56 protein-coding genes and 1 pseudogene (1 of these 57 only partly in view) are annotated in these 56785 nt (G+C 57.9%); 29 read left to right on the plus strand and 28 right to left on the minus strand.

The genetic code is table 11. The features are described 5' to 3' along the window. Positions 1–845, plus strand: partial view of a glutamine-hydrolyzing carbamoyl-phosphate synthase small subunit gene (gene carA / locus KW403_RS02365; RefSeq protein ID WP_223021170.1) — the 3' portion only. It extends 355 nt beyond the left edge of the window; the window shows 845 of its 1200 coding nt (coding positions 356–1200); the start codon falls outside the window, past its left edge; it ends in the stop codon at positions 843–845. A 50-nt stretch (positions 846–895) separates the two neighbouring features. Here the strand turns inward: carA and KW403_RS02370 are convergent, their stop codons facing one another. The 3 genes from KW403_RS02370 to ypfJ all read right to left on the minus strand — a co-directional run bounded on the left by KW403_RS02370 (position 896) and on the right by ypfJ (position 4062). Then, positions 896–2398 (minus strand): VWA domain-containing protein, encoded by a 1503-nt coding sequence (locus KW403_RS02370; RefSeq protein WP_223021171.1) that lies wholly within the window; start codon positions 2396–2398, stop codon positions 896–898. Between the two features lie 163 nt (positions 2399–2561). Continuing rightward, positions 2562–3077: a DUF2937 family protein gene (locus KW403_RS02375; protein ID WP_246637866.1), complete on the minus strand. Its 516-nt coding sequence runs from the start codon at positions 3075–3077 to the stop codon at positions 2562–2564. A 61-nt stretch (positions 3078–3138) separates the two neighbouring features. After that, complete coding sequence (gene ypfJ, locus KW403_RS02380; protein WP_223021172.1) at positions 3139–4062, minus strand: KPN_02809 family neutral zinc metallopeptidase; 924 nt, start codon at positions 4060–4062, stop codon at positions 3139–3141. Positions 4063–4466: 404 nt separating this feature from the next. Between ypfJ and carB the strand changes: the two genes are divergently transcribed. After that, positions 4467–7964, plus strand: coding sequence for a carbamoyl-phosphate synthase large subunit (carB, locus tag KW403_RS02385; RefSeq protein ID WP_223021173.1), 3498 nt, complete (start codon positions 4467–4469; stop codon positions 7962–7964). Positions 7965–8187: 223 nt separating this feature from the next. Here carB and KW403_RS02390 read toward each other — a convergent pair whose 3' ends face one another. From KW403_RS02390 to KW403_RS19540, 4 genes and pseudogenes are all read right to left on the minus strand, one after another. Continuing rightward, positions 8188–8502 (minus strand): hypothetical protein, encoded by a 315-nt coding sequence (locus tag KW403_RS02390; RefSeq protein ID WP_223022637.1) that lies wholly within the window; start codon positions 8500–8502, stop codon positions 8188–8190. Positions 8503–8942: 440 nt separating this feature from the next. Then, positions 8943–9752 (minus strand): ABC transporter permease, encoded by an 810-nt coding sequence (locus KW403_RS02395; protein WP_223021174.1) that lies wholly within the window; start codon positions 9750–9752, stop codon positions 8943–8945. After that, entirely contained in the window at positions 9749–10759 is a 1011-nt protein-coding gene (locus tag KW403_RS02400) for an ATP-binding cassette domain-containing protein (RefSeq protein WP_223021175.1), read from the minus strand. The genes KW403_RS02395 and KW403_RS02400 overlap by 4 nt, the downstream gene beginning before the upstream one ends. A 172-nt stretch (positions 10760–10931) precedes the next feature. Then, positions 10932–11270, minus strand: a pseudogene (locus tag KW403_RS19540) (transglycosylase SLT domain-containing protein); the annotation flags it as partial. Between the two features lie 435 nt (positions 11271–11705). Here KW403_RS19540 and KW403_RS02410 point away from each other — a divergent pair. The 3 genes from KW403_RS02410 to KW403_RS02420 all read left to right on the plus strand — a co-directional run bounded on the left by KW403_RS02410 (position 11706) and on the right by KW403_RS02420 (position 13323). Further along, complete coding sequence (locus KW403_RS02410) at positions 11706–12260, plus strand: methylated-DNA--[protein]-cysteine S-methyltransferase (RefSeq protein WP_223021177.1); 555 nt, start codon at positions 11706–11708, stop codon at positions 12258–12260. 180 nt (positions 12261–12440) lie between these two features. Further along, on the plus strand, positions 12441–12698 hold the full coding sequence (locus KW403_RS02415) for a hypothetical protein (RefSeq protein WP_223021178.1): 258 nt from the start codon (positions 12441–12443) through the stop codon (positions 12696–12698). A 136-nt stretch (positions 12699–12834) separates the two neighbouring features. Then, complete coding sequence (locus KW403_RS02420; protein ID WP_223021179.1) at positions 12835–13323, plus strand: hypothetical protein; 489 nt, start codon at positions 12835–12837, stop codon at positions 13321–13323. 80 nt (positions 13324–13403) lie between these two features. Here the strand turns inward: KW403_RS02420 and KW403_RS02425 are convergent, their stop codons facing one another. Together KW403_RS02425 and KW403_RS02430 are read right to left on the minus strand one after the other, a co-directional pair. Next, positions 13404–14195 carry an EAL domain-containing protein gene (locus KW403_RS02425; protein ID WP_223021180.1) on the minus strand — a complete coding sequence of 264 codons (792 nt, stop codon included), beginning with the start codon at positions 14193–14195 and terminating at the stop codon, positions 13404–13406. Between the two features lie 64 nt (positions 14196–14259). Further along, complete coding sequence (locus KW403_RS02430) at positions 14260–15180, minus strand: EAL domain-containing protein (RefSeq protein WP_223021181.1); 921 nt, start codon at positions 15178–15180, stop codon at positions 14260–14262. Between the two features lie 182 nt (positions 15181–15362). On the opposite strand from KW403_RS02430, the gene KW403_RS02435 reads away from it, so the two are divergent. The 4 genes from KW403_RS02435 to msrP all read left to right on the plus strand — a co-directional run bounded on the left by KW403_RS02435 (position 15363) and on the right by msrP (position 21564). Beyond that, positions 15363–16565, plus strand: coding sequence for a pyridoxal phosphate-dependent aminotransferase (locus KW403_RS02435; protein WP_223021182.1), 1203 nt, complete (start codon positions 15363–15365; stop codon positions 16563–16565). Between the two features lie 126 nt (positions 16566–16691). Next, the gene (locus KW403_RS02440; protein ID WP_223021183.1) at positions 16692–18221 is read left to right on the plus strand and encodes a putative bifunctional diguanylate cyclase/phosphodiesterase; all 1530 of its coding nucleotides are present in this window, start codon (positions 16692–16694) and stop codon (positions 18219–18221) included. A gap of 207 nt (positions 18222–18428) precedes the next feature. Next, positions 18429–20474 (plus strand): elongation factor G, encoded by a 2046-nt coding sequence (locus KW403_RS02445; protein ID WP_223021184.1) that lies wholly within the window; start codon positions 18429–18431, stop codon positions 20472–20474. A gap of 112 nt (positions 20475–20586) precedes the next feature. Beyond that, positions 20587–21564 (plus strand): protein-methionine-sulfoxide reductase catalytic subunit MsrP, encoded by a 978-nt coding sequence (gene msrP, locus KW403_RS02450; RefSeq protein WP_223021185.1) that lies wholly within the window; start codon positions 20587–20589, stop codon positions 21562–21564. A 276-nt stretch (positions 21565–21840) separates the two neighbouring features. On the opposite strand, the gene KW403_RS02455 is transcribed toward msrP, so the two are convergent. Both KW403_RS02455 and trxB read right to left on the minus strand, forming a co-directional pair. Further along, positions 21841–22731 carry a LysR family transcriptional regulator gene (locus KW403_RS02455; protein WP_223021186.1) on the minus strand — a complete coding sequence of 297 codons (891 nt, stop codon included), beginning with the start codon at positions 22729–22731 and terminating at the stop codon, positions 21841–21843. A gap of 76 nt (positions 22732–22807) precedes the next feature. Continuing rightward, on the minus strand, positions 22808–23782 hold the full coding sequence (trxB, locus tag KW403_RS02460; protein WP_223021187.1) for a thioredoxin-disulfide reductase: 975 nt from the start codon (positions 23780–23782) through the stop codon (positions 22808–22810). Positions 23783–24167: 385 nt separating this feature from the next. Here trxB and KW403_RS02465 point away from each other — a divergent pair, with 385 nt between their 5' ends. Genes KW403_RS02465 through KW403_RS02475 form a run of 3 tightly spaced genes read left to right on the plus strand, consistent with a single transcriptional unit; the run spans position 24168 to position 26316 of the window. Continuing rightward, positions 24168–24641, plus strand: a complete 474-nt coding sequence (locus KW403_RS02465; protein ID WP_223021188.1) for an Lrp/AsnC family transcriptional regulator — start codon at positions 24168–24170, stop codon at positions 24639–24641. 59 nt (positions 24642–24700) lie between these two features. Continuing rightward, positions 24701–25537 (plus strand): polysaccharide pyruvyl transferase family protein, encoded by an 837-nt coding sequence (locus KW403_RS02470; protein WP_223021189.1) that lies wholly within the window; start codon positions 24701–24703, stop codon positions 25535–25537. Further along, on the plus strand, positions 25534–26316 hold the full coding sequence (locus KW403_RS02475) for a hypothetical protein (protein ID WP_223021190.1): 783 nt from the start codon (positions 25534–25536) through the stop codon (positions 26314–26316). The genes KW403_RS02470 and KW403_RS02475 overlap by 4 nt, the downstream gene beginning before the upstream one ends. Before the next feature lie 27 nt (positions 26317–26343). Here KW403_RS02475 and KW403_RS02480 read toward each other — a convergent pair whose 3' ends face one another. The 4 genes from KW403_RS02480 to greA are packed head-to-tail and all read right to left on the minus strand — an operon-like array spanning position 26344 to position 29466. Continuing rightward, positions 26344–27147, minus strand: a complete 804-nt coding sequence (locus KW403_RS02480) for a glycosyltransferase family 25 protein (RefSeq protein WP_223021191.1) — start codon at positions 27145–27147, stop codon at positions 26344–26346. Beyond that, positions 27144–27905 carry a glycosyltransferase family 25 protein gene (locus tag KW403_RS02485; protein ID WP_223021192.1) on the minus strand — a complete coding sequence of 254 codons (762 nt, stop codon included), beginning with the start codon at positions 27903–27905 and terminating at the stop codon, positions 27144–27146. Before KW403_RS02485 ends, KW403_RS02480 begins: the two co-directional genes overlap by 4 nt. Continuing rightward, positions 27902–28987, minus strand: coding sequence for a glycosyltransferase family 4 protein (locus tag KW403_RS02490; RefSeq protein ID WP_223021193.1), 1086 nt, complete (start codon positions 28985–28987; stop codon positions 27902–27904). The genes KW403_RS02485 and KW403_RS02490 overlap by 4 nt, the downstream gene beginning before the upstream one ends. A 5-nt stretch (positions 28988–28992) precedes the next feature. After that, positions 28993–29466: a transcription elongation factor GreA gene (greA, locus tag KW403_RS02495; RefSeq protein WP_223021194.1), complete on the minus strand. Its 474-nt coding sequence runs from the start codon at positions 29464–29466 to the stop codon at positions 28993–28995. 277 nt (positions 29467–29743) lie between these two features. Here greA and KW403_RS02500 point away from each other — a divergent pair, with 277 nt between their 5' ends. The 6 genes from KW403_RS02500 to KW403_RS02525 all read left to right on the plus strand — a co-directional run bounded on the left by KW403_RS02500 (position 29744) and on the right by KW403_RS02525 (position 35603). Further along, complete coding sequence (locus tag KW403_RS02500) at positions 29744–30877, plus strand: PQQ-dependent sugar dehydrogenase (protein WP_223021195.1); 1134 nt, start codon at positions 29744–29746, stop codon at positions 30875–30877. A gap of 101 nt (positions 30878–30978) precedes the next feature. After that, complete coding sequence (locus KW403_RS02505) at positions 30979–31869, plus strand: DMT family transporter (RefSeq protein ID WP_223021196.1); 891 nt, start codon at positions 30979–30981, stop codon at positions 31867–31869. Between the two features lie 76 nt (positions 31870–31945). Further along, entirely contained in the window at positions 31946–32374 is a 429-nt protein-coding gene (locus KW403_RS02510) for a DUF3775 domain-containing protein (RefSeq protein WP_223021197.1), read from the plus strand. 57 nt (positions 32375–32431) lie between these two features. Continuing rightward, on the plus strand, positions 32432–33235 hold the full coding sequence (locus KW403_RS02515; RefSeq protein ID WP_223021198.1) for an extensin-like domain-containing protein: 804 nt from the start codon (positions 32432–32434) through the stop codon (positions 33233–33235). 121 nt (positions 33236–33356) lie between these two features. Beyond that, positions 33357–34244, plus strand: coding sequence for an extensin family protein (locus KW403_RS02520; RefSeq protein WP_246637868.1), 888 nt, complete (start codon positions 33357–33359; stop codon positions 34242–34244). 60 nt (positions 34245–34304) lie between these two features. After that, positions 34305–35603 carry a hemolysin family protein gene (locus KW403_RS02525; protein WP_223021199.1) on the plus strand — a complete coding sequence of 433 codons (1299 nt, stop codon included), beginning with the start codon at positions 34305–34307 and terminating at the stop codon, positions 35601–35603. Between the two features lie 3 nt (positions 35604–35606). Here the strand turns inward: KW403_RS02525 and KW403_RS02530 are convergent, their stop codons facing one another. Further along, complete coding sequence (locus KW403_RS02530; RefSeq protein WP_223021200.1) at positions 35607–35996, minus strand: acyl-CoA thioesterase; 390 nt, start codon at positions 35994–35996, stop codon at positions 35607–35609. 182 nt (positions 35997–36178) lie between these two features. Here KW403_RS02530 and KW403_RS02535 point away from each other — a divergent pair, with 182 nt between their 5' ends. Beyond that, complete coding sequence (locus tag KW403_RS02535; RefSeq protein ID WP_223021201.1) at positions 36179–37267, plus strand: Zn-dependent alcohol dehydrogenase; 1089 nt, start codon at positions 36179–36181, stop codon at positions 37265–37267. Further along, complete coding sequence (locus KW403_RS02540; RefSeq protein WP_223021202.1) at positions 37264–38481, plus strand: mandelate racemase/muconate lactonizing enzyme family protein; 1218 nt, start codon at positions 37264–37266, stop codon at positions 38479–38481. The genes KW403_RS02535 and KW403_RS02540 overlap by 4 nt, the downstream gene beginning before the upstream one ends. 121 nt (positions 38482–38602) lie before the next feature. On the opposite strand, the gene KW403_RS02545 is transcribed toward KW403_RS02540, so the two are convergent. The 5 genes from KW403_RS02545 to KW403_RS02565 form a co-directional block, all read right to left on the minus strand. Then, positions 38603–39505, minus strand: coding sequence for an NAD-dependent epimerase/dehydratase family protein (locus KW403_RS02545; RefSeq protein ID WP_223021203.1), 903 nt, complete (start codon positions 39503–39505; stop codon positions 38603–38605). Continuing rightward, positions 39502–40311, minus strand: coding sequence for a glycosyltransferase (locus KW403_RS02550; RefSeq protein WP_223021204.1), 810 nt, complete (start codon positions 40309–40311; stop codon positions 39502–39504). The genes KW403_RS02545 and KW403_RS02550 overlap by 4 nt, the downstream gene beginning before the upstream one ends. 12 nt (positions 40312–40323) lie before the next feature. Then, a complete protein-coding gene (locus KW403_RS02555) occupies positions 40324–41544 on the minus strand; it encodes an NAD-dependent epimerase/dehydratase family protein (protein WP_223021205.1) in 1221 nt (406 codons plus the stop codon). 171 nt (positions 41545–41715) lie between these two features. Then, the gene (locus KW403_RS02560) at positions 41716–41958 is read right to left on the minus strand and encodes a DUF1344 domain-containing protein (RefSeq protein WP_223021206.1); all 243 of its coding nucleotides are present in this window, start codon (positions 41956–41958) and stop codon (positions 41716–41718) included. 345 nt (positions 41959–42303) lie between these two features. Beyond that, a complete protein-coding gene (locus tag KW403_RS02565; protein WP_223021207.1) occupies positions 42304–42624 on the minus strand; it encodes a BA14K family protein in 321 nt (106 codons plus the stop codon). Positions 42625–42874: 250 nt separating this feature from the next. On the opposite strand from KW403_RS02565, the gene KW403_RS02570 reads away from it, so the two are divergent. Continuing rightward, on the plus strand, positions 42875–43108 hold the full coding sequence (locus KW403_RS02570; RefSeq protein ID WP_223021208.1) for a hypothetical protein: 234 nt from the start codon (positions 42875–42877) through the stop codon (positions 43106–43108). A gap of 89 nt (positions 43109–43197) precedes the next feature. Here the strand turns inward: KW403_RS02570 and KW403_RS02575 are convergent, their stop codons facing one another. Continuing rightward, the gene (locus KW403_RS02575; RefSeq protein WP_223021209.1) at positions 43198–43665 is read right to left on the minus strand and encodes a hypothetical protein; all 468 of its coding nucleotides are present in this window, start codon (positions 43663–43665) and stop codon (positions 43198–43200) included. 979 nt (positions 43666–44644) lie between these two features. Between KW403_RS02575 and KW403_RS02580 the strand changes: the two genes are divergently transcribed. Continuing rightward, the gene (locus KW403_RS02580; protein WP_223021210.1) at positions 44645–46369 is read left to right on the plus strand and encodes an ATP-dependent nuclease; all 1725 of its coding nucleotides are present in this window, start codon (positions 44645–44647) and stop codon (positions 46367–46369) included. A gap of 142 nt (positions 46370–46511) precedes the next feature. On the opposite strand, the gene uvrB is transcribed toward KW403_RS02580, so the two are convergent. The 4 genes from uvrB to KW403_RS19475 all read right to left on the minus strand — a co-directional run bounded on the left by uvrB (position 46512) and on the right by KW403_RS19475 (position 51003). Then, positions 46512–49472, minus strand: a complete 2961-nt coding sequence (gene uvrB, locus KW403_RS02585) for an excinuclease ABC subunit UvrB (RefSeq protein WP_223021211.1) — start codon at positions 49470–49472, stop codon at positions 46512–46514. A gap of 167 nt (positions 49473–49639) precedes the next feature. Further along, complete coding sequence (locus KW403_RS02590; protein ID WP_223021212.1) at positions 49640–50326, minus strand: hypothetical protein; 687 nt, start codon at positions 50324–50326, stop codon at positions 49640–49642. Between the two features lie 161 nt (positions 50327–50487). Further along, entirely contained in the window at positions 50488–50751 is a 264-nt protein-coding gene (locus KW403_RS19470) for a SixA phosphatase family protein (RefSeq protein ID WP_343224046.1), read from the minus strand. A gap of 36 nt (positions 50752–50787) precedes the next feature. Further along, entirely contained in the window at positions 50788–51003 is a 216-nt protein-coding gene (locus KW403_RS19475) for a SixA phosphatase family protein (RefSeq protein WP_343224047.1), read from the minus strand. A gap of 148 nt (positions 51004–51151) precedes the next feature. On the opposite strand from KW403_RS19475, the gene KW403_RS02600 reads away from it, so the two are divergent. Next, positions 51152–51718 carry a DUF2239 family protein gene (locus KW403_RS02600; RefSeq protein ID WP_223021213.1) on the plus strand — a complete coding sequence of 189 codons (567 nt, stop codon included), beginning with the start codon at positions 51152–51154 and terminating at the stop codon, positions 51716–51718. A 57-nt stretch (positions 51719–51775) separates the two neighbouring features. On the opposite strand, the gene KW403_RS02605 is transcribed toward KW403_RS02600, so the two are convergent. Together KW403_RS02605 and KW403_RS02610 are read right to left on the minus strand one after the other, a co-directional pair. Then, entirely contained in the window at positions 51776–52324 is a 549-nt protein-coding gene (locus tag KW403_RS02605; RefSeq protein WP_223021214.1) for a GNAT family N-acetyltransferase, read from the minus strand. Positions 52325–52326: 2 nt separating this feature from the next. Beyond that, the gene (locus KW403_RS02610) at positions 52327–52899 is read right to left on the minus strand and encodes a helix-turn-helix domain-containing protein (protein ID WP_223021215.1); all 573 of its coding nucleotides are present in this window, start codon (positions 52897–52899) and stop codon (positions 52327–52329) included. Positions 52900–53016: 117 nt separating this feature from the next. Between KW403_RS02610 and KW403_RS02615 the strand changes: the two genes are divergently transcribed. From KW403_RS02615 to KW403_RS02640, 6 genes are all read left to right on the plus strand, one after another. Continuing rightward, positions 53017–53682 (plus strand): GntR family transcriptional regulator, encoded by a 666-nt coding sequence (locus KW403_RS02615; protein WP_223021216.1) that lies wholly within the window; start codon positions 53017–53019, stop codon positions 53680–53682. Positions 53683–53879: 197 nt separating this feature from the next. After that, positions 53880–54485 (plus strand): biotin transporter BioY, encoded by a 606-nt coding sequence (locus KW403_RS02620; protein WP_223021217.1) that lies wholly within the window; start codon positions 53880–53882, stop codon positions 54483–54485. Then, positions 54482–54919, plus strand: coding sequence for a DUF1284 domain-containing protein (locus tag KW403_RS02625; protein WP_223021218.1), 438 nt, complete (start codon positions 54482–54484; stop codon positions 54917–54919). The genes KW403_RS02620 and KW403_RS02625 overlap by 4 nt, the downstream gene beginning before the upstream one ends. A gap of 36 nt (positions 54920–54955) precedes the next feature. After that, positions 54956–55549: a histidine phosphatase family protein gene (locus tag KW403_RS02630; protein ID WP_343224048.1), complete on the plus strand. Its 594-nt coding sequence runs from the start codon at positions 54956–54958 to the stop codon at positions 55547–55549. Positions 55550–55620: 71 nt separating this feature from the next. Beyond that, complete coding sequence (locus KW403_RS02635) at positions 55621–56091, plus strand: VOC family protein (RefSeq protein WP_223021219.1); 471 nt, start codon at positions 55621–55623, stop codon at positions 56089–56091. Positions 56092–56424: 333 nt separating this feature from the next. Continuing rightward, the gene (locus tag KW403_RS02640; protein WP_223021220.1) at positions 56425–56637 is read left to right on the plus strand and encodes a cold-shock protein; all 213 of its coding nucleotides are present in this window, start codon (positions 56425–56427) and stop codon (positions 56635–56637) included. Positions 56638–56785 lie beyond the last annotated feature (148 nt).

The raw sequence follows: 56785 nt of genomic DNA on the forward strand, positions 1-56785 counted from the left end.
GCGGAATCGTTGCCATCAGCGGCGTCGACACACGCGCACTGACTGCGCTTTTGCGTGAAAAGGGAGCAACCAACGCAATCATCGCGCATAATCCGGACGGTGTTTTCGACATGGACGCCTTGAAGGCGAAGGTGCGGGAGTGGAGCGGTCTCGTCGGCCTCGACCTGGCGAAGGAGGTCTCGTCGGGTCAATCGCAGGGATGGACGGAGACACCCTGGATCTGGGACGAAGGTTTCCGCGCTCAGGAAGCCCCCACGCATCACATTGTGGCTGTCGACTACGGCGCAAAACGCAACATTCTGCGTCTTCTTGCCGGTCTCGGCGCCAAAGTCACCGTGGTTCCCGCGCAGACTAGTGCAGCAGACATTCTTGCACTGGACCCCGATGGCGTGTTTCTCTCCAACGGGCCAGGTGATCCGGCAGCCACAGCGCAATACGCCGTGCTGATGATCCGCCAACTCCTCGAAACGGAAATTCCGATCTTCGGTATCTGCCTCGGTCACCAGATGCTGGCGCTCGCACTCGGCGCCAAAACCGTCAAGATGCATCAGGGTCATCACGGCGCGAACCATCCGGTCAAGGATTTCACCACCGGCAAGGTCGAGATCGTCTCCATGAACCACGGCTTTGCGGTGGACGGCGACACCCTGCCGGAGGGTGTTGAGGAAACCCATGTTTCTCTGTTTGACGGCAGCAATTGTGGTCTGACGATCGTCGGCAGACCAGTATTCTCCGTTCAGCATCACCCCGAGGCTTCACCCGGCCCGCAGGATTCCCATTACCTCTTTCGCCGCTTTGCCAATCTCATTCGTGAGCGACGCGGCGAACCTGCGCTGGCTGAATAAGCAAAGGGGCGGCCCAGGGCCGCCCTTTTTGGTTTAGCCTCAAGCGTCCCTCAGGAAGATAGACGCAGCTTCACGATCTGCTCACCGATCTTTTCGAACACCTCCTTGAGCTGCCGGCTGGACGGCGTGTCAAAGTATTGATCGGGTCGGCTCGCGCAGGAACGCATCATGTCGCCAGTGTCGGTATCGCGGACCTCGAGCCTGATCGTGTAGATATCGATACCGCTTTCCTTTGCGAAATCGCACGCTTCGATTGTCTTCTCGTTCATCAACCTCGTGGATTTGCTGGTGCTTGCATTGACTTCTCCATCAAGGCGACCGTCAATCATGTAACCGAAGCTTGAATAGTACGATCGCAACCCGTTGTTGCGGACACCGAACGTGTTGGCACCATCGGTAAGAACGACCATCACCTTGTTCAGGCCATCTTCCGAGTTGCCGCCCGCGAAGGGCTCTTCCGGAGACAAAACGCGCGCACCCCAAGCCACGCCTTCCATGATGTTGGTGTTCCCCTTCGCCTCAAACTGTTTGACCTTCGATTTCAAGGTCGAATAGTCGTTGGTAAGCGGCGTGAGAGGTTCAGCATCGCACATGTCGTTCGGGCCATAGCCGGTACCCGTGCGATTGAGATTGAAGAGACCAAGAATGTCGCCAAGCAGATCAAAGCCATATTTCTTAAGCTTTTCCAGCTTCGCCAATGCGTGATTGTCCCACGGGTTGAAGGTCGCGTTCAGATAGTTGTTTCTGTACTGATAACCGGAGGGCTCATCGATCGCGAACGCGGGAACAAACAGGCTTGCCGGGTCGCGTTGATCCGCCTGTGTGTCCGCTACATCATGACGTTTGTCGCCATCGGCCATGCGCGTCTCGACGCAACCTTTCCATTCGTATCCGAGATTGTTGAAAGCCTCGAAGCGACTCACACCTGTTTTGAGCTCAAGCTGAGGGATCTCACTGATGCCATAGAGATCGAGCCATTGCGCACCAGTGCCTTCCTTGATTTTTCCCTTCTCATCGAACTCCGGCCCGTATTGGGGACCAACATTCACAAAGGTCGAGAATGGAACGAGCGCAAAGCGAAGTCGGTCCTTGTTGTCGACTTGAGCCGAGATATTGTCGATCATTTCTTCGACGGCTTTTTTCATGTCACGCAGCTTGCTGCCTTGCATGGAACCCGTCGTATCGAGCACAAGCGCGATCTCATAGGATACCAGAGCGACGTCAGCCTTCGAGCCTGCGTTTACAGGCATGGAATCCTTACCGAATATTCCGCCAAACATCAGATCCACGTCGACCTTGGCCGTCACGTGAACAGATCGCCCATCGCGTTCGACCTGCAACGCATCGAAATCTCTGGGAAAGTTGCCCTTAAGATAGTTGTAAGCGACAGAGTTCGCTTCCGAATCCGAAATTTTTTTGCCCTTTTGTGCAACTGCCAACGCAGCCGTATCAAGTGCATTCTGTAATTCAGAGCGCACCCGGCTCATGTTTGCATAGTCGACGGCGAATCCGGAGGCGCCGATCAGCGCCATGGCCGACAGGCCCGTCATCATTGCAAAATTACCAGACCTATCAGAGCCAAAGCGCTTGCAAAGCCGCTTACCGGAGCGCAGAACGCGTCCTAACCGAGAAACCATGTTGCCCACCCAAGCTTTATTTGTTGGCGGCAAAATAACTCGCGGGTTTTAAAAACGCGTTAAACGAGTAGTTGCAATTCTACACGCGAAGATTGCGCGGAGCATAACGTTGCCTGCGCCGAAATGGCAAACCGATAAGCCATGCGATTGAGAAACCTAGTATCACGCCCGCGCCGGCCCAGATAAATCCATGGAATGTGACGGGTATTGCCGGTTCGAAATCTCGCAGAGCCCCCTGCAGCACAGGACCGTCGGGTGCACGCGCTACGACCAACGGCCTGAGTACGGGCATTGCTTCATCAAATGCCTCAGACTGCCGTTCCAAATCCCCAAGTCTTCCGATTGCGGCTCGAACAGATTCGGCGCGGGCTTGCAGAAAGCTGCTGCCGGTCTTTTCGTAAACCCTTATCGCACTGTTGCGGTTCAGATTATTTTCGGCTGCGTCGGCATCAAAAGCCTCGACAACCTGCCGCAACTCATCCTGAGCTCCATTGAGGCGCTGCCGATACTGCTGAGAGAATTCAGGTGCCTGAGACGTTACAGAGCCGCAGACCACCGCCACGGCAAGGGCCAGTATTCTTCTTATTCCAAACATCTTCCAATCCACCTCGTGCGTGGTGAGGGAACGACTGGTCCGGGTTTGGATAGATTCGTTGTTAGATTGGCTCGTTGAAGGTATCGCAATCGGCCAGCCGTCCGCTCTTGAGCCCCCGCGCAAACCATGTCCGCCTCTGTTCGGACGTACCATGGTTAAAACTTTCCGGCACCACATAACCCTGGGTGCGTCGTTGCAGCGTATCATCGCCGATCTGGTTGGCCGCGTTCAATGCTTCCTCGATGTCGCCGTCATCGAGAAGTCCTTTTTGCGCTGTATAATGTGCCCAGATGCCGGCGAAGCAATCCGCTTGCAACTCCACGCGAATAGACATCGCATTCGCTTCGGTTTGACTCATACGTTGGCGCATCTGGTTGAAGCGCGGCAGGATGCCGGTCACATTCTGCACGTGGTGGCCCACCTCATGCGCAACCACATAGGCCCGCGCAAAATCCCCCGATGCATCGAAGCGGCGTGAAAGCTGATCAAAGAAGCCCAGATCAAGATAGACCTTCTCATCGCCGGGGCAATAAAATGGCCCCGTCGCCGCCGAGGCAAAGCCACAGGCTGAACGTACGGAATCAGTGAACAGAACCATAGAGGGTTCCTTGTAATCGAGCCCCTGGGATTCGAATATGCCATTCCACGTGTCTTCCGTTTCGGCCAACACGACGCTCACAAACTGCTTCATCTCATCGCTGGCGCCGCTCGGAGACTGCTGTGGCGTCGTGGTGGTCTGACTGCTAGCGCCCGGTTCTCCAGACAACATGTCCATCGGATTGATACCGCACGCACGCAAAGCGAAGAAAAGCACCACAAGTACAACGATGCCGGACAGCCCGCCGCCCGCGCGTCTGCCCCCGCCTACGGGGAGCCTCACGCGGCCGCCAGATCGACCAAACCCGCCGGGAAACACTCCCCCATTATCCGAACGACCCCTACGGTCCTCGACATTGTTGCTTTGGCGACGACCTTTCCAGCGCATGCGTAGAGTTCCCAGTTGCTTCCAGAAAACACTAGTTATCGGCTTATATGCCACAAGGCCAGAGGTTGTTACCCCGTCTGCGTGACGGAAAGGGATGTTGGTTTCCCCAAGCTTCGAATTCCTTGTAGTATCCGAAACGCTTAAATCTGATTTTCCTGGACACACCCTGCCGTCTACGGAACCTGACCGGCGTCTCTTGGCTGAAGAAACGACATCTCCTGTTGAGTGGATGACAGCACCGCGAAACAACGTCTCGGCCACCAACAGCGTGAATATCGTCATTTTCGGGGTTCCGTCGGGGCCGCCCATTGCCTATAAGGCGCGCCTAGCCCGACAATTTTTGCCCGGCCTGCGCGCGGCATACGCCCGCGTGGCGTTCGGCTCACACGCACGAGTGATCTTCCATGCCAAAACGCACCGACATCAAGTCGATCCTCATCATCGGGGCCGGCCCCATCGTTATCGGCCAGGCCTGCGAGTTCGACTATTCCGGCACCCAGGCCGTGAAAGCGCTGCGAGAAGAGGGTTATCGCGTGATCCTGGTGAACTCCAACCCGGCCACGATCATGACCGATCCGGAGCTCGCCGACGCCACCTATATCGAGCCGATCACGCCGGAAGTTGTCGCCAAGATCATCGCCAAGGAGCGGCCCGACGCGCTTCTCCCCACCATGGGCGGCCAGACCGCACTTAACACCGCACTCAGCCTGCGCCGCATGGGCGTTCTGGAGCGCTATAATGTCGAGATGATCGGCGCGCAACCCGACGCCATAGACAAGGCCGAAGATCGTTCGCTTTTCCGCGAGGCCATGGCCAAAATCGGGCTTAAAACGCCCCGTTCCATGCTCGCCAACGCCTCCGACGTCAAGAATGCCGACCGCAAGAAACATGAAGCCAAGCGCAAGGAACTCAAAGACAAGCTCTCCGGCGACGCGCTCGACAAGGCGCTCGACGAGCTCGAAAACGAATGGAACCTCGGCGAGAGCGACCGCAAGCAGCGCTACATGAACCACGCCATGGGCGTGGCCGCCCAGGCGCTCGATTTTGTCGGTCTGCCCGCCATCATCCGCCCCTCCTTCACGTTGGGCGGCACGGGCGGCGGCATCGCCTACAATCGCGAAGAGTTCTTCGAGATCGTGTCGTCAGGCCTAGATGCCTCTCCCACCACCGAAGTTCTGATCGAGGAATCCGTTCTTGGCTGGAAGGAATACGAGATGGAGGTGGTTCGCGACCGTGCGGACAATTGCATCATCATCTGCTCCATCGAGAACGTGGACCCGATGGGCGTGCATACGGGCGATTCCATCACAGTCGCCCCTGCCCTCACGCTCACGGACAAGGAATACCAAATCATGCGCAACGCATCGATTGCGGTGTTGCGCGAGATCGGTGTTGAAACCGGCGGCTCGAATGTCCAGTTCGCCGTCAATCCGGAGAATGGACGTCTCGTCGTCATCGAGATGAACCCGCGCGTGTCGCGCTCCTCGGCGCTTGCCTCCAAAGCGACAGGCTTCCCCATCGCCAAGGTCGCGGCAAAGCTCGCTGTCGGCTATACGCTGGACGAGTTGGAGAACGACATCACCGGCGGTGCAACCCCCGCGTCCTTCGAACCCTCCATCGACTATGTCGTCACCAAGATCCCGCGCTTCGCCTTTGAAAAGTTCCCGGGCTCCAAACCGGCTCTCTCCACGGCCATGAAATCGGTGGGTGAAGTCATGGCCATTGGGCGCACCTTTGCCGAGTCCTTCCAGAAGGCATTGCGCGGCCTGGAGACCGGCCTCACCGGTCTCGATGAGATCGAGATTCCCGGCTACGATCCGGAAGGCGATCCATCGGAAAACAAGAACGCCATCCGTGCCGCGCTCGGCACCCCGACGCCCGACCGCCTGCGCATGGTGGCTGAGGCCATCCGCCTTGGCACCAGCCTTGAAGACGTGCACACCATGTGCCGCATCGACCCCTGGTTCCTGGAGCAGATCGCAGCGGTCCTCGCCATGGAAGAGCGCGTGCGCGAGCACGGCCTGCCAGAGGATGCGGAGAACCTGCGCCTGTTGAAGTCCATGGGCTTCTCAGACGCTCGCCTCGCGTCACTCACGAAGAAAGAGACGGAAGAGATTCAAAAGATTCGCTATTCCCTTGGCGTCCATCCCGTTTACAAGCGCATCGACACCTGCGCGGCAGAGTTTGCTGCCCCCACCGCCTACATGTACTCGACCTATGAGTTGCCTTTCGCTGGCGAGGTGGCCGACGAGGCCCACGTCTCGGACCGCAAGAAGGTGGTGATCCTCGGCGGCGGCCCCAACCGCATCGGCCAGGGCATCGAGTTCGACTATTGTTGCTGTCATGCCGCCTTCGCGCTGGCCGACGCCGGCTACGAGTCGATCATGGTCAATTGCAACCCGGAGACCGTTTCCACAGATTACGATACCTCCGACCGTCTCTATTTCGAGCCCCTCACACCCGAAGACGTGTTGGAAGTCCTGCGTGCCGAACAGGCGGCAGGTACCCTGCACGGCGTCATCGTGCAGTTTGGCGGCCAGACGCCGCTGAAACTTGCCGATGCGCTGGAAAAGGCTGGCATCCCGATCCTCGGCACCGCACCCGACATGATCGATCTGGCCGAAGACCGTGACCGCTTCCAGAAGCTCCTGATCAAGCTTGGGCTGAAACAACCGAAGAACGGCATCGCCTACTCTGTTGAGCAGGCACGGGTCGTGGCCTCCGAGCTGGGCTTCCCGCTGGTCGTACGCCCATCCTATGTGCTGGGCGGCCGCGCCATGCAGATCATCCACAACGAGACGATGCTGCAGACCTATTTGCTCGACACGGTGCCAGGCCTCGTTCCCGAGGAAATCCGCCAAAAATATCCGGCCGACAAGACCGGCCAGATCAACACGCTTCTTTCCAAGAACCCGCTCCTCTTCGACACGTACTTGACGGAAGCCGTCGAAGTGGATGTGGACTGCCTTTCCGATGGCAGCCAGACCTATGTTTCTGGCATCATGGAGCACATCGAGGAGGCCGGCATCCACTCTGGAGACTCTGCCTGTTCCCTGCCGGTTCATTCGCTCGACGAAGCACTGGTGGCCGAGCTGGAACACCAGACGGCAGCCCTGGCCCGGGCTTTGAAAGTCGGCGGCCTAATGAACGTGCAATACGCCGTCAAGAATGGCGAGATCTACGTGCTTGAGGTCAATCCACGCGCCTCGCGCACGGTACCCTTCGTGGCCAAGACCATCGGGCGCCCCATCGCAAAGATCGCCGCCCGCATCATGTCGGGCGAGACGCTGGAGAACGCTTTCGCTCATTACGGGACCATGCCCAATGCACGAGACCTCGGACATATCGCGGTGAAGGAAGCCGTCTTCCCCTTCGCACGCTTCCCCGGTGTCGACACGCTGCTCGGACCGGAGATGAAATCCACCGGCGAGGTGATGGGTCTCGACACCGATTACGCGCTTGCCTTCGCCAAAGCACAGCTCGGCGCCGGCGTCGACCTGCCGCGCGGTGGCACACTGTTCGTCTCGGTGCGTGACGATGACAAAGCCCGCGTCCTACCGGCGGTCAAGCGGCTCGCTGATGCCGGCTGGCATGTTCTGGCCACCGGTGGCACGGCCCGCTTCCTGCGCGAAAACGGCGTCAAAGCCGAGAAGATCAACAAGGTTTTGGAAGGTCGCCCGCATATCGAGGACGCGATCCGCAACCGTCAGGTTCAACTCGTCTTCAATTCGACGGACGGGCAAAAGGCCTTGTCGGACTCCAAATCGTTGCGACGCGCGACCTTGATGCAGAAAGTGCCCTACTACACCACCATGGCAGGTGCCGAGGCTGCGGCCGAGGCGATTCTTGCTCTCAAGGCAGGCAGCCTTGAGGTGCGTCCGTTGCAGAGCTATTTCCTCTAGGCAGCCTTTCAGCACCTGCGCGGCCGCCGGGCCTGAGGCTCGGCGGCGCGGCTGCAGCCGTCCCCGCTCCCCACGCCACATGCCAGCGCTTGGTGTACTGACACCATTGAACGGCAAGCATGTTCCTGGCTGTCCCCCATACCCTTCCTTGATCTCGGGCATTCGCCACAGCGGACACGATGGAGCCGCCATATCGAATAGATAAAGTTCGACTGGATAGCCTTCATAAACGCCGATAATAGAAACATAAACATCGGCGCAGAAAGGCAAGGCTTTCATATATATACAAAATAAACAATATACCAGCGCCAAGTGTGCAAACTGAACGTCGAGAATATTCGAACAACATTGGTGAAACAGGAATATCGGCGCGTTTCCCGCGCCTTTGAAGCAAGATTTCGGAGCCACGCATTTTAAGGCTCTGTGCGCTTTTTTGAGCACGAGGGATTTTTACGATGAAGCCCTTTTTTAGATTTGCCCTGCCGCTTGCGGCGTTGTCGGCTGTGGTGGCCGCCTGCTCGGATCTGGCATCGCTCAAGGAAAGGATCATCTCCTTCCCCGCGTCGGAACTCGAGTGGATCGAGATCCCTGATTCGGGTGGCATACGATATGCCAATGTTCGCGGCGACCTAGCAGGCGCGGCCCCTTATGAGGCCTTTGTTCTGTATCCCGCCGGGAAGGACAACCCGTATCACTATCACACCCGATCCATCCGGACCGTGGTTGTGCAGGGCACGTTTTTCATTGTGGTCGACGGCAGGCGGACGGTGTACCCGAAAGGCTCGTATTATGAGTTGCCTGGGCACCTGAGGCACTTCAGCGGTTGCGTTGAGGGCATCGACTGCCTCCTCTTCCAGTATCAGGACAAAGGGTTCGACCTTGTCCCATACCGCGATGAGAAGGAGGCTCCTTCAGTCAAGTCCGAGCGCGCCCTCCCAAAGGGGGCGCGCTCTATTTCTTCGCTTAGGGGGACGCCCGCTAGTTGCGCCGGTAAAGCCACAAAACAACCGGAGACAAAACGAGTGTCAAAAGCACCGGCGCCGTCAAAGCAAGCATCACATCGCCTGCTGTGGCCGTTCCGCTCATCAGCCCCCTCAGGGCAGTCGCCATGTGCGTCACCGGATTTCGTACAACAAATGCTTCGAGCCATCCCGGCATCGTCTCGGGACGCACCATGATGTTGGAGGCGAACACAAGCGGAAAGATGAACGTGAAACCGATCGTCATGACGGTCATCGGTGTACGTATGAGAAGGCCAAGCACGATGAAGATCCAGCCAACACCGAAGCCAATGACAATCAACAACAAAAACGAAAAAAGAACCCCCACCACGCCTGCTTCGGGGCGATAGCCCAAGGCCAGCCCGACGGACAGAATAATCAATCCTGCAATTGTATGGCGCAGGACGTCGCCGGCCATGAGCCCTGCAAAGGGCGAAAGGGACCAGATTGGCAATGAGCGGAAACGGTCGAACAATCCCTTCGAGAGATCCGTGGAAAGTCCCATCCCGGAATAAACTGAGTTGAACACGACTGTCTGAACAAGGATGCCGGGGAGGAAGAACTGTAGATAGTCGCTCGTCGAACCTGCCAAGGCGCCACCGAAAACGAAGGTGAACAGCAGAGTGAACATGAGAGGCGTCATGATCAGGTCGAACAACTGCTCCGGCACATGCTTGAATTTCAACACTGCCCGCCAACCGAAAGTGAGAGCGTTGGCAAGCGCGGAGGGTCTGGTCGGTCGGGCTGCATTGGATAGCATTGCAGGACCATTCTGAATGGAGGTCATGATGCTTCTCCTGGCGATTCTTCCTCCACAGGCTGCCCGGTGAGTGCGAAAAACACCTCATCAAGGCTCGGTGACCCCATCGAGAAATCGGACAGCTCTATTCCTGCTGAGATCAACACGCCCAGCGCTTCATTGGCGGCTCTGGTCGACCCTGCGACCACGGAGAGCTGCGCACCCTCGGCGCTGCGTTGAACGGGCGCCCCCAGAGCCTTCTCCAAGATTTTCTCCGCTTCATCCATTCGCTTATGATCGCCAAGGGCAACGTGTAGAAAACCGGAGCCGATGGCCGATTTGAGCTCCCTGCTCGTCCCTTCAGCGATTTTTCGGCCACGATCGATCACTGCGATACGCGCGGCCAACTGATCCGCTTCTTCGAGATACTGGGTGGTCAACAGGATCGTCACACCGAATTGAGCCAGAGAGCGGATCATCTTCCAAACACCTTGCCGGGCTTTGGGGTCGAGACCGGTCGTTGGCTCATCAAGAAAGAGAACACCCGGCGTCACGATCAGTGACGCTGCAATGTCGAGCCGCCTTCGCATCCCGCCAGAATAGGACTTAACCTGCTTTCTGGAAGCATCCGAAAGCTCGAAGGCAGCGAGCAATTCATTTGCCCTTGTCTTGGCAGCGCTAGCTGAAAAGCCCCAAAGACGTGCGAACATGACAAGGTTTTCGCGCCCCGTCAGATCCTCGTCGAGCGAGGCAAACTGCCCGGTCAACGCAATGACACCACGCACTGCCTGCGGGTTCGAAGCCACATCGTGCCCCATGACCGAGGCAGTTCCCCCATCTGGTCGCGCAAGCGTTGCAAGCAAACGGATCAACGTGGTCTTTCCCGCTCCGTTTGGCCCGAGAATGCCGAAGATCATGCCACGCGGAACATCCAGATCGATTCCATCCAGCGCAGCGACAGTCCCATAGCGCTTGGCCAACCCGCGCACGGAAATCGCCAGAGACGGTAAATCAGGCGCGATCGTTTTAGCCCCCACCGGATTCATGTCGTTCATCTGCATTCCTCCGGAGCAACCAGTTCCCGCTCGTGCCCATCACAGCAAGAAGGAGCCGCCAAGCGGCGTCCGACAGGACGCAGACATACACCAATAGCGGATATCTCAGAACGGGTTTGTCGCCCTGCCTAAAAGCCTGCTGACAGCTCCCGCCGAGCCAGACTCAGTTCCGCAAACCCGTTTCGTGGAGCAACCCTTTGCGTTTGGCATCGTAGTAGTAGCCGCTGGCATAGAATCGCACCGCGCGATCTTCGTTTCGATCCGCAGTTATATAGGCGCCTCGCAGATACTTGACGGCGTATTTGAGATTGGTTTCCGCATCCAACAAACCGGATGCAGGACCGCGATATCCCATGGTCTGCGCGGTATCGTGCCGGATCTGCATCAATCCCCAGTAGATGCGATTGCGCGCTGAGGGATCGAAATTGCTCTCTCGTTTGACAACCCTGCGCACCAGCCGCTCAGGCACCTCGTAGATGGCCGAGTAACGCGCGATCAAAGCATCGAGCTTGGCGCTACGTGGTGCCACGGGCTCCACAGTCGCCCCAGCCTCCAACGCAGTCAGCGCGGCGGATGGTGGTCGCTGCCCCGCGAATGCGTCGGGACTGACGGCCTCGTCCGAAATCGCGGCATCCTGTTCTGTAACAAGGCTCTTCGCAATCACCGTCGCATCGGCAGAGCTTTCGATCGCATCGGTCCTGGCCTGACCATCGCTCCCGGTCGTTGTGCAACCCGCCATGGACGGCAAGGCAAGCACAAGACCGGCGGCCAAATAACGGGAAAACAACGGCAAGGCACTTTCCTTTAATAAGATCATCCCCACCCGCGCGCCTTCTATCGTGCAACGCAGGGCGTGGCAATCTCATGTCAGGAGAGTCATCGTTCACTCTTTGTGCGATGGTGTTCGCATGTTACCGATAATTTGGGAGGAGTCGGACAGGTGCTCATGGCATCCGGTGCATATCTGGTTTTCGAAACAGCTTTCGGTTTCTGCGGTGCAGGCTGGAGCGCATGTGGGCTCACTCGTTTCATTCTTCCTACACCGGATGCGGGATCGGTCGAACGGCTATTGAAACAGCGGCGTCCTGAATGCAAGGCCGCAGCAGCGGCAGGCGTCATGACAAGCCTGGTCGCGGCTGCCGAACGTTATTTCGATGGGACTCGGGAAGACTTTTCCGAGTTTCCTCTCGATCTCTCCGGCATCAGTCCGTTTCATCGAACGCTTTACACGGCCATGCGAAAATTGTCCTACGGGGAAACCACAACCTACGGCGCGCTTTGTGAAAGCGTCGGCTTCCCGAAAGCCACCCGAGAAACGGGCGCAGCCATGGGCAAAAACCCCATTCCCCTGATCATCCCCTGCCATCGCGTGCTTGCCGCAGGTGGCAGGATTGGTGGTTTTTCCGCCCATGGCGGCATCACGACGAAACAAAAAATGCTTGCATTGGAAAATGCCCGCTCGCCAAATGCTGACGAGAAGCAGGGAATACTTCCATTCTAGTGCCGGTTGAACCCCATACCTTGCACTCAAGCGAGGCGGGCGCATAATAAATGCGATTCGGGTGATCCTCGTGATCAGTGGGGACAGCCACAATCTCGCCGTCAATCGGTCGATTTATCGGCGATATTTCTGTTCAGCGTTGGGTCATTGCGTCCGTGATTTTCAACCGGCGGGAATTCCATGCATCAATCTGCCGACAACAGCATCAAGAATCGTCTCACTGAGCCATCAGCGATGATTGCAGAGGTCAAACGCCTTGTCGCACAAGGCGTGGAGATGGATCAGATTGCTCCCGAATTGTCGAAACAGTTCTATATCGACATTGATCTTCTCAATGCAGTCTTGCGTGTGATGCGGAAGAAGATGTCGGAACGCATATCGAACGAAAGCCGCGCGAAAGCAGAGACAGGCAGCGCCAACGACAGAGCAGCAGCCTGAAGCGTCTCCGTACGGTTTTAAAGAAATTTGTTTCGAATTTTTCCGGTCCCGAACACCGATTCAAAATCCCTCTCTGGTAGCAATTGGAAAAATAGCACAACCAATTGCAAGAACTTGAACTAGGAGAGGATGCACCGTGCTGATCGGAAACTTGTATAAATTACCTTTGCTCGACAGACTGAGACCACCAGCAAACCAAGCTGAGCCTCAAGAGCCTGCGTCGCCGCCCAACGAGACGACCCAACCCGAACCAACCGATGATCAGATGATAGGCCCGGGTGGCAATGCGAGCCCATCAGCCCCTGCAGCGGGCACGTCGCCCGGCGCATCCAGTCAGACGACGGCGATGAATGACCAATACCGGCTCTCGTCTATGCACTTGGTGCCCGAGGAACCAACAGACGTGGTCTCGATTGAGGCTTGGGCCAGGCGAGCCGCACTCGAGGTGCAAAAGCATGAGCAATTCGCATCAATGCTGCAGCGCATTTCGAAGCCGGAAGCCGCAGCGCAAGTCGCTCTTCTTCAGAACGAATCTGAGACCAGAAGCGATCTGCGCTCCGTGACCGCAGCTTACGGCGAGAACCAAGATCCGCTGTCCGCAGCGAACAGCAATTCCGAGCACTAAAAATGGATTAGGGCTCGACAAAGTCGGGCCCTGATCTCCGAAACGATGGTCGGTAAGGCCAGTTCAGTTTGATCCCGGCTTCATGTCAAACACACAACGACCGTCTCTGGATCTCGAAATATGCGCGCGATGTCCAGTGGCCGCACATCCATGATAGAGCCTGCTTCTTCTGGTCTCGCGAGCAGTTCGCCTTGAACCAGATCGGCTCCGACCGATAGCGCCGCCAGCAGGTGAGCCGGGCTTTCGAGCCCTTTAATCAGAACTTCAGCACCTCCGCCCTTGAGGCTTTCGATCACCTCGCGCAAAAGCCGCAATGCGGCGTCGACCTCCGCAACACGACGAAACCAGGAGCCATCCACGCTCACAATGCTTGGCTGGAGCCGCTTTACCGTGTCTATCGCCTCACCTTGCACGCCGAATCCATCAGCCGCCAACCTTACACCAGCAGCCCCCAAAACAGCCAAGATTCGCTCGAAACGCTTCGGTTCACAGCTCTCGACGTTCTGAACACTGCATACCAGGGAGCTTGGAGGAAAACCGGTCTCAGCAAGCCGTGCAAAGGTGAGAGCAAGCTGCTCGATAGCCTCCTCCCCGCAAAGCATGGAACTCTCGAAAGGTAGGTGCAGGGAAAGATTATCATGCCTGGCATGATGACAATTTCCTATATGCAGGAGATTGGAGAGCAACAGAACGTATGCATGGGCGGCAGGTTCGATAGAGGCAAGAAACGTCTCCCTGCCCATCGGCTGGAAATTGAGCACTGGTAGCATAGATGCCTCCAGCCCCTCGGGCATCAACACATCCGATGCAACGCGGAAAATAGGCTGATAAAGGCTGCGAAGCTGATAGCTCCCGTAAACAACCGTTTCCAACCCCACCTCGTCTGCGATGATGGATGCCGCGACTGGCCCGGAGATCGGTTGCCCACCCATATTTTCAGGTTCCACGGCGCCCGAACGTGCGTCCGCTACGATTGGCAGAAGCGTCCAGTTTGGTACTTTCGAGCTTGCCTTGTAGGAGATTCTCCACAGCGTCCGCCAGCACTCGCCTTCGCTCACTCTCGCGTGCCGCTTCAAATTCCGCAAAAGCGCCTGGAGCCAGTTGTGGCCGGGCAAGTGCGAACCCTTGCACCATGGAAACGCCGCAGCTTTCCGCCAATTCAAGCTGTTGACCGGTTTCGATGCCTTCGAAAACGGTTCGTATCCCTTTCTGAGCGAACGACCGCACCATATCGGTCAGCATCGCTATGCCAGGAGCTGACGCAAGAAGGCGGCCGGTCCAGGCACCATCGAATTTGACGATGTCGGGCCCAAGCGCTTCAATCCGCTTCAAATCGGAACTGTCGGCTCCGTAGTCATCCACCGCAACTCGGTGCCCATATCCCTTGAGCGCCCGCACAAATCTGATCAGCGTTTCATCAGAACCCGTCTCCTGTTCGGTGATTTCGCACACAACACGCTCTGCGGAGATACCCGCCTCCTTTATGACGCCCTGCACGTCGCGCAGGGCGCTTGCGGCGGAAGCCGCGTCCACAAAATGCGATGGGTCGAAATTGACGAACAACGAAGCCGTTTTGCTCAGATTGGCCCCACCATTCAACAAATGCAGCGTTCTAGCCAGCGTTTCGACCTGCAAACGGTCGATGTCGGGAATGCTGGCAAAGAAAACGCCTGGCCCCACAGGCTGTTCATTCCTGAACGGGCGTATCAAGCCTTCATATGCGCTTAAGAGCAGACGGCCCTCGCGAAAGGCAAAGATCGGTTGGAAGGCCGATTTCAATGTATAGCCGCCCCAAATGCCCACAACGGTCCCGTCGTCCTGGCGGGCGATGTGGCCGGGGCCGATGCTGCGCGGCATACTGCGCTTCCTCAAGACTTTTCATTCATGGCGGTTAAAATGCCATCCAACGCCTTTATTCGCCGTTAACGACTGGCTCTATGCCGCAAATTGGCTAGCCGCTTGCGATTCTGTCCCCAATCGGACATGAAGGATCACGCTGATGTTCAGCGTAAATCTCACAGGAACCGGAGTCCTCCATTATGGCTTTCCTTGCCGATGCCCTTTCACGGGTAAAACCCTCCGCAACCATCGCGGTTTCCCAGAAAGCGCGCGAACTCAAATCTCAGGGACGTGACGTGATCGGTCTTGGTGCAGGCGAGCCGGATTTCGACACACCAGAGAATGTGAAGAAAGCGGCCATCGAGGCAATCGACCGAGGTGAGACGAAATACACACCCGTTTCCGGCATCCAGCCGCTCCGCGAAGCGATCGCCGAAAAATTCAAGCGTGAGAACAATCTCGATTACGACTGGAAGCAGACCATTGTCGCCACCGGCGGCAAGCAGGTTCTATTCAACGCGATGATGGCGACACTCAACGCGGGAGACGAAGTGGTTATCCCGAGCCCCTACTGGGTGAGTTACCCTGAGATGGTGTCCATCTGCGGCGGCACGCCGGTGGCTGCCGAAACCAGCATCGAGAACGGTTTCAAGCTCACTGCGGAGGCCTTGGAAAAGGCAATTTCGCCCAAGACCAAATGGCTGATCATGAACTCGCCGTCCAATCCTTCGGGGGCGGCATATTCGGCTGAGGAGCTCAAGGCGCTTGCCGAGGTTCTTCTTGCCCACCCCAATGTCTGGGTGCTGACAGATGACATGTATGAACACCTGACCTACGGCGACTTCAAATTTCATACCATCGCTGAGGTGGAGCCGAAGCTCTATGAGCGCACGCTGACGATGAACGGCGTCTCCAAGGCCTACGCCATGACAGGCTGGCGCATAGGGTACGCAGCAGGCCCCATCGAGCTCATCAAGGCCATGGACATGATTCAGGGACAACAGACTTCGGGCGCCTGTAGCATTGCCCAGTGGGCCGCGGTCGAGGCGCTTAACGGGCCTCAGGAATTCGTCGCCAGGAACAAAGCGATTTTCCAGGGCCGCCGGGATCTCGTGGTATCAATGCTCAACCAGGCAAAGGGCATCAATTGCCCCATTCCTGAAGGCGCATTCTACGTTTATCCCTCCTGTGCAGAGCTGATTGGGAAAACAGCACCATCCGGCAAGACAATCAACACTGACGAGGATTTCGTTTCGGAGCTTCTGGAGGCAGAAGGTGTCGCGGTCGTGCATGGCTCGGCGTTCGGTCTAGGACCCAACTTCCGAATCTCCTACGCCACGTCCGAGGCCCTGCTGGAAGAAGCCTGCAGCCGTATCCAGCGCTTTACCGCATCACTGAAATAAACTTTCAGTCGAGGGTCTGACTATTGCACCGCAAAATATTATTCGGCGGCGCAATATTCTTAACGCACTCTTTAAGCTTCTCATTGTTCTCTCGTTTTCCAAGGGATTCGGGGAGACACTAGGGGCATGAGCATCCTCTCCACCGTTCGCCGCAATGGCGCACGTGTTTACATCGGCGTTCAAGCGCTTTTGATCACAGCAACTGCGCTTGTCGCCGTGGCTTATTTCATAGCGCCGCGCGAAAGCAGCATGTCGGACTGGCTGCTGCTGACGTGTTTTGTGCTTGGGGCGACAGGCCTTGGTCTGCTTGAATATCTCAAACGCACTGTTACCGATCAACTCAAGGACGCTGTGCGCATTGAAGCGGAGCGTACGCGGCTTACAGAAAATGATCTCCTCACGGGCGCGCTTACCCGCGGCCGTTTCCTCGACGAACTCAGCGCCGGCATTGGGACACTTTCAAGGCCGCGCCGCATCATGCTGCTGCTCGTCGACCTCGACCATTTCAAACAACTCAACGATGGCTTCGGTCATCAGTTTGGGGATCAGGCGCTTGCCCATTTGGTCGCCTGCGCGAAACACTGCTTCCCAGATTGTACAATCGGTCGACTCGGCGGAGACGAGTTTGCCATACTCATGTACGGCAACGACCTAGAGCGCTGCCGGGCCCGGGCCGAAAAGTTGCTTGCATTGCTTCAGCAAGGCCGAGTTTGCGAGGGACATCAGATCCCCCTCGGGGCGTCTATCGGGATCGCTGTGGCGCCGGAACATGCCAGCAGCCCCAAGGAGCTACCATTGCTCGCCGATCTTGCGCTCTACGAAAGCAAGGGGGCCGGACGCGGACGCATTACCGTGTTTGATCCCGACATGCTCTCTGAAAAGCGCCAGCGCCGCTTTATGGAGCGCGAATTGCGGGCAGCGATCTATCTGAATGAGCTTGAACTTCACTACCAACCGCTGACCGATTCCGAACGCAACTGCACGGCCCTGGAGGGTTTGGTACGCTGGCGTCATCCTGTGCGCGGCATGATATCACCCGCTGACTTCATACCTGTTGCCGAAAGATCGAACCTGATCGACATGGTGGGCGAATGGGTGTTCCGTCGCGCCTGTCTCGATCTCAACCATTTGTCGAGTGGACGCATTAGCATCAACGTCTCGGGAGAGCAGCTCAAGCGCGATGGCCTCGTGCATATGCTGGATCGCGTATTGCAAGAAACCGGCACGGCCGCCAACAGTTTCGTTCTCGAAATCACAGAGACCGTCGCCACGGCGGCGACACCAGAAATCATCGCCCGCATCGAGCGTTTGCGCGCGATGGGTTTCCACATCGCACTTGATGACTTTGGAACCGGCCATTGCGGCTTCAACTACATCAAGACGTTGCCGATCGACTCGATCAAGATTGATCGGAGCTACATCCGCAACCTCGGGCATGATCGTATCGCACAGGTTTTCGTCTCCGCACTGACGCAGATTGCTCGCATTCAAGGTCTCACAATCGTTGCTGAGGGGATCGAAACTGAAGCGGAGTTCGATCTCGCACGCGCTGCCGGTTGCAATCGCTTTCAGGGCTATTTCCTCGGGCGCCCTCAGCCCGCGCCCTTGGTCCGGAAAAGGAATGAGGATCTCACCTGTTTGGCTTTGAGCGCCTGAACGCCCCTTGCCCAAAATTCCAAGCCGTGTGACCATATTCTACGGGAAACGTTGGCGCACCGGCATGTGAGTGCCGCAAACGGGCTCTTCAAGGGCGAGAATGCTCCTGCTCATCCGTCTTCGCGCTGCGACCGCGCGACGGCCGCACAGGCCGGCCGCCGCTCATGAAACGTGTGCAAGTAAACGCGTGTGAGGAGGCCACCCACCATGGGAAATCGCTCGGGAGAGAGAAGTCGCGGACCGAAATGCATTGCCATTGTCGGTCCGTTTTCAAGTGGCAAAACGACTTTGCTTGAAGCCATTCTGGAACGCACGGGCGCCGTAACCAAACAGGCAAGTACGGGTTCCGGCACAGTGGGGGACCACTCCGCTGAATCCAAGGCCCACCAGATGAGCGTCGAGGCGAATGTCGCCACCACCAGTTTCCTTAGTGAAAGCATCACTTTCGTGGATTGTCCCGGCTCGGTCGAATTTGCCTATGAGGCGGATCCGATCCTCGCAGCAGCCGATATGGCCATCGTCGTCACCGAACCCGACGAGAAGAAAATCCCCGCCCTCCAGCTTACACTCCATCGGCTCGACGAGCTCGGCATTCCGCGCATCATCTTCCTGAACAAGATCGAGCATGCAACCATGGGCGTCCGTGATATGCTGAAAATGCTCCAACCGACCAGTGATACCCCGCTCCTTCTGCGCCAGATTCCCTTGCGCAAGGACAGCATCGTCATCGGGTCCATCGATCTGGCACTGGAACGCGCTTACATCTACCGGGAGCACGCAAGCAGTGAGATCGCCCCCATATCCAACGACGACAGAGCACGTGAGATCGAGGCACGTTTCTCCATGCTTGAAACTCTGGCGGACCAAGATGACAGGCTAATGGAGCAACTTCTAGAGGAGATAGAACCGCCCCGCGACGCTATTTTTGACGACCTCGCCGCCGATCTGCGCGACGGGACTGTGACACCGGTGCTGATCGGGTCTGCAGAAAAAGGCAACGGCATATTGCGGCTATTGAAAGCAATCCGACACGATGCGCCGGATGTTCAAGCGACAAGAGAGCGGCTTGGACTGGCCATGTCGGGTGAGCCCGTTCTGCAGGTCATGAAATCAATCCACACATCGCATGGAGGCAAGCTCTCTCTCTCACGCGTGCTTTCCGGCTCGGTCGACGATGGTATGGAACTGCGCAGCGGCTCAACGATCGACAAGGTTTCAGGCCTCTACACACTTCTCGGGCGCGAACAGACCAAGGTCACGAATGCGGAGGCCGGCACCACAGTGGCACTCGGTAAGCTTGAGGGGGTGAAGACAGGGGACACGCTGAGCGCGGCTACGACTCCGCTCCCGCCACTCATCACACTCGAGAGCCCTCAGCCTGTCTATTCCGTCGCGGTACATCCCAGCGAACGCAAAGACGAGGCAAAGCTCTCACTCGCCCTGCAGAAGCTCATGGAGGAAGACCCTTCACTTGGCGTCGAACAACGGCAGGAAACAGGGGAAACGATACTGTGCGGACAAGGTGAGATGCATCTGCGCGTCACTCGCGAGCGCCTGGAAGGCAAATACCAGATCCCCGTGGACACGGCCGTGCCGAGCGTTGCCTACCGCGAAACGATTCGCAAGAGCTCCACGAAACGCGGCCGGCATAAGAAGCAGTCGGGCGGTCACGGTCAGTTCGGAGATGTTGTGCTCGAGATACGCCCCCTGCCCCGCGGCTCCGGTTTCGAATTCTCCGACACGATCACCGGCGGGGTCGTTCCGAAGCAGTATATTCCATCGGTCGAAACCGGCGTTCGTGAGCACCTCAAATCCGGTCCGCTCGGGTTTCCGGTCATAGATCTCGCCGTCAATCTCTCGGACGGTTCCTACCATTCGGTGGACTCCTCCGACATGGCGTTCCAACTTGCCGGGCGACTTGCCATGAAGGAAGGGCTTGGTGAGTGCTCACCTGTTCTCCTGGAGCCGATCCTCAAGGTCGAGGTCTACACGCCATCGGATGCTACCGCCCGCATCACCGCCATTCTGTCGCAACGGCGCGGGCAGATTCTTCGCTTTGACGCACGCCCCGGCTGGACAGGTTGGGACATTGTGGAGGCGACAATCCCAGCATCTGAAACCAACGATCTGATTATCGAGTTGCGGTCCGCCACTGCGGGTGTTGCCAGCTATCGCAGCACCTTTGATCACATGGCCGAGTTGACCGGGCGTTTGGCGGATGCGGCGATGAGCGCGCAGGGCAAGGCGGCTTGATGAGAGCATCAACCGCAAAGATCGCAACGCAATCGTGAAGCACCGTGATTTTGAACCGCTGGCTAGCGGTCTTACCAAAGGCGTTGCTATCAGAGGTCTCCCGGAGAAAGCCATGCTCACGATCCATCGTCGCCCGCGCTGGGCAGTCGCCGAAAACTTGGCGACGCCCGAATGCGTTTTTGCAAATCGTCGCGCAGTACTTTCGGGGCTTGGTCTCGGGGTGATCGCCGGCGCAGGCTTGCTGACCCTGCCAGCAAAGGCGCAGGCAGACGGAGACGCCGCGTCGCGAACCGCATCCCTTTACCCAGCGGAGCGGAACGAAGCCTACCAGATCGAACGCCCCCTCACGCCAGAAGATGTAAGCAGCACCTACAACAATTTTTACGAATTCGGATCGCACAAGCAGATCGCGCTCGCAGCGCAGGCACTCTCAACCCATCCCTGGGACATTGAGATCGATGGTCTGGTGGAAAAGCCCGGCACCGTTGCCTTCGAGGGTTTGATAAAGCGCATGCCACTCGAAGAGCGCCTCTACCGGCATCGTTGCGTCGAAGCCTGGTCAATGACAGTGCCATGGACCGGCTTTCCGCTTTCATCTCTTCTGGCAATGGCGAAGCCACTTTCGTCCGCGCGCTATATCCGCTTTGAAACCTTCAACGATCCCTCCGTCGCCGGCGGCCAAAAGCAGGTGTGGTATCCTTGGCCCTATGTCGAAGGCGTGACCATCGAAGAGGCGTCAAACGACCTCGCCTTCCTCGTCACCGGCGCGTACGGTAAACCTCTGGCCAAGCAGTTCGGCGCGCCTCTGCGGCTGGCCCTGCCCTGGAAGTACGGCTTCAAATCCATCAAATCCATCCGACGCATTTCTTTCACCGAAAAGAGGCCGGTGAGTTTTTGGGAGGAGACCGCCGGCAGCGAATACGGCTTCTGGGCAAATGTGAATCCAGACGTGCCCCACCCGCGCTGGAGTCAGGCCGAGGAGCAGATACTGCATACGGGCGAGCGCATACCGACGCAGCTTTTCAACGGTTATGCTGAGGAAGTCGCCGACCTCTATAGCGGGCTGGAAAACGAGCAGCTCTATCGCTGACGCTCACCAGAGCCACCTGGTGAGCCCCACAGCCGGAAATGACGTGAAGCCAAGCAGATAAAAAAAGAGCCGGATCACGGAGATCCGGCTTTAGTCATTGGAAGTGCCATATAGGCGAAACCTCCAGAGGGGAACACTCGCGGGGGCAAATGGGAGGAGAACGCCCCCGGGAGTGCTTCTCATATGGGCAATGACAGCCTAAATAACAACCACATGTTTTTGCAATTCACCCATGCAATTTTGCATAACGCCCCGTATTTCTTGGGAAATACTGCGTCAAAATGCCCAATGCCTTGATTTCGATATGAGGAAATCCCGGAAAGCGTGAAGCTTTGCCTGATTTTTCATCACGTTCGGGTAGCAGAAATATGTATCGAACGACGGCACGGCTGTTTCAGGCAGCAGCTGCACCAGATCATTGCTCTTGCCGACCACATAATCAGGCAACATAGCGATGCCGGCCCCACGCTGCACAGCCAGTTTGATCGACAGAATGTTGTTGATCTGCAGCGCCGTTTGTCGCTTTTGCCCCTCAGGACGCCCGGCCGTTTCCAGCCAGTTCATGTCACTCAGGTGTGGTGGCACAGCCTCGCCAAATGTCACGATCCGATGTTTGTCCAGATCGGCGATAGACGACGGCTTTCCGTGCTTGTTCACATAGGAAGGCGACGCGAAGAGATGGAAGTGCACGGTAAACAGCTTACGCTGGATGAGATCCGGCTGCTGCGGTTGACGCATCCGAATCGCGCAATCAGCCTGTCTCATGGTCAGGTCGAGCTCCTCATTGTCGAGAATGAGCTGCAATTCGATGTCCGGATAGAGCTCGATGAACTCCGGCAACCTTTCCGTCAGCCAGCCGGTGCCGAGCCCCACCGTGGTGGAAACCTTCAACAGGCCGGACGGACGATCTTTCGCCTCGGTCAGCCGCACGCGCACGCTTTCCAGCTGCATCAGCACGTCATGAGCGGTGCGATAAAGCATCTCGCCCTGCTCCGTCAGCACCAGCCCGCGAGCGTGCCGATGGAAAAGCGGCACCCCCACTTCCAGTTCAAGCGCACTCACCTGGCGTGAAATGGCCGACTGCGAAAGGTGCAGCGTTTCAGCGGCGTGCGTAAACGAGCCGGCCTCTGCGGCGGCGTGAAAAACCCTGAGCTTGTCCCAGTCCAACGCCTCGTTCTCCTCTGTCAGGCGCTTGTACCGTCATGGGCGTTGCCGCCCGTTCTTGTCGCTGCGTCGTTCCCCTTTATTCGGCAGCTTCTTTCGTTGTTTCCATCGCTGCCAGATACTTCTCTGCTTCCAGCGCCGCCATGCAGCCAAGTCCGGCTGCCGTCACGGCCTGGCGATAAATGTCGTCCGCCACATCACCGGCGGCAAAAACCCCCGGAACATCCGTCTGCGTGGTCCCGGGCTGCGTCCACAGATAGCCATTGGGCTTCTGCTTGAGCTTGCCTTCAAATAACTCGACCGCAGGCGCGTGACCGATCGCCACGAAGACACCATCCACGGCGAGATCGGACACCGCACCCGAGTGCACGTTCTTCACGCGCACCCCCGATGCGGATGCAGGCATGGGCGGCTTTGCAGGCGTCCCGGTAATCTCTTCGACCACCGCATCCCACATGACCGTCACATTCTCCTTGGCCATCAGGCGCTCCTGAAGGATCCGTTCCGAACGCAATTCGTCGCGGCGGTGGATGAGCGTCACCGACTTTGCGAGATTGGAAAGATAAAGCGCCTCCTCCACAGCCGTGTTGCCGCCGCCCACAACGGCAACATCCTTGCCACGATAGAAGAACCCGTCGCAGGTCGCGCAGGCCGAGACGCCAAACCCCATGAAGGTCTGCTCGGAAGGCAGGCCAAGCCACTTCGCCTTGGCGCCGGTGGCGATGATCAGCGCATCGCAGCTATACTCCGTGCCGGAATCGCCCTTGAGCACAAAGGGGCGCGACGACACATCGACATCGACGATGAGGTCATTGGCGATCTCCGCACCCACATTCTCCGCCTGGCCGCGCATCTGTTCCATGAGCCACGGTCCCTGGATAGGATCGGCAAAGCCCGGATAGTTCTCCACATCGGTGGTGATCATGAGCTGTCCGCCCTGTTCCAGACCAGCCACGAGGAGGGGTTTCAGCATGGCGCGCGCCGCGTAGATCGCCGCCGTGTATCCAGCCGGGCCCGAACCGATGATAAGGACGGGCGCGTGACGACGTGACATGGATGAAATCCTTTCTTCCTTAAAGCACCGCGGGTGTTCCAACCTCATCGGGCATTCTTGACTTGTGAGCGCGTCGGGACCGCCAGCGGACAGAAAACGCGAAACCGGACAACAGACCTTCGAGCGTCTTCCCTAGGCCGCCATCCAAAACATTTTGGTGACATGATCTAAGTATCCACCACCCCAAAGTGCAAGGCGAGGAACAGGTTTCCAACAGCTACCGAATGCCACGCCCGCGCATTTGTGCTTCTCCGAGGCCTCCAAACACGGTGGATAGTCCCCGCTACCGATCAATGCATTGCTTGGCTTGTCAGGACGCTTGCCCTAATTTCGGTCTGCGCGCGTGAAAGATTCTCGCGCGTTTTGAGCAGAAATGGGAAACACTATGCCGCTAAAGGCCGATCTTGACGCAATCGACTGGAAAATTCTGCGTGAGCTTCAGGCCGACGGCAAGATGAGCAATGTCGAGCTTTCGCGCCGCGTCGGCATCTCCGCGCCACCTTGCCTCCGGCGTGTCAAGCGACTGGAGGAAGGCGGCATCATCAAGGGCTACCGTGCTCTGCTCAATTCCCCGGCACTTGGCTATGACGTGGTCGCCTTCTGCCTGATCGGGCTCCACTATCAGTCGGAGACCGAGCTGAAGACTTTCGCTCAGCGAACGCTGAAATGGCCCATCGTACGCCGCGCCTGGATGGTCTCCGGCGATTCTGATTTCATGCTGCATTGCGTGGCAACGGATCTGACCACCTTCCAGACCTTTGTCATTGAAGAGCTGACCTCCGCGCCCAATGTAGACACGGTCCGCACCGCACTCACCATCCGCCAGGTGAAGGACGAAGGCCTGGTGGCGATCGACTAGGCCATAGATAAGCCCTTTTCTTGCCGTACCGTCCCCAGCAGCAGGATGGGGACACTCCAATGAAGATCGCCGCCCTTTCGTTTCAATATCCCACCGGGATTCTTGCCAATATCGGTGATTGGATTCAGACACTGGCGGTCGAACAGCATCTACCCAAAGTCGATTTCTATCTGGATCGTGATTCTCTAAACACCTATGACGGCGATGAGTGTATGCTTGTCATGAATGGATGGTTCAGCCACCGCCCTCAGGCATGGCCGCCCAGCGAAAAAATCACTCCGATTTTTCACGGATTCCACATCACCCCTGGGGCGGCAGAATACTACCGGAAGCACTTAGATTACTTCAAAAAACACGCTCCGATCGGTTGCCGCGATCAAAGCACTTTGGAGATCATTCAAAGTTGGGGTGTGCAAGCGTATCTTTCTTACTGTGCAACGCTGACTTTCCCGACCCGCACACAGGAGCCCGAGGAAGAGCTTGTTATTCTCGTGGATGCTCCCAAACCCGCACACCGAGTAAAACGCTGGAAAAGCAAACTTGCCATCCAACATGAGGTGGCCCCGGTCTCTTCGCCTGTTCAACGGGCATTCGCGAAAGACCTCCTCGCCTTGTACAGAGACAAGGCCAGTCTGGTTGTCACGTCCCGCATACATGCAGCCATGCCCTGCATGGCAATGGGTATTCCGACGCTCTATATGCCCAAGAAGCCAGATGGACGAACCAACATCATCAACGAATTCGGCGCCCCAACGATCCAAGCATTTGAGAACGGCTTTCGAGAGTTATTCGGCTTCCGAGAGAAAAAGATATTTACAAAAAATAAAGTTGGCGAAAAATTCAAAAACCAGATTTCAACAAGCATGAAGTCAAGAGTAGAAAAGGCACTTAGATGAAAATCAACACTCTTTGGATCGGAGGAAACCTTGGCGAGATAGAGGTTCTGTCCGCAAAGAGCTTTGTCGACGCCGGACACGATGTTAATCTCTATTCATTCGAAGAGATAAAAAACACACCACCGGGCGTGCAAAATATCGACGCTGCACAAATACTTCCTCGTACGGAGATAGATCGACTACGCCATAGAAAAACGGGGTCCTACGCGCTCGCATCTGACTACTTTCGTTTCCTTCTGCAAAAAAAGGAACGTGGTGCATGGGTGGATTTGGACATGATCTGCCTCAAACCAGTGAGCTTTGAGAAAGACATCGTGTTTGGTCGAGAAAGCGCTACTTACATCAATGGCGCCCTCCTCTACGCAAAACCGGATCACCCGGTTATTGAAGAGGTCCTTTCTTTCTTCAACCGGGATGCGATCCCGCCGTGGACACGAAGTCGCGATGCCATTCGCCTTCGCTTGAAATCATGGTTCCTCGGGAAGAAGATCGAACCCGCAACCCTTCCCTGGGGAACATTTGGCCCAAAGGCTATTACTTATCTCGCCAAGAAACACGGTGTTTTTGATCTGGCAGAGCCAAAAGAGGTCTTCTACCCACTGCACTTCAAGGATGCCCCTCTGCTCTACGATAGCCGAAAAAGCCTCGCAGAAATTTGCACGGAGAAAACCAGAACCATTCACCTGTGGAATGAAGTTCTCAGAAGTGCCGGCTTGAAAGGCACCCGACCGCCAAAGGGTTCTCCTCTTGCGGAACTCATGCATCGTTTCGGCATCTAAGAAAGGTGAGCAGCGCGGCGCTTGCCACTATTTGAAGTGCACACGAACCCACATGTTCTCGGTGGTTATATAAGTCCAGACGTTGGCAAAAAAGCGTGCGATTTTCTTCCTGGAGCGTCCAATCTCACGAAGGATCTTTTTCCCAACACCTCTCGGCTTCCCGGTAGATTGGACCGAGTAACGTTCATCCAGCAATGAACTTCCGAGCAATTTATCTTTTCGAAGAAATACTTCCTGGATAGCAGGCGCGGGAACCATCTGGTATTTTTCCAGAGCACCGGTTGCCGGCTCTTCAGAACTATAAAGGAACTGATCGAGCGGGTCGCAAAACTCGGTGGTTTCACGAAGCAGCCTGATGGCGGCATCTCGGGAAACGACATATGCACCCGAGCCAGCATGTGCCAAGCGCAAAGGATGCACCTTCCGACCGGCCACCGTGGAAACTACCGCCTTTCCAATCAGCGTCTTGGGTCGACACGCTTCCAGCCTCACGACACCCGCATCCGCGGGTATCCAGCTTTCATCACCAAAAATGGCCGACGCATTCTCCCCAAGGAAAATGTCATCTTCACAGATGATTGTGTAAGGGTCTTCGCTTTGCGCCGCGATCTCCCAGCATTTCCGGTGTGAGAGAAAGCAGGCGATTTCACCCGCCCCCAATTCATAGAAGCGGGGTTTTCCAGTGCGGCCGGCCTTCAGGTCTTCCGGTAAAAGGAGCTTGGCATCGACCGCTTTCACCCTCGTGAAGTTGAGCCCCTGTTCATCAAACACCTTCCGCATATGCTCAAGGCGGGCTGTTTCACGTTCCAGATTGATGACGAGCGTCTTCATTGCTTCTGCACCTCTCCCGCACGCCAGCCACGAGAGTATTTTCGCACCTGGCCCCGGTAGACAAATCGCTTCCACTCTCTGCGCAATCGCTCTCCGGGACCGCGCTTGTCCTTCCCCGACACGTTGACTGTGCTGCCTCCGATCTCGGCCGACTGGTCGCTGATGCCCGACGGCACCACACAGCACGGCGCGATCCCTGTCACCCAGCGCATCTGCAGAAACACATCGACCGGCCGATCAAAACGCTCGCTCAGGGCAAGAAGATGCTCTGCCGCTTCGCGTGTCACGAGCTGCGCCACGGTGCCAAGCTGCGAGACCTCGGGTGCGACGAGGCGAACATCGCCTTCCCGTGCCAGCTCCCGCGCGCTTCCGCGAACGGGGCTGATGCGAAACTGCACATACGCCTTTCCCGTGCAGGCCCGTTTGGCAAGTTCGAGACATCGTTCGAAAAGCGGCATGTCGAGCGCCACGTCGTCCTCGACGATCAGTCCTGCATCAAGCCCGCGCTCCACGATCATGCGCCACACCTTCCGGTGAGAAAGAAAACAGGCAATCTCGGACTTTTTCAGCGTGAAGGGATAAACCGGCTGGTGCAGCCGTTTCCCATAGCGCTGCCCGATCTCCTCATCGCCAAGGTCCTGCCCATCGACGGCATCCACCACATGGTTTTCGACGGGCAGATCCGCCATCAGGCGCTCCACCTGCGCGCGACGCGCCGTTGCGCGCTTCAGATGAACGATGAAACCTTCGATCTTCACGTTCTGGCCTCACGCCAAAGGTCTTTATAGAGCGCATTGAGGGCATTGGCTTCGCCTTCCAGCGGAAAACGCGAACGCGCATGTCGAAGTGCCGAACGTCCGTGTGCTCGGCACAATTCCGGGCTTTCGAGATATCGCTGAATCGCCTGTTTCAGCGCCACACCGTCACCAGCAGGCGCCACCTCACCCGTTTCGCCTATTAGGATCATTTCTTCATATGCACCAGCATCACTCGCCACCGTCGCCGTGGCCGAAGCCATCGCTTCCAAGGGGGTGAGCCCGAAACCTTCATTCCGAGAGGGCGCCACACAAAGATCTATTCTTCTGAACCAAGGTCGAACGTCCGACACCTCACCCAGGAAAACGATGCGGCTAGAGAGGCCAGCTTGGTCGATTGAACGCTGAAGCTCCTCCGCAAATCCCTTGTTTTCTGCGGTAACTCGCCCAAGCACCACGGCCGTCCAATCAGGGTAACGTGGCAACAACTCAATCATTGCCGCGACAAAAAGATCGGTCCCCTTCTGGTGCCGAATACGGCCAAAACAACCGACACCGTAGCGGCCCGGCAGACCGGTGACCTGCCAATCGTCACCGTCCTTTGCGGGCGGGTGAAAGCGCTCAGTATCAACACCATGCATTACCACCTTATAGGGCACACGCAGGAACGAACCGGAGCGCCGGCTGGTTGCAACCACCGCATCCATACGGCGGATCAGCCATTTGGTGTAACGTGAGTGGTGACGCTGAGCGGCCGATGTAAAAACCAGTTTCATAGGGGCACGCAGGATCTGCTTTAGAAGCACCCCAGCCAGCATCTCTGTGTTGCGTCGCGCATGCCAGATCCGAAAAGGCCGGTTCGCCGGCTTGCGCAGGAGCCCCGGCACCTGCCACCAGCGCAACTTGGGGAGCATGCCGGGCAGTCCCGGCCCCAACGCTGCTATCGCAACCGTCTTCGACTGTTCTGGAACAAGCTGCACGATCGTGCTGGTCACGCCCGAAAGCCGCTTTTTGAAGTTTGGGGCCACCACGTCCACATCACGGACGCGGAGCCGGAAGCCGCTTTCGGGCGTTTTACCGGACATGATGGTCAGCCGTAGCGGATTTCCACCACCTCATATCCGCGCGCGCCGCCCGGAGCATTGACCTCGATGGAGTCCCCCACCGCCTTGCCAATCAGTGCCCGTGCGATGGGCGAGGAAATGGAGATGCGGCCCGCCTTCACATCGGCTTCCTGGTCACCGACGATTTGATAGGTCTTCTCTTCCTCTGTATCTTCATCGACCAGCATGACCGTCGCGCCGAACTTGATCGTGTCGCCGGACAGTTTCGTCACGTCGATGACCTCGGCACGGGCAATAAAGTCTTCCAGTTCGCCGATGCGGCCTTCATTGAGGCTCTGGGCCTCCTTGGCGGCGTGATACTCCGCATTCTCCGAAAGGTCGCCATGGGCGCGCGCCTCCGCGATCGCCTCAATGATGCGTGGCCGCTCTTCCTGCTGGCGCCAACGCAGCTCTTCCTTCAACGCCGCGGCTCCGGCAAGCGTCATAGGGACCTTGTTCATTTCATTCACCTTCCAGACTTGAAGGCAGGAAGACCCGAAACGCCTTAAGCGAAGCGTCGTCCTGCCGCCGGTGCAGACATAAAAAGAAACGGTCCGAAAGCGTCTGCCTACGGAACCGTTTCGTATGACCTCTCCCAATATAACAAGCCGGTGACGATTTTCACGCAAATTTTTTGCGCGTCCGTTTTCCCACAATCGGTTTCCTCACGGCATGTTGTCTTGTTCGACAACACTCATGTCCTATCTCATGATGAAAGCGACAATGGGAGTTCCGCAGATGCAAGACCAGATTCTCCGCACCGCCCTCGCCGCAGGTTTTCTGGCTTCTCCCGGTGCAGCAGCCGCCAAGACCTTTACCACCCAGGCGGTGACAGTCGAGGCTGAAACCCTCACTCGCGGCCTCTCCAATCCATGGGGTCTTGACTTTCTGCCCGATGGAAGCGCGCTCGTCACGGAACGTCCGGGCCAGTTGCGCCTTTTCTCGAACGGGACCCTTTCGGCTCCCATAGAAGGCGTGCCCGAGGTCGCAATTGTGGGTCAGGGCGGATTGTTGGATGTCGCCGTTTCGCCGGAGTTCGCCGAGACAGGAGCGATTTTTCTCTCTTTTTCAGAACCTGGCGAGGGCGGAGCCGGCACAGCCATTGCCCGGGCCAAGCTTGTAAAAAACGGCGCAGACGCGCGGCTTGAAGATGTCACGACGATTTTTTCCATGAACGGCAAAACCGGTGCAGGTCAGCATTTCGGCTCGCGCATCGTGCCGCATCCTGACGGAACGTTGTTTTTTACCATAGGCGATCGCGGTGAAGGCGACCGGGCTCAAGATCCCGCCGACCATGCCGGATCGATACTCCGGATCAACCCTGATGGGACGATCCCTGAAGACAATCCCTTCACCGGGAGCGCGGACACCGCGCCTGAAATCTGGTCCATCGGGCATCGCAATCCACAAGGTGCCGTGTTCGACCCCGTGACCGGCGCAATCGTAACTGTCGAACACGGGGCGCGCGGCGGCGATGAGGTCAACCGCCCCGAAGCAGGAAAGAATTACGGTTGGCCGATCATCTCCTACGGCGTGAACTATAGCGGCACCAAGATCGGCGTTGGTAGCGAAGCGCCGGGCTACGAACAACCTGAATATTACTGGGATCCGTCCATCGCACCGTCAGGCGCAACGGTCTATCAGGGCGAGATGTTTCCCGAATGGCAGGGAGATCTCCTCGTTGCGGCGCTGAAATATCACCTCGTCGCCCGCCTTGATCGAGACGAAAACGGCAAGATTCTTGGTGAAGAGCGCCTTTTCAAGGGAGCCTTCGGGCGCATACGGGATGTCAATGTGGCACCTGACGGCTCAATCTGGCTTTTGACCGACAAGCGCCGGGGCGAGATCATCCGTATATTCCGTTCGGAATGATGCAAGCCGACGCTGGCCCATAAAAGACAAGAGCATCGGCTCTTGTGCGGCGGATTGCAGCTCCTTAAGACATGCGCGATTTCCTCGGTTCGGACAGGCGTATGACACGGGTTCAGGCCAACCTTGTATTGCTTCTTGCAGGTGCCATGTGGGGCATGGGCTTTGTCGCCCAGTCATCCGCAATGGATGCCATAGGGCCGTTTCTGTTCATCGGTTTGCGCTTTGCGATCGCCTGCCTCTCTATGTTGCCCTTCGCCGTATGGGAATATCGACGCAGCACAAGGCCGCTGACCTTCACTGACAAGCGGAATTTCCTGATCATCGGCCTGCTTCTGTTCGCTGGCATGGCGGCGCAACAGGTCGGGCTTTTGACCACCAGTGTCACCAATTCCGGCTTTCTTACCGGCCTCTACGTTGTCATGGTGCCGTTTCTGGCAGTCCTACTGTTCCGCCAGTGGCCACACCTTGTGGTCTGGCCGGCAGCTCTTTCTGCGCTAGCGGGCATATGGTTGCTCTCAGGCGCGGGCAGCGTGGCACTGACGACGGGCGACTGGCTGACCATCCTTTGCGCACTCTTCTGGGCGCTCCAGGTTATCATGATTGGAAGAAGCGCCAGTCATACCGGCCGCCCTGTAACGCTATCCGTCAGCCAATTTGGCATCACCGCGGTCATAGCTATCGCCATTGCGGGCGTTGCCGAACAGGTCGACCTATCCGCCATTCGCACCGCTCTGCCCGAAATTCTCTACGCCGGCATTTTCTCCGGTGGCATCGCCTTCACACTGCAGGTCATCGGCCAACGCTACACCACAGCCCCCCAAGCTGCGATTTTCCTGTCCACGGAAGCAGTGTTCGCCGCGCTCTTCGGTGCGATCTTTCTCGGTGAACGATTGCCGACGCTCGGCCTCGCCGGCTGCGGAATGATCTTTGCAGCGATCCTCGCTGTCGAGATCGTTCCGGCTCTGCGCAACCGGCAACGCAGCGTCGCCTGAACAAGAGCTCAACAAACCGTCGTGATTTCCGCAGGTTCTGCGTTATCATACTTCCGGAGTGCCGGAGGAGAAGCTTATGCAGAAGCCTGTTGAGCAGGAATGGGCGCTGACCATTGACCCGGGAACAGTGCGTTTGCTGGCAAGCAAAGCGCGCATTCTAAGCGCCGCGCTCAACGCAGACTATGATGATGGTCACGAGCACGAAATCGAGATCGACGGCGATGCCCGCGATCGGCATCAGCATGACGGGCTTATCGAGGAAGAGGAAGAAGACCTCACCGAAGTGGAATTCCGAGAACTGGTGGCCGATCTCAATGTGGATGAGATTGCCGAACTGATAGCGCTCGCATGGGTAGGGCGCGGCGACTACGACGTGAAAGAGTGGTCAACCGCCGTCAGCGATGCGCGCCAGCATGGCGCCAAGCATGTGGCTACCTATCTGCTCGGGATGCCAATGCTTTATGATTGGCTGATTGATGGCCTTGATGCACTCGGTGCATCGTGAACGTTTCGAAACACACCGTTATTTCCCGATCAGCCCAAGTTCCGGCAAACATCCGGCATGATCGCTCTTTCAGCTGTTCGACGTGCGCTACTGGCCATGCTGCTTTGCGCTCTGTTCTTCATTTCCCTCTCGAATAATCTGCATGCAGCAGAGCCAACTGCCTCAGTTCCGCTGCCGGCCACCGGCCCCATACCCAATAGCCGCGGAGAAGTGCGGCGTACGGAAATGTCGGTCATGGTCCCCATTCCCACACCCCGTCCACCAGCAAAGACAGAACCCCAGAAACGCCCGCCCGCGCGAAAGCAAGGCCGGTTGCCCGCAAAAGAAACTGCCTGCCGGCGCGCCCTGACCAAACTGGGAGTTTCGTATTCCGAGCAGCCCTCCATATCAGAGGCACAAGGCTGTTCGATCGCTTACCCGCTGGAGATCAAACACCTTTCCGAAAAAATCGCATTAAAGCCGGAGGCAACGCTCAACTGTGAAACGGCTTTGACACTCGCTCGCTTCTTCACAGACACGATTCCGCCCCTCGCCAGGGGTCACCTGAAACAGCCGGTCACGGCCGTTCGGCATGCTTCAGCTTATGTTTGTAGAACGCGGGCCGGTTTGCAGAAACTCTCCGAACACGCTTTTGGAAACGCGCTGGATATCGCGAGTTTCGATCTCGCAGATGGCTCCAACTTCAAAGTGGCTCGACAGCCAAATCCGAAAAGTGGCCGCGCAAAGTTCCTCGATGCCTTCCGCAGCGCTGCTTGCGGCCCCTTTAAGACAGTTCTCGGCCCGGGCACCAACGCAGACCACGCCAGCCATTTCCATCTGGATCTGCAAAAACGCCGGAACGATAGCCTCTATTGCAAATAGAATGCAGGCGGGTTCGTCACAAAGAGGTCACAGGTCTGAATGCCTCTGCTGACCTTTCCTTTACCTTGTCTGACTACGGTACGCTTTTTCTGGAAGCGTACAAGGTGGACGGGGCGTGGTCATGGTCGGTATTCGTGTTGGCAACCCGGTTGCGACACCACTACACGCACCGTTGCGGCGCGTTGTGGTTGCTGCAACGCTTCTGGCTCTATCCGCTTGCTCTGTCAGCGATGTGATGTCCCCCCGCCCATCGGTAGATATCGGAGTCCAGACCGCAGCGGTGCCGGTCCCGCAGCTAGCGCCTGCCCCCACGGTACCGGTTCCGCAAGCGCCATCTCCCTCCGTCTCCACTCCCACATCTGACAACGCGAGGGGTTTGCAGGCGCTGGTTTCATCAAACCCGATGATGGTTTCCTATCCGCGCGTAACTCTGCCGCGCAGCGAAAGCGCGTCTCGCGCCATGCCGGCGGAAGAGATCGCGTGCCGTCGTCGCCTCAAACGTCTTGGCGTCAAGTATCAGGACCTGGAGCCCATCAATGACGGTGGTGCCTGCCGTATTGACTGGCCTGTCAAGGTCAGCGGCCTTTCAGGCAACATTGACATGGCGCCCGCCGCCACGCTGAATTGCCAAATGGCGGAGACATTCGCCCGATGGACAAAAAACGAGCTCGCCCCGGCAGCCCGCAAACGCTACCTCACCGGCATCGGGAAAATACGGCAGGGCTCCAGCTATTCCTGCCGCCGCATTGCTGGCACCAGCGTTGCTTCGGAGCATTCCAAGGGCAACGCTCTCGACGTGATGAGTATCGAACTGAAAAACGGCCGCGAGATCGATGTGCGCAAGCCTGGCTTCTTCGCCTTCCGCGAACGCGGTCTGTTGAATTCTGTGCGTGCCGAAGGATGCGACTACTTCACCACCGTTCTCGGCCCGGGTTACAATTACGATCACCGTGATCATTTCCATTTTGATCTGAAAGGCCGCCGCAACGGCTACCGCGCCTGCAAATAGCGCTTCCCCTGCCCACAGGGCAGTCTCGCGCGGTTCATCACGGAGTGATAAAGAGCTTTTATGCTCATTGTAGAAATCGCCATTCTCTTCGTCCTCATCCTCTTCAATGGATTCATGGCCATGTCGGAGCTGGCTGTGGTCTCCGCCAGACCTGCCCGGTTGAAATCCCGGGCGGAGCAGGGTCAAGGCGGTGCGGCACGCGCGCTCGCTCTCTCGGCTGATCCCGGGCGTTTCCTTTCGACGGTCCAGATCGGTATCACGCTGGTGGGTGTGCTCTCCGGTGCCTTCTCCGGCGCGACGCTGGGGACGCGTCTGTCCGACTGGCTCATCCTGCAAGGTGTATCGGAAGGGATGGCAAATCCGCTCGGCGTGGGCTTGGTTGTGGCTGTCATCACCTATGTGTCGCTGATCGTCGGCGAGCTCGTTCCAAAGCAGATCGCGCTCAAAAACGCAGAGGGCATCGCCGTCAAGGTTGCACCGATCATGGGGCTCCTGTCGCGCATCACCCTGCCGCTCGTATGGCTGCTTGATGTTTCGGGACGCATGGTTCTGGCAATGCTCGGTCAAAACGCGGAATCGAGCCAGCGTATCACCGACGAGGAAATCCGCACCCTCATCGCCGAAGCCGAAACCAGCGGCACCATTGAATCCGATGAGCGGCGCATGATTGCCGGTGTCATGCGGCTCGCAGATCGCAAGGCGCGCGCGATCATGACCCCGCGTGGGGAGATCGACTGGCTGGACCTCACGGCAGATGGAACGGCATCGGCAGAGGATGTCAAAAGGTCCGGACACTCCCTCCTGCCTGCCGGCGATGGATCTGTCGATGAGATTGTCGGCGTGGTCAAGCTGCGCGATCTTCTGGCTGCGCAACTATCAGGTAAACCACTGGACATCCGGGCCCATGTTCTGCCAGCACCGATCATTCACGACATGGCCGACGCGCTCATTGTGCTCTCCGTTCTTCGAGAGGCGGCCATCCCGATGGCGCTGGTGCACGATGAGCATGGTCATTTCGAAGGCATCATCACCCCGTCCGATATTCTCGAGGCGATCGCAGGCATCTTTCGTGCGGATGCCGAGGAAGGTGAGTTGGATATCGTCGAGCGCGCAGACGGCTCCTGGCTGCTCCCCGGCTCCATGCCCGCTGACGAAATGGCGGACCATCTCGGCTTCAATCTCCCGGCAGAGCGCACCTACACCACACTCGCCGGCTTCCTGCTGAACGAATTCACGCATCTGCCGAAGACAGGCGAAAGCACCGATGCCATGGGCTGGCGTTTCGAGATCATGGATCTGGACAACCGCCGGATTGACCGCGTGCTCGCCACAAGGATTGAAGCATCACCGGAGGCGTGAACCTCAATCTTCCGGTGGAACCGGAGTGGGCTTGCCACTGGCATCGAGCGCCACCATGACGAAATCCGCATGAGTGACCATTTCCATGGTCGGCGAGAGATAACGCTGTGCCCACGCTTCAACCTTTAGCCGGATCGATGTCCGCCCAACCCTCTCTATATGGGTGTAGATACACAATGTGTCGCCCACCTTCATCGGCTTGGCGAAGGCCATTTCTTTCACGCCGGCCGTGACCACACGTCCATGAGCGCGTTCGGCAGCACGAATACCACTGGCTAGATCCATTTGCGCCATCACCCAGCCGCCGAAAATATCGCCCGCGGCATTGGCGTCGCCAGGCATCGCCTGAGTGCGTAGCGTCAGGTCTCCAGTGGGTTTATCCGGTGCGTTCATCGTCTATCGTTCCCCTTCTCGGTTTACATCCGGCCTATCGTTGTGACCGCTGCCGGTCAACAAACGCTAGTGCATGGCACCTCTTCCATTGACGCATGGTTGCACTTTGTGTCGCATCTGCGTTGCACAGAAGACGAACTTACGGCTTTAATTCGGATTGCACGCATTCCAGTGAGGTTTCCATGCAGGTCAAGGCCGCCGTGTGCCGGGAGTTCGGCAAACCCCTCTCGATCGAAACGCTTGAGCTCGCTCCACCGCGTCGGGGTGAGGTTCTCGTCGATCTGAAGGCATGCGCAATCTGCCACTCTGACATCTCCTATGCCGAAGGTGCATGGGGTGGCGATCTTCCCGCGGTCTATGGTCACGAGGCGGCCGGCGAGGTTTCAGCGATCGGTTCTGGAGTTACCGGTGTCGTGCCGGGCGATCACGTTATTGTCACGCTGATCCGCTCCTGTGGCCAATGCCATTATTGCGCGCGTGAGAGCCTCGTTATGTGCGAGGAGGTTTTCCCGTTTGATAAGCAAGGCCCGCTCACCCTCACTAATGGTGTCGCCTGCGAACAGGGGCTACGCACTGGTGCCTTCGCGGAGAAGGTGGTCGTTCACGAAAGCCAGCTCGCCCATATCCCACCCGAAATGCCGTTCGACGTCGCATCGCTTCTTGCCTGCGGCGTCATCACCGGCTTTGGGGCGGTCGTCAACACGGCGCGCGTATCTGAGGGCCAATCCGTTGCTGTCATCGGATGCGGCGGCGTCGGGCTCAATGCCATTCAGGGAGCGGCCCTTGCAGGTGCCAATCCGATCATTGCTCTTGACCTAAGCTCTGACAAGCAAACCGCATCGCGATCCTTCGGTGCCACCCACACCTTTAACCCGACCGACCCTGATCACGGGAAAGCGATCAAAACGCTTACCGAGGGACGCGGCGTGGATTTTGTTTTCGTCACTGTGGGTGTCGAGGCCGCCCTTGTCAGCGCCTCGCGTTACATCACCCGCAACGGCTCCATTATCGTGGTTGGCATGCCGTCCAATGGTGTACGCATCCCCTATGACCCGGGGAAGCTTGCGGCTTTCAATCAGAAAATTATCGGATCCAAGATGGGCGAGACACGACTCCGTCACGACATACCCATTCTCGTTGAGCATTATCAAAAGGGCCGGTTGAAGCTCGATGAACTCATCACCGCCCGTTACAGGCTTGAAGACATCAACGAGGCGATTGCCGCAGTGAACAATGGACAGGCCCTCCGCAACGTGCTGGTTTTCAAATGAAAATCGTCGAAGCTAGGACTTTTGTTACCGCGAACCCGCCTCCGCATGCAGGCGGTCGCTACTTCATCTTCGTGAAACTCGCCACCGATGGCGGTGTGGTCGGCTATGGCGAGGCTTATTCCTCGGCCTTCGGCCCACACCTCACCGCACGAATGATCGAAGACATCGCCGAACGTTATTTGATCGGTCAGGACCCGCACGACATCGAAGCCTTCTTTCGCCGCACCTATTCCTCCGGCTTCAGTCAGCGGCCCGATCCGACTTTGATGGGTTGCGTGTCCGCCCTCGAAATGGCGTGCTGGGACATCATTGGCAAAGAGGCGGGCAAACCGGTCTACAAGCTGCTCGGAGGAAAGGTGCATCAGCGGCTCCGCAGCTACACCTATCTTTATCCTGCCACCGGCAGCGCCGTTCCGGACGAGACGGACAACGCATGCAATGTCTACAATGATCCAGACCTTGCCGCCGAAGCTGCATTGGCCTGCCTCGCGCTGGGTTTTGACGCGATCAAGTTCGATCCAGCCGGCCCTTACTCGGCCTTTGGCGGCCATCAACCACGCCAAAGTGACATCGACCTCTCCACGCGCATGGTTGCTGCCGTGCGCGAGGCTGTCGGTGGGCGCGCCGACATTCTCTTCGGAACCCATGGTCAGTTCACACCTTCCGGTGCAATCCGGCTAGCCCGCGCACTAGAGCCTTATGACCCGCTCTGGTTCGAGGAACCTGTCCCACCAGATGCCCCAGAAGCCATGGCTCAAGTGGCACGTGGCACCCGCATTCCCATTGCCACGGGTGAGCGCCTGACGACAAAGTACGAGTTTGCCCAGCTTCTCAGCCAGGGTGCCGCTGGTATCTTTCAGCCCAATCTCGGCAGGTCAGGTGGACTGCTTGAAACAAAGAAGATCGCGGCAATGGCGGAAGCCCACCACGTTCAGATCGCACCGCACTGCTATTGTGGCCCCATCGTCGCAGCCGCCAACATTCAGCTCGCCACCACGCTACCAAATTTCCTGATCTTGGAAGCGATCCGCACCTTCGATGGTTTTCACGCGCAACTCCTGAAAAAGAAAATCACCTGGGAGGATGGTTTTGTCATTCCGTCGAGTGAGCCCGGTCTTGGTGTCGAGCTTGATGAAGCTGTGGCCGAAGCAAACCCATACGAAGGCAACAAACTGCACCTTCAGATGACCCAAGCGCCGATTTCGGAAAAATAGCCGACCGCATTTCCGATTCATGTTCAAAACCTTACCGCGACCAAATGAATCATCACGCAAGGAACTTGAATCAATACTTGAAGTGCACATTGGCTCCAGAGGAGCACAAACCACGTAGCAGTTAACGCACGCCTAACAATTCGCGCACCGTTTGCCCGAGAAGCGCCCTGCCGGCCGGCGACCACCCGAGGGCGCACAAAAGATCCGTTTTCATCACGTTGATCGCCCGGCAGTCAGCAACACGCGGCAGTGGGTTCTTGCACCCGGTCTCCTCTGCCACAAGCGCCAGCAGATCGTGACGATCAACCACCAGATCAGACACGTTGAAGACACCGCCCGCAAGCTTGTTGGCGGGCAAAGTCAACATCATGCGGACAGCCGATCCGACATCCTCGCCGTGCACTTCAGATGCCACGCGCGGTGCGATCTCCCGGCCTGCCAGATAATCGGCAAAGAGGCTCTCCCATTTGTGCGACCGTCCGTACCCAGCAGGCCCGTAGACACCGGTGACCCGCAGGCTCACGCCGGCAAAATTTTCTCCGGAAAGCTGGGAAAGCGCCTCTTCTGCAGCCAGCTTCACCTCTCCATAGAGCGTATCAGGGCGGCAGACGTCACGTTCATCCAGCATCACCCCCGGATCGCGCAGCCCGTAAACAGCCCGTGTCGAAAGAAACACTGTTCGCGCCACACCCGCCGCGCGCGCTGCTCGAAACATCGCAACGCTTCCCTCGAGGTTACGCCTGCGAAACCCGTCAGCATCGTCGGCCTCTCCGCCCCGGTATTTCCCCGGAGCGTGGTCGAAGGCCGCATGTACGAAAAAAGCAGCGCCCTCGAACAGGGCCGTGGATATGGATGTCGGTTCGAGCTCCATCGGAGCAAAGGTGAGCGGTTTTGAAAAAAAGCCTTCCGGCGGTGCATTCCGTCCAAGCACCGTCACCCGGTGACCGGCGGCCAACAGCGCCTCCACGATGAAGCGGCCGACAAGGCCTGTCCCGCCGGAAACGATGCTGTGTGGCGTGGTCATGATGCGGGGTTCGCCAGAATCTCAATGTCAGGGATATTGTTCCCCGAATGGAAGGCGTGCCAAAGATCGATCAAAGGACCCAGTTCCGCGGCTTTCGGATGATCCCGCTCCCACGGCTTTTCGTACTGATAGTGAACCACGGAAACAGAGTTCCAGTCCCAGAGTTCCGGAAGGTTGAACCAGACATACTGCAGCATGTTGAAAAACACCGGCAGGCCATGCCACTGCGGAAAATAAGCTTGCAGAAATGTCTGATCCGTCCGCCGCCAGAACGCATCGGGAGCGTCAAGCCGCTTGAGCATGGAAGCGAACGTCGCTTCCGAGGGTTCTGCTACAAACACACCTGAATTCAGCCGGTGAAAATCGGCAAGGCTCTCATAGACATTGGGGGCGGCGGAGAATTCCGGATAACCGAACAACCGGTCGATATTGCGTACCACCACTGCGTCGGCGTCGATGAACACGACCCGTTCATACTCGGTCAACTGCCACAGTCTGAGCTTGGCAAAATTGTCGAGCGGGGTATGAAAACTTGGCTTGTTGCCCTTGGTGAAGGGCGCGTTGGCGTGAAGCCGGGCCCGCTGATGCCGCTCGTTGAAGGCATCTGAGGTGGGCAGAAGCTCCGCCGGCACAAGCCGCGCGCCGAGCGCAGCGAGTGGCTGCAGCGCTTTTTCAGGCGCTCCACCAGTATGCAAGACGACGAGATCGGCGTTCGTTTCGGTCAACCGCAACGAGCGCACCAGAGCGAGCGCGCCCATCGCATAGTCTTCATTGGTGACGAGCGTCACATAGGCATGTTTCGACATGAATGCCGTCGCTCAGCCCACACTCTTCAGCCGCTTGCCTTCCGGGTCGCGCTCGATCGTGGGCGCGATATCCTTGGTCCAGGCGGACACGGCAGGGATACGCGAACGGTCGACGCGGTAATCGAACTTCTTCGCCACATCGACGACCTCGGCCAGAAGCCCTTCCTCCAGCGTGATGGGGTTAAGGCCGAGCGAGAGGAATTTATCGTTTCTCACCACCAGATCGTTTTCCGCTGCTTCCTTGCGCGGGTTCGGCAGGTAAGCGACCTTCGCACCGGTCATGCGGGCGATGAGCTCGGCCAGGTCCCGCACGCGATGCGTTTCCGTCATCTGGTTGAAGATTTCTACGCGGTCTCCGCGTTTCGGCGGATTGTTGAGCGCGATCTCCACGCAGCGCACGGAATCCTGAATGTGGATGAAAGCGCGCGTCTGCCCGCCCGTGCCATGAACGGTCAACGGATAGCCGATCGCCGCCTGAATCAGGAAGCGGTTCAGCACCGTTCCATAGTCGCCGTCATAATCGAAACGGTTGATGAGCTGGGCATGGAGTTTCGTCTCTTCCGTGTGCGTGCCCCACACGATGCCCTGATGGAGATCGGTGATGCGGACACCGTCGTTCTTGGCATAAAACTGGAACAGAAGCTGATCCAGCGATTTCGTCATGTGATAGATCGAGCCCGGATTGGTCGGGTACAGGATTTCCTGAGATGCCGTTTCGCCGGAGAGTGTCTCGACGCCGACCGGGAGGTAGCCTTCGGGGATTGCAGCACCGACGGAGGAATACCCATAAACGCCCATCGTGCCCAGATGGACAAGATGGGCATCGAGACCGATCTCCGTCATCGCGTTGAGCAGGTTATGGGTAGCGTTGACGTTGTTGTTGACCGTGTAGTTCTTGTGGCGGTCGCTCTTCATCGAATAGGGCGCGGCACGCTGTTCGGCAAAATGCACGATCGCATCGGGCCTGTGCTCGGCAAGCCAGGATTTCAGCACATCATAGTCGCGTGCCAGGTCGATCAGGTGGAAGCGGATGCGCCGGCCCGTTTCCTGATGCCAGATGCGCGTGCGCTCCTGGATGGAATCCATCGGAGTCAAAGACTGAACCCCGAGCTCGGTATCGATCCACCTCCGGGACAGATTGTCGATGATGTGGACCTCATGCCCACGGGCTGACAGGTGGAGCGAGGTCGGCCAGCCGACGAACCCATCGCCGCCAAGAACTGCAATCTTCATGAAATTCCGCCTCCGGTCATCATTGCATCAGGCAGAGGGAACCGAAGCGATTCCCTTCTCAAAAGCCCCCTTAGCATTGTTTTATGACAGTTTGTTCCGAAAGGACAAACCCGAACGAGAAAGCCGGCCCCAGTTGGAGTCCGGCTTCCATCCAGGACAAGACGGGCAGGGCTACATTTGTGCTTCGACGGAGGTCACCTCGTTGGTCGTATCGTCAATCGTCAGCGTCACCGTCGCGCCCGCGGCGACACTGGCGAGATCGACCCCCTCACCGGCGGTGTAGACCGTGCCGTCATCAAGCGCGATCGTTCTGGTCGCAACGTCGATGGAAGCCACCGTTCCCTGAACTTCGGCGGCATAGGCCGAGAGCGTGAGAAAACCGGAAGTGGCGAGGACTGCGAGGATTTTTTTCATGGAGGGAACTCCTTTTCTGCGTTAATGCCAAGCCGATCCCCGTTGTCAGTTTTGGGGAGCCGGAAACCGGGTCGGCGAGTAGAAGGTGGGGCGGAAAGCCGGCAATCTCAAATCAAACAGGATGACCGCCTCAAACACGCCTCCCGCCCAAGCTTTGCCGCAATCACCCTGTCCGCCGGCCATCGTCGGTCTATAACGCAGCATCCCGGCATTGGTTCATTATCCAGCGGCTGCAAAACGGACAAAATCCGGACCAGCCGCGTTCACGACAAGCCCGGATTTTCAACTCCCACGGCGGCGGCGCGATCAAATCAGATGACTGCGCAGCGTCTTTGCGTGAGGACGTTACAGACGACAGCGATGACGATAGCCGTCATATCCGAGAAACGTGTCGCTATATTCATCATAGGAGCGGTAGCGGGCATAGCAGCGCGCCACATGCCGATCCCATGCCGACGCGCGACCATAAGCTGGCGCAGGTCGATAATATCGGGCTCGCGAGTCCGCGATCAGGCCACCGGCGATAAAACCGCCGAGCCCGGCAATAGCCGCTGCCTCGCCCGGAGACAGACTGCCCGCGCGGCTTTCCACGCTGACGGCTGAAAGTGCAGTGGCGGCAAGGGTGATGGCCATGAGGCCTTTTGCAATGGTGCGTTTCAGGGACATTTCTTCATCCTCCTTTGCGATTGATGGCCGGCCGCTTCGGCCGTCCGATGCCCGTCTGTCGCGGGGGGAGAAAGAAAGGTTCATGCCCTCTTGATTTTTTTTGCGGGCCCGTCGCGGTCGCGCAACATAGATTCGCCATAATAGACACGGGAAATAAACCTGTTACCGTGTAAGGCGAAGGACGAGCAGACGGCGACGTTGGAGGTGTCACACGCTGACTGCAACTTCCCACGGCAGAGGAGGGCCGGACATGGCCAAGCCTGGAGTACTGCACAAAAGCGCTGGCATCTACGATGCAGAAGAAATGACCGCGATGGAGAACGCCATCGAAGCGGTGTGCGCCGAACTTGGCATAAGACGAAGCGATAGCGTATCCCGCGAACGTGTCGCCGGGCATGTAATGCGCTCCTGGGCGAGCGGACGCCGCCTGCCGCTGAATCTGGTTCAGGCAGGGCTCGACAGCGCCTCGAGGCTCGAAGGCTGAGGGGCGCGAAGCCCAACGGACACGACGGCCGGATCTGAGAGCCGCCACGCGCGAAAAGACATGCTGGCATTTCCCTGTCAGAGGGTTCTTCATGCAAGCTTTTTCCCGGGCTCCTCGAGGCCCTGTTTCCGTGTCGGCAAGCTGCATGCCTGCGTTCCATACCGCGTCATTTCCAAGAAATGCAAAGACCGCTCGCAATCATAAATCCAGCACAAAACGACGCCCAGCCAGGCAGCATGGAGCCGCGAGACCTCGCTATCGCTCCAGTCCGGAAAACAGTCTGCTTCCAGCAGCGCATCCGCCCCTGCCTGACACATGCCAGCGCGGCGGCACCGCCGGTTTGAACAATGCTGCGGCCTCTCGGCCTGCCCCGCGAGATAGCGAAACACCACCTGCATTTCCTCTTGTGGCCATTCGGGCGGGCAAATGGGCAAAAGTGGCTTGATGCCCTTCTCGTCCATTAGCGTGTCGCGAATCTTCACAAGGCCGCGGATGATCTCGAGCAGCTGCTCATTGGCCTCGGTCTTCGCCGGCGACTTTCTGGTTTTGCGTGGCATTTGGGGCCTCCCTTCTTTTGCGTTGACGATTTGAGAAAAAGGACGTTGCGGGTTTCTGTTGACCGGTCGTGTGCTTGCGCATTCTGCCAATGGGTCCCGGGTAGCCTGCGGCTTTCGGGATGACGGCTTCCTTCTCCCCGCCTGCGGGGAGAAGGTCCCGGCAGGGGGATGAGGGGCGGGCGGGGCCTTGCGAGCTTTTCCACCTCTGTCGGTATCCCGGCCACTCACGGCGCTCGCCCCTCATCCTCACCTTCTCCCCGCTCGCGGGGAGAAGGGGCGTTTGGTGCTGGTGTGCAATTTGCAGAGGGGCAGGCATTTCGGGCAGGCTCCATCGTTGCCGCGCGGGGGGAGCCGCCGGGGTTTGGATCGTTCGGGAAACGGGGCGCGTTTTTCGTGCCTCTCTGTTGTGAAGTAAGTGGCGCGAAAAGCGCGCCCCGCCGGCCGCTGTCCCGACTGCCGACCGGTCACTCGGGCAAACTTTGCCCTAGCGGCTTTTCCGCAACCGACATGATGCCGGCCGCCGGCCTTTCGCGGGCCCTCACAGGCCCCGGGTCACCGAACCCGAGGGGGAGGCTGCCGTCGCCCCTCCTGATCCCCGGCTCCGGACCCGGTTCCCGACAGGGGCGATGGGGGGAGTGTAGTGGAGGTTTTGGGGGTGGGGAGAAAAGAGCGAATAGGGAGTAGCGAATAGCGAGTAGGGAATGCGCTTCAACCGCCTCGTCATCCTATGGCTTGACCATAGGATCCATGCCGTTGCGGCGGTGACGGGGTAGGAGTGAGAAAAATGGGGGTGCCTGTTACTGACTGCGGTTTATCCCCGGTGTTCCGGCATGGGTCCTCGGGCGGGCCAGACGAGGATTAGCAGAGTAATGCAACCGAAGCCCTCAGTTGAAACTTTCGAGAATTTTACCCATTTACAGTTGCCGCATTCCGATTCATTCTATCAAACGGGCACGCGAACGGGTTGGGGCACTCATCAATGAAAATTGTTTCGATTTCTATAGAGAATTTCAGAAGCATAATTTCGGCAAAAAAAATACCTTTCGACAACTACACTCTCTTGATGGGGCCTAACAACGAAGGAAAATCGAATATACTTCAGGCATTCAGCATTGCAATGGAGATACTGAAAAATTACAAGCCGCGCATTGTGCGCCAAAGCGGGGGTCGCGAAACAGTACTATCGCCCGACACCAGATATCGATATTATATGCGAGGCGGTTACAATTGGGAACGTGATTACCCTCTCGGACTGCAAAGCAAAAGGAAACATAAACCTTCATCTATAGTAATTGAAATACTTCTAGATCAAGATGAAGTCGAAGTTTTTCGGAATAAAATAGGCAGCAGCCTAAATGGGACGCTGCCTATAAAAATCATATTCCATAAAGACGAATTCGCAATATCAATCGCAAAACCTGGACGAGGGCAAGTTACCCTAAACAAGAAGACCGCCAGGATAGCTAGCTTCGTTTCCGAGCGTATGCAATTCGAATACATACCAGCTATTCGCACATCAAAAACAGCATACGATATTATCCAAGAACTCGTGAACAACGAACTTAGCCGCCTTTCTGAAGACGAGAATTACAAAAAAGCCATCGAAACTATTGAAAATCTTCAAGCCCCAGTTCTTGATGAGCTATCAGAAAATATATCAACCACGGTATCTGGCTTCCTATCATCCGTCAAAACCGTAAAAATTACAACGCACAAGGAATTACGCTCTCGTTACTTCCGTCAAAACATCGAAGTTCAAGTGAACGATGGAGAAAGAACCTCCCTTGAACGAAAAGGTGATGGCGTTCAAAGCTTAGTGTCACTAGCACTAATGCGTCATGCCTCTGAGAGATTAGCTAATGGAGGAAATTCTATTGTAGCAATCGAAGAACCAGAGTCACACCTTCATCCAAAAGCTATACGCGACCTTCGAGATATTATATTTGAGCTATCTCAAGAAAACCAGGTAGTTGTTTCAAGCCATTCACCACTTCTTGTACGATGGCAAGGGCCGACATCCACAGTAATTGTGCGAAATAACCGAGCATCAGAAGCCACGAAAATTAGCGAGGTGCGCGATGCTCTAGGGGTAGTGGTATCAGACAACCTCACAAGCGTAGAGTTCAGCTTGATAGTGGAGGGAGCAACCGACGCCATGATCCTTGATAAAATCATCAAGGAAGAAGGCGCACCAGAATTAAAAGCGGCCTTCGATGCAGGGCGCTTCGCTTTACGCCCCGCAAATGGCGCAAATAAACTTTCGTACTTGCTGGCATCCTCAGAGCAAAACATACTTGGACTACACGTGTTTCTTGACAACGACGATGCGGCACGCAGAGAGATAGAGAAGGCCCTACAGGAACGCACCCTAGAGAGTAAACAGTACACCCTCTGCACGTGCCAAGGCATGCACAACAGCGAAATTGAAGACCTAATAAATCCAGAAACATACCAAGAGGAAATACTGAATAAATTTGGCGTCGACTTGAACTCCTCGCCATTTAAAGGAAACGATATATGGTCCAATCGAATAAAAGCAACATTCCTAGCGGCCGGAAAAATATGGAATGATGAAACAAAAAAAAGTGTAAAAATATCTGTTGCAAAATCTTTTAAAGAATCGGTCTATCAAAATTCAATCATTTCACAAAAAAGAACATCACTAGACAATCTACTTAATTCCCTTAGTAGTTATTTAAAATAATATAAATTTCCATGAAAAAACTAGATTGTGATTATTCGATCAAGATACTCTCAATCGCGCAAACCATGAGTCTACGAGAGGACTCTCCTCATTCGTCCCTAAACAGACAGAGCAGCCAAACTCTGCATCCTAGCCCTTGCCCCTACCGCCCCGGCCGCCCAGTCTTACCCGGGCGGCGCTTGGTGCGGCGTTCGTCCGCCGGATCCTCATAGGAGCCGATGCCGGGCCGGTGGCGCTTGACCGGTTTGGGGTCGTCTTCCAGCTTTTGCGGAACCGGTTTGCGCACCGGCTTTTCGGTGCGGCCGACCGTCATCTCGTCCAGATCGTTCTTGCGGAAAAGGCTCTTGCCGGCAGGCACGGCGTGCGCGCCGGAGGTGCCCATTTCATCAAGGTCGGGCTTGTGGAAGAGCGATGAGGCCGGAGCTTTGCTGCCCGCCTCTCGTGGCTCGACAGGCTCACCATGAGCGGCTGACAATGCGCCCGCGCCCTTGGCCTGCCCGCCCTGCCCCTTGCGGCTGCGCGCCTTGTCGCGGCGGGATTTTTGCGTGTTTTCCACACCGGCGTCACGGGCCAGCGGATCGTCGAGAATGGCAAGCTCGGTTTCCTTGAGACGCTTGATCTCGTCGCGCAGGCGGGCGGCTTCCTCGAAATCGAGATCGGCGGCGGCGTCGCGCATCGCCTTTTCCAGATGCTCCAGATGGGCGGCGAGATTGTTGCCGACGAGATTGTTGAGGTCATCGCCCTTGCCACCAGCACCGCCAATGTCGGCGCGGACATGGTCGCGCTCATAGACGGAATCGAGAATGTCGGCGATGTTCTTCTTGATGGAAGCCGGCGTGATGCCGTGTTCCTCATTGTAGGCGAGCTGCTTCTCGCGGCGGCGGTTGGTCTCTTCCATGGCCCGCTCCATGGAGCCGGTGATGCGGTCGGCATAGAGCATGACGCGGCCATCGACATTGCGCGCGGCGCGGCCAATGGTCTGGATGAGCGAGGTTTCGGAGCGCAGAAAGCCTTCCTTATCGGCATCGAGAATGGCGACAAGGCCGCATTCGGGAATGTCGAGCCCCTCGCGCAGGAGGTTGATGCCGACGAGCACGTCGAAGGCGCCGAGGCGCAGGTCGCGGATGATCTCTATGCGCTCCAGCGTGTCGATGTCGGAGTGCATGTAGCGCACGCGCACGCCCTGCTCGTGCAGATACTCGGTGAGGTCCTCCGCCATGCGCTTGGTGAGCACGGTGACGAGCGTGCGATAGCCCTTGGCGGCGGTCTCGCGGATCTCTCCTAGAACATCGTCGACCTGAGACTTGGCCGGGCGGACCTCGACGGGCGGGTCGATGAGGCCGGTGGGGCGGATGACCTGTTCGGCAAAGACACCGCCTGCAGCTTCCATCTCCCAGTTGCCGGGGGTGGCGGAGACAGCGACGGTGGACGGGCGCATGGCGTCCCATTCCTCGAAGCGGAGCGGCCGGTTGTCCATGCAGGACGGCAGGCGGAAACCGTATTCGGCGAGCGTGGCCTTGCGGCGGAAGTCGCCGCGATACATGCCGCCGATCTGCGGAATGGTGACATGGCTCTCATCGACAAAGACGAGCGCATTGTCGGGGATGTACTCGAACAGGGTGGGCGGCGGCTCGCCCGGCGCGCGGCCGGTGAGATAGCGCGAATAGTTCTCGATGCCGGCGCAGGAGCCGGTGGCCTCCAGCATTTCGAGGTCGAAGCGGGTGCGCTGTTCGAGACGCTGTGCTTCCAGCAGACGACCGGCGCGCTCCAGCTCGGCAAGGCGCTGCTTCAATTCGGCAGTGATGCCCTTAATGGCCTGGTTGAGCGTGGGGCGCGGCGTGACATAGTGCGAATTGGCGTAGATCTTCACCGATTGCAGATCGCCCGTCTTCTTGCCGGTGAGTGGGTCGAATTCTGTGATGGTCTCGATCTCGTCGCCAAAGAGCGAGATGCGCCAGGCGCGATCCTCCAGGTGGGCCGGGAAGATTTCGATCGTGTCGCCGCGCACACGGAAGGAGCCGCGGACGAAATTGATGTCCTGGCGCTTGTATTGCTGGGCGACGAGATCGGCCAGAAGCTGGCGCTGGTCGAGCCGATCGCCGATCTGCATCTGGAACGTCATGGCCGTGTACGTCTCGACCGATCCGATACCGTAGATGCAGGAGACCGACGCGACGATGATCACGTCATCGCGCTCAAGCAGGGCGCGCGTGGCCGAATGGCGCATGCGGTCGATCTGCTCGTTGATGGAGGATTCCTTCTCGATATAGGTGTCGGAACGCGGGACGTAAGCCTCAGGCTGGTAGTAGTCGTAATAGGAAACGAAATACTCGACAGCATTGTCCGGAAAGAAGGACCTGAACTCGCCATAGAGCTGGGCGGCGAGCGTCTTGTTGGGGGCGAGGATGATGGCGGGGCGCTGCGTTTCCTCGATCACCTTGGCCATGGTGAAGGTCTTGCCCGAGCCGGTGACGCCCAAAAGGACTTGCGTCCTTTCGGGTTGTATTTCTGGTTCCGCACCGCCATCCGGCGCTGCGTCCGTTCGCGGGCTGGCGCTCGCAAGGCTCGCTTGCCCTGCCACGGAGGGGGAACCCCTGAGGCCGGCGACGAGATCGGCTATGGCCGTCGGCTGGTCGCCGGAAGGCTGGAACTCCGTGGACATTCTGAGCGGAATGCCGCCCTCGGATTTTTCCGGCCGCGCGGGGCGGTGCGGTGTCCATGTGGATTGAAGGTTCGGATCACCGCCCTCGATCAGCTTGGACAGGGCTGCAACCGTGGCGGTGACACCGGAGGAAGAAAGCCCTTCGGCCTCTTCCAGCGTGACATCGAGACCGGCAACCGGCATGAGACCGGCAGCAGCGCGCTCCTTGGCCGAGGCCGCGCCGCCCATGGAGGTGCCGCGCGAAGTCTTGGTGGCGGCGGAAGAGCGTCCGGCGGGGGCCTTGGGCTTCTTCGGTTTTGCTGGCTTTTCGGCTTCCTGCGCGATCTCGTCCGCCCAATCCGCGATAGAACCGGAGGGGAAACCGGAGACCGGCGTGCCCGAAAGCGCGGGCTGGGGGGCTTCGGCGAAGCCGCCATTCTTCTTGTCGGATGATTTGGCCATGGGGCGAATATGGAACTGCGGACCCGAAATGGAAAGGGGTGGCGCACAGGGAATGCGTCACCGCGTACACTTCCTGACACAGGGCTGTCAGGATCGTCCATTGACCGTCATGTCAGCCGACAGAACAGAACGGCAAAATCGGCTCACCCGTGAGCGCGTCGAAGCGCTCACTCGTCCTCCGGCCGCAGAAGATCGCTGAGCTCATCGGGAAAGCGCGCGGGGTCGACACGGGTGAGGAAGTAATCGACATTGCCGATTGGCTGCGGGAGGGCGACGCTCATGCTGAAGCTGGTTCCGCTGCAGCTATAGGTGATCTGCGGAATGAAGGCACCGCCGCCCGGCACCGGCATGGTGGTGGACGTCGTGCCATCGGGCGAGGACATGGTTGCTCCAAACAGCACGTCTCCCCCGCTGGAGCAGAATTTCAGCCGACTGTCTGCCGTCCACATCTGCCCGGTCTGGGTGTTGGCGCGAAGATCGAACTGGGTGATGATGAGATCACCCGTATGATCATCCACCTCCTGCAGCTCCAGACTGCGATTGAACGGGATCGTGGAAAAGAACCCGTCCTCGTAGATGCGGATGGCGAGAATGTTGGGAACACCGGCCGTCATGTCACTGACCAGATCGGCCATCCCCATGCGCGTGAACGCTTCGGTGAGCTGCTCGACAGCATTGTTGCTGCCAATCCATGCGCCGGCAAGACAGGAATCCATTGAGGTCTCCGGCGGCGGCGGGCATGGAACCTGTGCTGCCACCGGCAAGGCGGCAACGAGCGAAACGGCGAACAGGCCGTTTCGGGCAAGCCCGGCCAGACACTGCGGTTTCGAAGCTTGGGCGGAATTTCCGGACATTTGCGATTGTTCCCTCTTTTTGCAAGAGACATCCGACAAGCCGACTGCTTTGGCCACGTCGCAGGCGATGATTTTTCCAGAACCGGAGCAACCGCACCAACTTAACAGATGTGCGGCAGCCCGTCTGCCACAACAGGGCGCGGACGATTCACGGGCGGTTGTCAGAAATCCTTCGGTTTCAGGAAATCCTGCAGCCGCGCCGCGCCAAATTCCAGCGCGTGCCATGGCCCGCCAAGGCTGAACCTGGCAATGGCAGCGGTGGGAAATTTCTGCCGCATTCGCTCCAGCGCATCCTCTTTGGAATCGGGCCCGGCCAGACGATTGGCAAAATCTTCCATGCCAGGATTGTGACCGACGAGCAGCACGCGACGGGCTGCCTCGGGCACCGCTTGCAGAACACCGAGCAAATGCTCGGGAGCAGCCATGTAAAGCCCCTCCCCGCCAGCGGCTGCGCGGTCGAGCTACCCGATTTCGGCAGCAACGAGCCGCCAGGTCTGTTGCGCACGACGCGCGGGAGACACCAGAACATAGTCGGGCGACCAGCCACGGCGCAGAATCTCGCGCCCCATGAGCGGCGCCGCACGTCGTCCGCGCGGGGCCAATGGGCGTTCGATATCTGCGAGGCTCGGATCGTCCCAGCTCGATTTAGCGTGGCGCAATAACAACAGCTCTTTCATGGTCCCCCTTTTCGACCCGCCCCGCTGGCCCCTACCATGGGAGCGTAGCACGGGGAGCGAAGCGCGGGTGCAACGGTTTTATCCGGGTATATTGACAGAATTATTATACCCGGGTAAAAAATCCTTTCATCCCTTTCGGAGCACAGCCATGCCATCTTTCACGGCCTTTCACGGAAAAAAATGTCTCTCGCAAGGCAGCGATGCAGTTGTTGCATTGGCAGCCAAGGCCGTCCTCGACGATCTGCCCGGGGCTGACGTCCTGATCTTCGACGACGAGACGGGCCGGCAGGTCGATTTCAACCTGAACGGCAATCGCGAGGAGGTCGTGGCAAGGCTGGACGGCTCCGCAAACGCAAAGAAGCCCGTAAAGCGTGCGCCTGGCCGACCCAAACTGGGCGTGGTCGCCCGTGAAATCACGCTTCTGCCGCGCCAATGGGATTGGTTGAGCGAACAGCCGGGCGGCGCCTCTGCCACGCTGCGCAAGCTGGTGGATGCCGCAAAATCCGCAGGCGCCCCACGCGAACGCCAGCGAAAAGCGCAAGCCGCGACCGACCGCTTCATGATCGCCATGCTGGGCGATCAACCCGGCTATGAAGAAGCCGCGCGCGCGCTATACGCCGGCGACGCAGCAAGCTTTCGCAAGCGCATCGAGGGCTGGCCGACAGACCTGAAAGCGCATGTGGAGCGTCTGGCCGCGCCGGCATTCAAGCCGTGACAAGAGTGCACGGCAATTCTGATCGTAGAGCCCGCTGCGGAGAAAGGATTCTCTCCGTCAAGCTTCCGTCCTCAAGCGCTTGTACATGATTGTCGTGGCATCGAGGCGATCCAGGAATGGATCGCGGCAATAGTCGGGAACGATGCCCGCGACAGAAAACCCAAGCGCCGCATAAAGCGGCTCGGCCTTGTCGCCTGTTCTGGTGTCCAGCGTGATGAGACTGCGACCAAGACTGCGCGCCTGTCCCTCCAGCGCACTCATAAGCCCCCGCCCGACACCTTGGCGGCGACAGGCGGGTGCAACCAGCAGCTTGGAGGCTTCGGCGCGATGCGGCTGATTTGGCGGGGTATCGACGACAAGCTGAACAGAACCCGCGAGCCTGCCGCCCTGCCGGGCAACAAGGAGAATGCGCCCGCCTGATCCGATCGCCGGAAAAATCTTCTCCTGCCAGAAGCGCGCGGATTCCTCCATCCCAAACGGCAATATGAAACCGATGCTCGCCCCATCGTGGACGCAGGCGTGAAGAAGGCCTGCCAATTCAGGCAGGAGACCCTGCGCTTCGATTGCATCGACACGCTCTATGGAAAGTGTTGCAGCGCTTTGCATGGTCAGACCGTAAAAAGGAGATAACGCGCCCCCGCTGTCGCATCGGCCTGAAACCGGCTGGGGCCGCGAAGCTGGTAGCGAAGGCAGTCGCCGGGATGAAGCGTGTGAGGGGCGCCGTCGACCGTGATATGCAAGCCGCCCTCCAGCAAAACGAGATGATGCTCCAGCCCTGCACGCGGCGGACCTTCATAGGTGATCCGCGCTCCGGGGCGAAGCATGCCCTCCATCGCCTCCCCGGCCAGAGCGCGGGCCGGAGGTGAAACGATCCGGCGGGAGAACCCTGATTTCGCATCTTCCCAGATCGTCTGGGCGGCGTGCGGCACGAATGGCGGAAAATCATCTTCCACCAAATGCATCAGACGGGAAAGCGTTATGCCATAGGCTTGACACAGCCTGCCTAGCACGTTGGCAGTGGCGCTGACCTCGGCATTTTCAAGCCGTGAGAGAGTCGCACGGCTCACACCGCTACGACTGCCAAGATCGTCAAGCGACCAGCCACGCTCCTGACGAAGCCCGCGAAGGCGTTCGGAGATGCGTTGGTCGACGCTTGAGGAGATATTTGAAGCGCTATCCATATTTGAGAAATTATCCCATATATGGAATTCGTCAAGCCACTTAACGCCTCTCACCTTGCCCGCAACCCTGATGAACGGCTCTCGACAAACGAAGGCGAAGCAAATTATCTATAATCGATGGACACGCGCAAAGAGACAAAAGCCGCTCAGATCGCCCGCACGCTGGCCGACCGCATCATTTCGGGCAAACTCGAACCGGGCGCGCGACTGCGACAGGATCACATCGCCGAGGAATTCCATGCGAGCCACGTGCCGGTGCGTGAGGCGTTCCGACTGCTGGAAGCACAAGGTCTAGCCAGAAACGAGCCGCGTCGCGGCGTGCGGGTGGCGGCGTTCGATCTCAATCAGGTGCGCGAAGTGGCGGAAATGCGTGCAGCTCTCGAAGTGCTGGCCTTGCGCAATGCGGCACAGCACCTGACACCGGCTATCCTTGCAGCGGCGGAAGAAGCAACCATTGAAGGGGATCAGGCTGGAGACGTGATTGCATGGGAAGCGGCAAACAGGCGTTTTCACCGGCTTCTCGTGGCCCCGTGCGACATGCCTCGCCTGCTGGCCGCCATCGACGATCTGCATGCGGCGAGCGCCCGCTTCCTTTTCTCTGCGTGGCGCTCCAATTGGGAAACGCGTACAGACCGCGACCATCGCGCGATCCTCGAACACCTGCGGCGCGGAGAAACTGACGCGGCCTGTGCAGTCCTGTCCCGGCATGTGCAATGGATCGGACACAAACCGGTCGAAACGGCATCCGGCAAACAGCGCAAGGCATTTGTAATCGAGGGCTGACACACCCCGGGAACTTCAGTTCCACAGCGGGCGGATACGGCCCTACACCTTTCGCGCACCCCCTGAGCAACCCTGCTCATATGTGCTGAAGCTGATGGATAAAGGCAGGACCACGCACACCCTCTTGCCAAATCCGCGCGAATATGGACTCAATAATAGATCAACAAACGAAATTATCTATAATCTTAAGGTGTGATATGTCACAAGGTTCCCTCCCCGCACACAACCCCGGCCTGCTCGGCAATGCGGGCGTCTTGCAGCTTGACCAGAAGTCGCTTGCTTTCAAGGTCGGCGCAGTGGTGCTTGGCACACTGGCCCTGGCTTTGGCATCGCGCATCGAAGTTCCCATGGTGCCGGTTCCTGTGACCATGCAGACCTTCGCAATCGCCATGATCGGCGCGCTTTACGGCGCACGACTGGGAACAATGACGGTCCTTGCATGGCTTGGTGAAGCCATGATGGGCCTTCCGGTTCTGGCCGGGGGAGCCGGTGGCGTGGCGCATTTTGCGGGACCGACTGGCGGCTACCTCGCCTCCTTCCCGCTCATGGCTCTTCTGGTCGGTCTGCTGACCGAACGTGGCTGGAACGCACAGCGCCCTCTTCTCGCCTTCAGCTCGATGCTCGCTGCAAACGCGCTCTGCCTCACGATGGGTGCGATCTGGCTTGCCGGCATGATCGGCATCGAAAAGGCATTCCTGCTTGGCGTCGCCCCCTTTGTCGTTGGGGCCATTCTGAAATCCGCGCTGGGTGCAGCATCCCTTGCAGCGCTCTCGCGGTTTGCAAAGCGCGGCGACACGAAATGACAGTGCGGCTGCGTGCACACCATCTATTGTGCATGCTCACTTATGTCGGGCGGGGCTACAGCCCCGCCTTCACCGCAAATCTCGATGAAATCGTTTCGCGCCTCAATGCAGGCGAGGACCTGCTTCTCATCGAAGGACCGGACGACATTTGCCGTCCGCTCCTTGATGGCAGCCCACACGCGCATTGCCTTAATGCGCGCGTGAACCAACGGGATACGCGAGCAGCACATGCACTTTCACACTGGCTCGGCCAAGCGATAGATCCGGGTCGCGCCATAAAGCCTGACAAAAAACTCATCGAACGAATGCGGTCGGCCTTTGCCCTTGGCAAGACCCGCCAGGCGTGTCTTGGCTGTGAATGGATCGACTTGTGCTCGACCGTCGCCCGACAGGATTTCGAAGGCGCGCTTCTGGCGCCTGATATGCACGGATGACGTTTCAAACCGCAGGATGGACGCCGGACACTCCGCGTGTCAGAACCTGCACTGATGGCAAATCTTCTCTTCATCACGCATCCTGAGGTCATTGTTGACCCTACAGTCGCCGTCGAGGATTGGCGGCTAAGCACCACCGGACGCGAACGCATGACGCGTTTTGCGGCCAGTGTTGCGGCCCAAAACATCGATACGATCTGGTCGAGCATGGAGAAGAAAGCCCTTGAAGCGGCGACCATTCTCGCAGCCAAGCGCCGCATCGATGTCAAAACGGATCCGACACTTGGAGAAAATGACCGTTCGGCGACCGGCTTCCTTCCCCCCGAAGAGTTTGAACGCGTGGCCGATGCTTTTTTTGCCCAGCCAACGAGAAGCATAAGGGGATGGGAGCGCGCTATCGATGCGCAGCACCGGATTCACGCGGCCGTACAGCGGATCAGTGCCGAAGGCGCAAGCGGAGACATTGCCGTCATCGCCCACGGCGCTGTTGGGACACTGCTTCTTTGCAAGCTGCGCGATGAGCCGATCGACCGCACCCATGACCAGCCTTTTCAGGGTCACTTTTGGTCCGCAACACTACCGGACTTGCGGATCCTGCACGGCTGGATGCCGATCGCTGAAAAAACCTGACCGGTCTGTCGGAGTTTACGCCCGCCCCTCGTCCTGCGTGGAATAACCCAGGCAGAAGAAAGGGCAAGGTCATGAAAGTCATACCGCATTTGTGGTTCGAAAAGGACATGGAAAGCGCTCTGCGGATCTACACGTCACTGATCCCGGGATCGAAGATCGAGAGTCTGAAAGCATTGCCGGCCGAAACCCCGAGCGGACCGGCAGGAAGCGTGAAAATCGCGAATTTCACACTTGGCAATCAGCAATACCGAGGTCTCGAAGCCGGACCGCTCGATGCGTTCAACCACAGTTTCTCGATCATCGTCGAATGCGACACCCAGGCCGAGATCGATGAGCTTTGGGCCGCGCTCGGAGAAGATGGAACGATCGAGCAATGCGGATGGCTGAAAGATCGCTGGGGGCTGAGCTGGCAGATCTTGCCGCGAAGGCTGGGCGAACTGATCAACGATCAGGATGCCGCCAAGGCGCAGCGCGTCACCGAAGCGATGCTCACGATGGTGAAGCTCGATATTGCTGCACTGGAGGCAGCAGCGAGAGGATGATCGATATTATACCTTAGTCGAATACCACACGAAAGGTGCACCGAAAGCCACCCGAAAATCGCATTTCTGCCACTCGCGGCGATAGGCGCCATTTGCGAGAACGCCTGCGGCGGCGCGGCTCAACGGGGATGCAAAACGGCATTTCGGACAGTCTTGTAGCTATTTCCCTTTCGTGTCATAGATTCATCCGCGCTCGGGTGATTGCAGACCCGGAGACTGGAAGCTTTATGATTTGGACGGCCCCTTTCCCCGATTTTCTTCAAACTCTCGAACCACCGCTAACCTGTGCACGTTGCGCAGACGCGACTTCTCAAAGGGAAAAGGAGTTTCCCAATGGCCCAGACAGGCACCGTTAAATTCTTCAATGCGAGCAAAGGCTTCGGCTTCATCACTCCTGATGATGGCGCGAAAGACGTGTTCGTTCACATCTCGGCTGTTGAGCGTTCCGGCATGACCACGCTCAGCGATGGTCAGAAAGTTTCCTTCGAGGTCGAGCCCGACCGCATGGGTAAGGGTCCGAAGGCAGTCAATCTGTCCGCAGCCTGATTTCGAGACATTCTCGGATGCACATTTCGAGCGCGGCGTTCACTCGCCGCGCTTTTTGTTTGCTCGTACAGATTGCAAAAGCATGGCTCTTCGCAATTCGTATTATTCACAAAACTTTCGCTTGCCCCCCCTAAAAAAATCGAACAAG

It is taken from the genome of Nitratireductor kimnyeongensis (genome assembly GCF_019891395.1).
GTDB lineage: Bacteria > Pseudomonadota > Alphaproteobacteria > Rhizobiales > Rhizobiaceae > Nitratireductor > Nitratireductor kimnyeongensis.

Coding starts and splice junctions, on each gene's coding strand:
- KW403_RS02370 (WP_223021171.1), bottom strand. CDS start 2,398: ATGATGACGGGCCTGTCGGCCATGGCGCTGATCGGCGCCTCCGGATTC.
- KW403_RS02610 (WP_223021215.1), bottom strand. CDS start 52,899: ATGGATAGCGCTTCAAATATCTCCTCAAGCGTCGACCAACGCATCTCC.
- KW403_RS02605 (WP_223021214.1), bottom strand. CDS start 52,324: ATGCAAAGCGCTGCAACACTTTCCATAGAGCGTGTCGATGCAATCGAA.
- KW403_RS02535 (WP_223021201.1), top strand. CDS start 36,179: ATGCAGGTCAAGGCCGCCGTGTGCCGGGAGTTCGGCAAACCCCTCTCG.
- KW403_RS02500 (WP_223021195.1), top strand. CDS start 29,744: ATGCAAGACCAGATTCTCCGCACCGCCCTCGCCGCAGGTTTTCTGGCT.
- KW403_RS02465 (WP_223021188.1), top strand. CDS start 24,168: ATGCCGCTAAAGGCCGATCTTGACGCAATCGACTGGAAAATTCTGCGT.
- uvrB (WP_223021211.1), bottom strand. CDS start 49,472: ATGGCCAAATCATCCGACAAGAAGAATGGCGGCTTCGCCGAAGCCCCC.
- KW403_RS02505 (WP_223021196.1), top strand. CDS start 30,979: ATGACACGGGTTCAGGCCAACCTTGTATTGCTTCTTGCAGGTGCCATG.
- KW403_RS02615 (WP_223021216.1), top strand. CDS start 53,017: ATGGACACGCGCAAAGAGACAAAAGCCGCTCAGATCGCCCGCACGCTG.
- KW403_RS02540 (WP_223021202.1), top strand. CDS start 37,264: ATGAAAATCGTCGAAGCTAGGACTTTTGTTACCGCGAACCCGCCTCCG.
- KW403_RS02545 (WP_223021203.1), bottom strand. CDS start 39,505: ATGACCACGCCACACAGCATCGTTTCCGGCGGGACAGGCCTTGTCGGC.
- KW403_RS02375 (WP_246637866.1), bottom strand. CDS start 3,077: ATGTTTGGAATAAGAAGAATACTGGCCCTTGCCGTGGCGGTGGTCTGC.
- KW403_RS02520 (WP_246637868.1), top strand. CDS start 33,357: ATGGTCGGTATTCGTGTTGGCAACCCGGTTGCGACACCACTACACGCA.
- KW403_RS02400 (WP_223021175.1), bottom strand. CDS start 10,759: ATGAACGACATGAATCCGGTGGGGGCTAAAACGATCGCGCCTGATTTA.
- msrP (WP_223021185.1), top strand. CDS start 20,587: ATGCTCACGATCCATCGTCGCCCGCGCTGGGCAGTCGCCGAAAACTTG.
- KW403_RS02435 (WP_223021182.1), top strand. CDS start 15,363: ATGGCTTTCCTTGCCGATGCCCTTTCACGGGTAAAACCCTCCGCAACC.
- greA (WP_223021194.1), bottom strand. CDS start 29,466: ATGAACAAGGTCCCTATGACGCTTGCCGGAGCCGCGGCGTTGAAGGAA.
- KW403_RS02530 (WP_223021200.1), bottom strand. CDS start 35,996: ATGAACGCACCGGATAAACCCACTGGAGACCTGACGCTACGCACTCAG.
- KW403_RS02560 (WP_223021206.1), bottom strand. CDS start 41,958: ATGAAAAAAATCCTCGCAGTCCTCGCCACTTCCGGTTTTCTCACGCTC.
- KW403_RS02620 (WP_223021217.1), top strand. CDS start 53,880: ATGTCACAAGGTTCCCTCCCCGCACACAACCCCGGCCTGCTCGGCAAT.
- KW403_RS02580 (WP_223021210.1), top strand. CDS start 44,645: ATGAAAATTGTTTCGATTTCTATAGAGAATTTCAGAAGCATAATTTCG.
- KW403_RS02395 (WP_223021174.1), bottom strand. CDS start 9,752: ATGACCTCCATTCAGAATGGTCCTGCAATGCTATCCAATGCAGCCCGA.
- ypfJ (WP_223021172.1), bottom strand. CDS start 4,062: ATGCGCTGGAAAGGTCGTCGCCAAAGCAACAATGTCGAGGACCGTAGG.
- KW403_RS02625 (WP_223021218.1), top strand. CDS start 54,482: ATGACAGTGCGGCTGCGTGCACACCATCTATTGTGCATGCTCACTTAT.
- KW403_RS02555 (WP_223021205.1), bottom strand. CDS start 41,544: ATGAAGATTGCAGTTCTTGGCGGCGATGGGTTCGTCGGCTGGCCGACC.
- KW403_RS02515 (WP_223021198.1), top strand. CDS start 32,432: ATGATCGCTCTTTCAGCTGTTCGACGTGCGCTACTGGCCATGCTGCTT.
- KW403_RS19470 (WP_343224046.1), bottom strand. CDS start 50,751: ATGGCTGCTCCCGAGCATTTGCTCGGTGTTCTGCAAGCGGTGCCCGAG.
- KW403_RS02415 (WP_223021178.1), top strand. CDS start 12,441: ATGCATCAATCTGCCGACAACAGCATCAAGAATCGTCTCACTGAGCCA.
- KW403_RS02600 (WP_223021213.1), top strand. CDS start 51,152: ATGCCATCTTTCACGGCCTTTCACGGAAAAAAATGTCTCTCGCAAGGC.
- KW403_RS02570 (WP_223021208.1), top strand. CDS start 42,875: ATGGCCAAGCCTGGAGTACTGCACAAAAGCGCTGGCATCTACGATGCA.
- KW403_RS02445 (WP_223021184.1), top strand. CDS start 18,429: ATGGGAAATCGCTCGGGAGAGAGAAGTCGCGGACCGAAATGCATTGCC.
- trxB (WP_223021187.1), bottom strand. CDS start 23,782: ATGTCACGTCGTCACGCGCCCGTCCTTATCATCGGTTCGGGCCCGGCT.
- KW403_RS02640 (WP_223021220.1), top strand. CDS start 56,425: ATGGCCCAGACAGGCACCGTTAAATTCTTCAATGCGAGCAAAGGCTTC.
- KW403_RS02590 (WP_223021212.1), bottom strand. CDS start 50,326: ATGTCCGGAAATTCCGCCCAAGCTTCGAAACCGCAGTGTCTGGCCGGG.
- KW403_RS02635 (WP_223021219.1), top strand. CDS start 55,621: ATGAAAGTCATACCGCATTTGTGGTTCGAAAAGGACATGGAAAGCGCT.
- KW403_RS02550 (WP_223021204.1), bottom strand. CDS start 40,311: ATGTCGAAACATGCCTATGTGACGCTCGTCACCAATGAAGACTATGCG.
- KW403_RS02565 (WP_223021207.1), bottom strand. CDS start 42,624: ATGTCCCTGAAACGCACCATTGCAAAAGGCCTCATGGCCATCACCCTT.
- KW403_RS02475 (WP_223021190.1), top strand. CDS start 25,534: ATGAAAATCAACACTCTTTGGATCGGAGGAAACCTTGGCGAGATAGAG.
- KW403_RS02430 (WP_223021181.1), bottom strand. CDS start 15,180: ATGCCGCGCAGCATCGGCCCCGGCCACATCGCCCGCCAGGACGACGGG.
- KW403_RS02440 (WP_223021183.1), top strand. CDS start 16,692: ATGAGCATCCTCTCCACCGTTCGCCGCAATGGCGCACGTGTTTACATC.
- KW403_RS02410 (WP_223021177.1), top strand. CDS start 11,706: ATGGCATCCGGTGCATATCTGGTTTTCGAAACAGCTTTCGGTTTCTGC.
- carB (WP_223021173.1), top strand. CDS start 4,467: ATGCCAAAACGCACCGACATCAAGTCGATCCTCATCATCGGGGCCGGC.
- KW403_RS02510 (WP_223021197.1), top strand. CDS start 31,946: ATGCAGAAGCCTGTTGAGCAGGAATGGGCGCTGACCATTGACCCGGGA.
- KW403_RS02490 (WP_223021193.1), bottom strand. CDS start 28,987: ATGTCCGGTAAAACGCCCGAAAGCGGCTTCCGGCTCCGCGTCCGTGAT.
- KW403_RS19475 (WP_343224047.1), bottom strand. CDS start 51,003: ATGAAAGAGCTGTTGTTATTGCGCCACGCTAAATCGAGCTGGGACGAT.
- KW403_RS02525 (WP_223021199.1), top strand. CDS start 34,305: ATGCTCATTGTAGAAATCGCCATTCTCTTCGTCCTCATCCTCTTCAAT.
- KW403_RS02480 (WP_223021191.1), bottom strand. CDS start 27,147: ATGAAGACGCTCGTCATCAATCTGGAACGTGAAACAGCCCGCCTTGAG.
- KW403_RS02575 (WP_223021209.1), bottom strand. CDS start 43,665: ATGCCACGCAAAACCAGAAAGTCGCCGGCGAAGACCGAGGCCAATGAG.
- KW403_RS02470 (WP_223021189.1), top strand. CDS start 24,701: ATGAAGATCGCCGCCCTTTCGTTTCAATATCCCACCGGGATTCTTGCC.